Source organism: Microlunatus ginsengisoli (genome assembly GCF_039537205.1).
In the GTDB taxonomy this organism is placed as follows: Bacteria; Actinomycetota; Actinomycetes; order Propionibacteriales; family Propionibacteriaceae; genus Microlunatus; species Microlunatus ginsengisoli.
Genome location: NZ_BAABAB010000006.1, coordinates 57,672 through 115,342, shown reverse-complemented (window position 1 = coordinate 115,342; position 57,671 = coordinate 57,672). Strand labels below are relative to the sequence as shown.

General features: G+C 71.4%; 51 protein-coding genes and 1 pseudogene (2 of these 52 cut by a window edge). 16 read left to right on the top strand and 36 right to left on the bottom strand.

Features of this window, described 5'->3' with window-relative positions:
• A protein-coding gene (locus tag ABD747_RS04370; RefSeq protein ID WP_344801872.1) for an NAD-dependent epimerase/dehydratase family protein crosses the window boundary here: on the bottom strand, positions 1-591 show its 5' portion. Its footprint begins 465 nt before the window's first position; 591 of the gene's 1,056 nt are visible here — the first part of the coding sequence; its start codon is at positions 589-591; its stop codon lies beyond the left edge, outside the window.
• A 104-nt stretch (positions 592-695) separates the two neighbouring features.
• Positions 696-797: a 30S ribosomal protein bS22 gene (locus ABD747_RS04365; protein WP_042842924.1), complete on the bottom strand. Its 102-nt coding sequence runs from the start codon at positions 795-797 to the stop codon at positions 696-698.
• Between the two features lie 194 nt (positions 798-991).
• On the opposite strand from ABD747_RS04365, the gene ABD747_RS04360 reads away from it, so the two are divergent.
• Positions 992-4,042 (top strand): glycoside hydrolase family 2 TIM barrel-domain containing protein, encoded by a 3,051-nt coding sequence (locus ABD747_RS04360; RefSeq protein ID WP_344801871.1) that lies wholly within the window; start codon positions 992-994, stop codon positions 4,040-4,042.
• Positions 4,043-4,054: 12 nt separating this feature from the next.
• Here the strand turns inward: ABD747_RS04360 and ABD747_RS04355 are convergent, their stop codons facing one another.
• Both ABD747_RS04355 and ABD747_RS04350 read right to left on the bottom strand, forming a co-directional pair.
• On the bottom strand, positions 4,055-4,390 hold the full coding sequence (locus tag ABD747_RS04355) for a hypothetical protein (RefSeq protein WP_344801870.1): 336 nt from the start codon (positions 4,388-4,390) through the stop codon (positions 4,055-4,057).
• Positions 4,391-4,485: 95 nt separating this feature from the next.
• Positions 4,486-4,710: a helix-turn-helix domain-containing protein gene (locus ABD747_RS04350; protein WP_344801869.1), complete on the bottom strand. Its 225-nt coding sequence runs from the start codon at positions 4,708-4,710 to the stop codon at positions 4,486-4,488.
• Positions 4,711-4,918: 208 nt separating this feature from the next.
• Between ABD747_RS04350 and ABD747_RS04345 the strand changes: the two genes are divergently transcribed.
• On the top strand, positions 4,919-6,451 hold the full coding sequence (locus tag ABD747_RS04345) for a glycosyltransferase family 39 protein (RefSeq protein WP_344801868.1): 1,533 nt from the start codon (positions 4,919-4,921) through the stop codon (positions 6,449-6,451).
• A 4-nt stretch (positions 6,452-6,455) separates the two neighbouring features.
• Here ABD747_RS04345 and ABD747_RS04340 read toward each other — a convergent pair whose 3' ends face one another.
• The 4 genes from ABD747_RS04340 to ABD747_RS04325 form a co-directional block, all read right to left on the bottom strand.
• On the bottom strand, positions 6,456-7,112 hold the full coding sequence (locus ABD747_RS04340; RefSeq protein WP_344801867.1) for a Pr6Pr family membrane protein: 657 nt from the start codon (positions 7,110-7,112) through the stop codon (positions 6,456-6,458).
• Positions 7,113-7,580: 468 nt separating this feature from the next.
• Positions 7,581-8,720, bottom strand: coding sequence for an acetoin utilization protein AcuC (locus ABD747_RS04335; protein WP_344801866.1), 1,140 nt, complete (start codon positions 8,718-8,720; stop codon positions 7,581-7,583).
• 37 nt (positions 8,721-8,757) lie between these two features.
• Positions 8,758-9,615, bottom strand: a complete 858-nt coding sequence (gene proC, locus ABD747_RS04330) for a pyrroline-5-carboxylate reductase (RefSeq protein ID WP_344801865.1) — start codon at positions 9,613-9,615, stop codon at positions 8,758-8,760.
• A 37-nt stretch (positions 9,616-9,652) separates the two neighbouring features.
• Positions 9,653-10,699: an aspartate-semialdehyde dehydrogenase gene (locus ABD747_RS04325; RefSeq protein WP_344801864.1), complete on the bottom strand. Its 1,047-nt coding sequence runs from the start codon at positions 10,697-10,699 to the stop codon at positions 9,653-9,655.
• Positions 10,700-10,915: 216 nt separating this feature from the next.
• Between ABD747_RS04325 and ABD747_RS04320 the strand changes: the two genes are divergently transcribed.
• The 4 genes from ABD747_RS04320 to glpX all read left to right on the top strand — a co-directional run bounded on the left by ABD747_RS04320 (position 10,916) and on the right by glpX (position 14,248).
• Positions 10,916-11,512, top strand: a complete 597-nt coding sequence (locus ABD747_RS04320; RefSeq protein ID WP_344801863.1) for an ArsR/SmtB family transcription factor — start codon at positions 10,916-10,918, stop codon at positions 11,510-11,512.
• A 7-nt stretch (positions 11,513-11,519) separates the two neighbouring features.
• Positions 11,520-12,293, top strand: coding sequence for an SRPBCC family protein (locus tag ABD747_RS04315; RefSeq protein WP_344801862.1), 774 nt, complete (start codon positions 11,520-11,522; stop codon positions 12,291-12,293).
• Between the two features lie 53 nt (positions 12,294-12,346).
• Positions 12,347-13,147 carry a CPBP family intramembrane glutamic endopeptidase gene (locus tag ABD747_RS04310; protein ID WP_425562479.1) on the top strand — a complete coding sequence of 267 codons (801 nt, stop codon included), beginning with the start codon at positions 12,347-12,349 and terminating at the stop codon, positions 13,145-13,147.
• Between the two features lie 90 nt (positions 13,148-13,237).
• Positions 13,238-14,248 carry a class II fructose-bisphosphatase gene (gene glpX / locus ABD747_RS04305; RefSeq protein WP_344801861.1) on the top strand — a complete coding sequence of 337 codons (1,011 nt, stop codon included), beginning with the start codon at positions 13,238-13,240 and terminating at the stop codon, positions 14,246-14,248.
• 75 nt (positions 14,249-14,323) lie between these two features.
• Here glpX and ABD747_RS04300 read toward each other — a convergent pair whose 3' ends face one another.
• The 6 genes from ABD747_RS04300 to ABD747_RS04275 form a co-directional block, all read right to left on the bottom strand.
• Positions 14,324-15,187, bottom strand: a complete 864-nt coding sequence (locus tag ABD747_RS04300) for an endonuclease domain-containing protein (RefSeq protein WP_344801860.1) — start codon at positions 15,185-15,187, stop codon at positions 14,324-14,326.
• Positions 15,188-15,348: 161 nt separating this feature from the next.
• Complete coding sequence (locus ABD747_RS04295; RefSeq protein ID WP_344801859.1) at positions 15,349-16,278, bottom strand: proline dehydrogenase family protein; 930 nt, start codon at positions 16,276-16,278, stop codon at positions 15,349-15,351.
• A gap of 4 nt (positions 16,279-16,282) precedes the next feature.
• On the bottom strand, positions 16,283-17,116 hold the full coding sequence (locus ABD747_RS04290; RefSeq protein ID WP_344802031.1) for a sugar phosphate isomerase/epimerase family protein: 834 nt from the start codon (positions 17,114-17,116) through the stop codon (positions 16,283-16,285).
• A 112-nt stretch (positions 17,117-17,228) separates the two neighbouring features.
• Positions 17,229-18,353 carry a pyridoxamine 5'-phosphate oxidase family protein gene (locus ABD747_RS04285; RefSeq protein ID WP_344801858.1) on the bottom strand — a complete coding sequence of 375 codons (1,125 nt, stop codon included), beginning with the start codon at positions 18,351-18,353 and terminating at the stop codon, positions 17,229-17,231.
• Between the two features lie 48 nt (positions 18,354-18,401).
• The gene (locus ABD747_RS04280) at positions 18,402-21,683 is read right to left on the bottom strand and encodes a BTAD domain-containing putative transcriptional regulator (protein WP_344801857.1); all 3,282 of its coding nucleotides are present in this window, start codon (positions 21,681-21,683) and stop codon (positions 18,402-18,404) included.
• 136 nt (positions 21,684-21,819) lie between these two features.
• Entirely contained in the window at positions 21,820-24,843 is a 3,024-nt protein-coding gene (locus tag ABD747_RS04275) for a glycosyl hydrolase (RefSeq protein ID WP_344801856.1), read from the bottom strand.
• 1,147 nt (positions 24,844-25,990) lie between these two features.
• Between ABD747_RS04275 and ABD747_RS04270 the strand changes: the two genes are divergently transcribed.
• Together ABD747_RS04270 and ABD747_RS04265 are read left to right on the top strand one after the other, a co-directional pair.
• Complete coding sequence (locus ABD747_RS04270; RefSeq protein ID WP_344801855.1) at positions 25,991-26,776, top strand: hypothetical protein; 786 nt, start codon at positions 25,991-25,993, stop codon at positions 26,774-26,776.
• A gap of 56 nt (positions 26,777-26,832) precedes the next feature.
• Positions 26,833-27,468, top strand: coding sequence for a VOC family protein (locus ABD747_RS04265; protein WP_344801854.1), 636 nt, complete (start codon positions 26,833-26,835; stop codon positions 27,466-27,468).
• On the opposite strand, the gene ABD747_RS04260 is transcribed toward ABD747_RS04265, so the two are convergent.
• From ABD747_RS04260 to ABD747_RS04245, 4 genes are read right to left on the bottom strand one after another with little or no spacing between them, the layout of a single operon-like run.
• Complete coding sequence (locus tag ABD747_RS04260; protein ID WP_344801853.1) at positions 27,437-28,294, bottom strand: FAD:protein FMN transferase; 858 nt, start codon at positions 28,292-28,294, stop codon at positions 27,437-27,439. The genes ABD747_RS04265 and ABD747_RS04260 overlap by 32 nt on opposite strands.
• Positions 28,295-28,296: 2 nt before the next feature.
• On the bottom strand, positions 28,297-28,818 hold the full coding sequence (locus tag ABD747_RS04255) for an FMN-binding protein (RefSeq protein WP_344801852.1): 522 nt from the start codon (positions 28,816-28,818) through the stop codon (positions 28,297-28,299).
• A gap of 4 nt (positions 28,819-28,822) precedes the next feature.
• Entirely contained in the window at positions 28,823-30,259 is a 1,437-nt protein-coding gene (locus ABD747_RS04250; RefSeq protein WP_344801851.1) for a ferredoxin reductase family protein, read from the bottom strand.
• Complete coding sequence (locus tag ABD747_RS04245; RefSeq protein WP_344801850.1) at positions 30,259-30,753, bottom strand: hypothetical protein; 495 nt, start codon at positions 30,751-30,753, stop codon at positions 30,259-30,261. Before ABD747_RS04245 ends, ABD747_RS04250 begins: the two co-directional genes overlap by 1 nt.
• Positions 30,754-31,098: 345 nt before the next feature.
• Here ABD747_RS04245 and ABD747_RS04240 point away from each other — a divergent pair, with 345 nt between their 5' ends.
• From ABD747_RS04240 to disA, 5 genes and pseudogenes are all read left to right on the top strand, one after another.
• A complete protein-coding gene (locus ABD747_RS04240) occupies positions 31,099-31,794 on the top strand; it encodes a response regulator transcription factor (RefSeq protein ID WP_344801849.1) in 696 nt (231 codons plus the stop codon).
• Positions 31,791-32,564: pseudogene (locus tag ABD747_RS26660) on the top strand (histidine kinase dimerization/phospho-acceptor domain-containing protein); the annotation flags it as partial. The gene ABD747_RS04240 and the pseudogene ABD747_RS26660, both read left to right, overlap by 4 nt.
• A 320-nt stretch (positions 32,565-32,884) precedes the next feature.
• On the top strand, positions 32,885-33,070 hold the full coding sequence (locus ABD747_RS26655) for an ATP-binding protein (protein WP_425562478.1): 186 nt from the start codon (positions 32,885-32,887) through the stop codon (positions 33,068-33,070).
• 177 nt (positions 33,071-33,247) lie between these two features.
• Complete coding sequence (gene radA, locus ABD747_RS04230; RefSeq protein ID WP_344801847.1) at positions 33,248-34,735, top strand: DNA repair protein RadA; 1,488 nt, start codon at positions 33,248-33,250, stop codon at positions 34,733-34,735.
• Between the two features lie 59 nt (positions 34,736-34,794).
• Positions 34,795-35,856 (top strand): DNA integrity scanning diadenylate cyclase DisA, encoded by a 1,062-nt coding sequence (gene disA / locus ABD747_RS04225; protein ID WP_344801846.1) that lies wholly within the window; start codon positions 34,795-34,797, stop codon positions 35,854-35,856.
• Positions 35,857-35,892: 36 nt separating this feature from the next.
• On the opposite strand, the gene ABD747_RS04220 is transcribed toward disA, so the two are convergent.
• On the bottom strand, positions 35,893-36,708 hold the full coding sequence (locus ABD747_RS04220; RefSeq protein WP_344801845.1) for a hypothetical protein: 816 nt from the start codon (positions 36,706-36,708) through the stop codon (positions 35,893-35,895).
• Between the two features lie 112 nt (positions 36,709-36,820).
• Between ABD747_RS04220 and ABD747_RS04215 the strand changes: the two genes are divergently transcribed.
• Entirely contained in the window at positions 36,821-37,702 is an 882-nt protein-coding gene (locus tag ABD747_RS04215) for an HhH-GPD family protein (RefSeq protein ID WP_344801844.1), read from the top strand.
• 306 nt (positions 37,703-38,008) lie between these two features.
• Positions 38,009-38,842 (top strand): aldo/keto reductase, encoded by an 834-nt coding sequence (locus tag ABD747_RS04210; protein ID WP_344801843.1) that lies wholly within the window; start codon positions 38,009-38,011, stop codon positions 38,840-38,842.
• Between the two features lie 9 nt (positions 38,843-38,851).
• On the opposite strand, the gene ABD747_RS04205 is transcribed toward ABD747_RS04210, so the two are convergent.
• The 4 genes from ABD747_RS04205 to ABD747_RS04190 form a co-directional block, all read right to left on the bottom strand.
• Positions 38,852-40,114 carry an RNA polymerase sigma factor gene (locus ABD747_RS04205; protein ID WP_344801842.1) on the bottom strand — a complete coding sequence of 421 codons (1,263 nt, stop codon included), beginning with the start codon at positions 40,112-40,114 and terminating at the stop codon, positions 38,852-38,854.
• A 163-nt stretch (positions 40,115-40,277) separates the two neighbouring features.
• A complete protein-coding gene (locus ABD747_RS04200) occupies positions 40,278-40,652 on the bottom strand; it encodes a YciI family protein (protein WP_344801841.1) in 375 nt (124 codons plus the stop codon).
• A 13-nt stretch (positions 40,653-40,665) separates the two neighbouring features.
• Complete coding sequence (locus ABD747_RS04195; RefSeq protein ID WP_344801840.1) at positions 40,666-41,349, bottom strand: DUF998 domain-containing protein; 684 nt, start codon at positions 41,347-41,349, stop codon at positions 40,666-40,668.
• A gap of 101 nt (positions 41,350-41,450) precedes the next feature.
• A complete protein-coding gene (locus ABD747_RS04190; protein WP_344801839.1) occupies positions 41,451-42,338 on the bottom strand; it encodes an EamA family transporter in 888 nt (295 codons plus the stop codon).
• A gap of 82 nt (positions 42,339-42,420) precedes the next feature.
• Between ABD747_RS04190 and ABD747_RS04185 the strand changes: the two genes are divergently transcribed.
• Complete coding sequence (locus ABD747_RS04185; protein ID WP_344801838.1) at positions 42,421-43,521, top strand: alpha/beta fold hydrolase; 1,101 nt, start codon at positions 42,421-42,423, stop codon at positions 43,519-43,521.
• Positions 43,522-43,721: 200 nt separating this feature from the next.
• Here the strand turns inward: ABD747_RS04185 and ABD747_RS04180 are convergent, their stop codons facing one another.
• The 13 genes from ABD747_RS04180 to tilS form a co-directional block, all read right to left on the bottom strand.
• Positions 43,722-46,262: an ATP-dependent Clp protease ATP-binding subunit gene (locus ABD747_RS04180; RefSeq protein ID WP_344801837.1), complete on the bottom strand. Its 2,541-nt coding sequence runs from the start codon at positions 46,260-46,262 to the stop codon at positions 43,722-43,724.
• 211 nt (positions 46,263-46,473) lie between these two features.
• Complete coding sequence (locus ABD747_RS04175) at positions 46,474-46,812, bottom strand: histone-like nucleoid-structuring protein Lsr2 (RefSeq protein ID WP_344801836.1); 339 nt, start codon at positions 46,810-46,812, stop codon at positions 46,474-46,476.
• A gap of 72 nt (positions 46,813-46,884) precedes the next feature.
• Positions 46,885-47,811 (bottom strand): carboxylating nicotinate-nucleotide diphosphorylase, encoded by a 927-nt coding sequence (gene nadC / locus ABD747_RS04170; RefSeq protein ID WP_344801835.1) that lies wholly within the window; start codon positions 47,809-47,811, stop codon positions 46,885-46,887.
• Entirely contained in the window at positions 47,808-49,571 is a 1,764-nt protein-coding gene (locus tag ABD747_RS04165; protein ID WP_344801834.1) for an L-aspartate oxidase, read from the bottom strand. Before ABD747_RS04165 ends, nadC begins: the two co-directional genes overlap by 4 nt.
• Before the next feature lie 92 nt (positions 49,572-49,663).
• The gene (locus tag ABD747_RS04160; RefSeq protein WP_344801833.1) at positions 49,664-50,461 is read right to left on the bottom strand and encodes a hypothetical protein; all 798 of its coding nucleotides are present in this window, start codon (positions 50,459-50,461) and stop codon (positions 49,664-49,666) included.
• 260 nt (positions 50,462-50,721) lie between these two features.
• Positions 50,722-51,228 (bottom strand): DUF3180 domain-containing protein, encoded by a 507-nt coding sequence (locus ABD747_RS04155; protein ID WP_344801832.1) that lies wholly within the window; start codon positions 51,226-51,228, stop codon positions 50,722-50,724.
• A 5-nt stretch (positions 51,229-51,233) separates the two neighbouring features.
• On the bottom strand, positions 51,234-51,800 hold the full coding sequence (gene folK / locus ABD747_RS04150; RefSeq protein ID WP_344801831.1) for a 2-amino-4-hydroxy-6-hydroxymethyldihydropteridine diphosphokinase: 567 nt from the start codon (positions 51,798-51,800) through the stop codon (positions 51,234-51,236).
• The gene (gene folB / locus ABD747_RS04145) at positions 51,797-52,183 is read right to left on the bottom strand and encodes a dihydroneopterin aldolase (protein WP_344801830.1); all 387 of its coding nucleotides are present in this window, start codon (positions 52,181-52,183) and stop codon (positions 51,797-51,799) included. Before folB ends, folK begins: the two co-directional genes overlap by 4 nt.
• A 262-nt stretch (positions 52,184-52,445) precedes the next feature.
• Positions 52,446-53,297, bottom strand: a complete 852-nt coding sequence (folP, locus tag ABD747_RS04140) for a dihydropteroate synthase (RefSeq protein WP_344801829.1) — start codon at positions 53,295-53,297, stop codon at positions 52,446-52,448.
• A gap of 504 nt (positions 53,298-53,801) precedes the next feature.
• Positions 53,802-54,404, bottom strand: a complete 603-nt coding sequence (gene folE / locus ABD747_RS04135; protein WP_344801828.1) for a GTP cyclohydrolase I FolE — start codon at positions 54,402-54,404, stop codon at positions 53,802-53,804.
• Positions 54,401-56,611, bottom strand: a complete 2,211-nt coding sequence (gene ftsH / locus ABD747_RS04130; protein WP_344801827.1) for an ATP-dependent zinc metalloprotease FtsH — start codon at positions 56,609-56,611, stop codon at positions 54,401-54,403. Before ftsH ends, folE begins: the two co-directional genes overlap by 4 nt.
• Positions 56,612-56,941: 330 nt before the next feature.
• The gene (hpt, locus tag ABD747_RS04125; RefSeq protein ID WP_344801826.1) at positions 56,942-57,493 is read right to left on the bottom strand and encodes a hypoxanthine phosphoribosyltransferase; all 552 of its coding nucleotides are present in this window, start codon (positions 57,491-57,493) and stop codon (positions 56,942-56,944) included.
• Between the two features lie 113 nt (positions 57,494-57,606).
• Positions 57,607-57,671, bottom strand: partial view of a tRNA lysidine(34) synthetase TilS gene (gene tilS / locus ABD747_RS04120; RefSeq protein ID WP_344801825.1) — the 3' portion only. It continues 892 nt past the right edge of the window; 65 of the gene's 957 nt are visible here — the last part of the coding sequence; its start codon lies beyond the right edge, outside the window — the gene reads right to left on this strand; the stop codon is at positions 57,607-57,609.

Here is a 57,671-nt window from a genome sequence, read left to right as displayed (position 1 = left end):
CATCACCCGCGGCACCACCGGCAGCGACAGATAGCGGGTGACGTGGCTGTCCACCCCGGCGCCCATCAGGTTGGCCAGCCGGAGCGTGCTGACCGCGACGTCGGGGCGGCGCCGGGCCAGGCCACGGACGTACGCCTCGATCTCGATCGAGTCCTTGCCGAAACCCGTCCGCGGGGAGTTCCGGGGCGACATCTCCTCGGAGAACTTGGCCGGATCGCGCGGCGAGGCTCCGTACACCGAGACCGAGCTCTGCACCACGAGCTTCTCGAAGGTCTCCGACTTCTGGCAGGCAGCCAGCAGCTGCATGGTGCCGATGACGTTGATCTCCTTCATCGCCGAGCGGCCGCCGGCACTGCCGGCGGTGACCACCATCGCCATATGGACGACGGTGTCGACCTGGCGCGAGGCGATCACCTTGGCGATGATCGGATTCCGGATGTCGGCCCGGACGAAGGAGACCGCGCCGAGATCGTGCCGCGGCGGCAACACATCGACGCCGATGACCTCGTAGCCGCCCTCGGCCGCGAGCGTACGGGCGAACCGGGCGCCCAGGTCGCGCGACACCCCCGTGACGAGGACGACGCGTGGCATGGACTCTCCCCCCAATACCGACGAGGCTGACCGACGAGGCTGGCTGACCGACGAGGGCTGACCGACGAGACGCGGACTTCGGTTGGCCGAGGCGTGCGGCGCGGCTACTTGCCGGCGCGGCGGCGCTGAATGCGTGTGCGCTTCAACAGCTTGCGGTGCTTCTTCTTCGCCATCCGCTTGCGACGCTTCTTGATGACCGAACCCACAGACCTTGCCCTCTCGACCTCCCGAGACAGGTGAGGTCTCGAGAACTTCTTCGTAGTATCCGGGGAATCCCCGGACGAACACGTGATCCTACCCGCCCAGCGGAACCGGTGGGTAACCACGCAGAATCGGCACGCAGGATTCCATCGATGAAACGGTGGTCCGGCAGGCCGTACGCACCCGATAGCGTCGTGCCGTGTCCAGCTATGTCGAGGATTTCTCCACCGGCGGCGGCAGCCGCACCCCGGCCCGGTCGTGGGTCACCTCCGACGCCCCCAGCTCGAGCCTGAACGGGGACTGGCGGTTCTTCCTGCACCCGACGCACCACCGGCTGACCGACGACTTCGCCGATCCCGGCTACGACGACTCCGCCGAGGCCGGCTGGGTGCGGATGGCGGTTCCCTCGCACTGGGTGCTGCCGGCCTTCCACGACGGCGACATGGGGGAAGGGGGCGAGGGCGCGTACGGAAAGCCGATCTACACCAACGTCCAGTTCCCCTTCCCGGTCGACGTGCCGTACGTCCCCGACGAGAACCCGACGGCCGACCACCGGCTGCGGTTCGATCACCCGGGCCGGGACGCCGAGCGGGTCCTGCTCCGCTTCGACGGGGTCGAGTCGGTGTATCGGGTCTGGCTGAACGGGACCGAGATCGGGATCGGCAAGGCCAGCCGGCTGGTCCAGGAGTTCGACGTCACCGCCGCGCTGCGGCCCGGGACGAACGTGCTGGCGGTGCGGGTGCACCAATGGTCGTCGATGAGCTACGTCGAGGACCAGGACCAGTGGTGGCTGCCAGGCATCTTCCGCGACGTGACCCTGTTGGCCCGGCCGGCCGGTGCGATCGACGACGTCTGGCTGGACTGCGGCTTCACCGACGGAACCGGCACGATCCGGGCCGAGATCACCGCCGGCGCGGCGGCCTGGCCGGTCACGATCGCGATCCCGGAGCTGGGCTTCGAGACGACACTGGACGGGCCGGCACCGGTCGAGACGCTGAGCGTGGGTGCGGTCGAGCCGTGGACCGCCGAGTCCCCGCGGCTGTACGAGGCGATCGTCGCGAGTGCCGGCGAGCGAGTCACGCTGCGCGTCGGGTTCCGGACCGTGGCGATCGTGGGTGCGCAACTGCTGGTCAACGGGGCCCCGATCACGTTCCGCGGGATGAACCGGCACGAGACCGACCCGGTGCTCGGCCGGGTGTTCGACGCCGAGCATGCCCGCAGCGACCTGCTGTTGATGAAGCGGCACAACGTGAACGCCGTCCGGACCAGCCACTATCCCCCGCACCCGGAAGTCCTGAACCTCCTCGACGAGCTCGGCTTCTGGGTGATCGACGAGTGCGACATCGAGACCCACGGTTTCGAGTTCCAGGGTTGGGTCGGGAATCCGAGCGACGACCCGCGCTATGCCGAGGTGTATCTGGACCGGATCACCCGCACCGTCGAGCGGGACAAGAACCACCCGAGCGTGATCGTGTGGTCGCTCGGCAACGAGGCCGGCACCGGGCGGAATCTGGAGGCCAACGCCGCCTGGGTGCACGGCCGCGATCCCGGCCGGCCGGTGCACTACGAAGGCGACTACATCGGGGCGTACTCCGACCTCTATTCGCGGATGTACCCCAACCTGCTCGACTGCGCTGCCATCGCCGGCGAGTCCGGCACCATCCCGAACACCGGTCCGGGCCACGGTCCGCGGATCCGGCGCAAGCCCTTCATCATGTGCGAGTACGCCCATGCGATGGGCAACGGGCCGGGTGCGCTGTCCGACTACGACGAGTTGGTCGAGCGTTATCCGCGTTTCCAGGGCGGCTTCGTCTGGGAGTGGCGCGACCACGGCCTGCTCACCCATGCGCGCAATTCCGACGGAGGCGACGGCACGCCCTACTACGGCTACGGCGGCGACTTCGGCGAGGTCGTGCACGACGGCAACTTCGTGATGGACGGGATGGTGCTCCCGGACGACACCCCGACACCCGGGCTGGCCGAGTTCGCGATCACCAACGCGCCGGTGGTGATCGGGCTGGAGGCGCCCGGCCGCGTGTCGATCCGCAACCGCCGGCACAGCTCGGACACCGCCGACCTGCGCTTCGTCGCGGCGGTGGAGGCCGACGGCGAGCCGGTGCACGAGGTGACGCTGGACGTCCTCGCGATCGCGGCCGGCGACCGGGTCGAGCTGCAGCTGCCGGCCGACCTGGCGGCCGTCGCCGACGGCCGCGAGAGCTGGCTGACCCTCCGGGCCGAGCTGGCCGCCGACGCCCCGTGGGCGCCGGCCGGTCACGTCGTCTCCTGGACCCAGCGCCAGCTGAGCCCCGAACCTGCCCCGACCCCGTGGAAGGGCACCGAATCACCCGCCGACCGTGCCCTGAGCCTCGACGACACCCTCACCCTCGGCCCGGCGCTGCTGCGCACGGCGGACGGCTCGCTGGTCCAGCTCGCCGGGCTGCCCGTCGCGGGTCCCTGGCTGGAGCTGTGGCGGGGCCCGACCGACAACGACCGCGGCGCCATGCGCGGCAGCTACGAGCTGGGCAGCCCGGAGACCACGGCCGGCGAGGGCGCACCCGGCCCGGCCTCGGACGTACGGTGGCGCGAGCGTGGACTGGACCGGCTGGTCACCCGCGTGCTGTCGGTGAGCCCGGAACCGGACGCCTGCACGACCCGGACCCGGGTCGGGGTCGCGAACGGCGGCAGGTTCGTCGACGTGACGTATCGCTGGCGGACGCTCGACGCGGACGCGGTCGCGCTGCGGGTGGAGGTCGCGCCGTCGCCGGGCTGGGACAGCACCTGGCCCCGGGTGGGCGTCCACCTCGAGCTGCCGGCGGAGCTGACCCGGGCGGCCTGGTTCGGCACCGGGCCGGCAGAGTCCTATCCGGACAGCCGTCGAGCAGCCCGGGTCGGCGCGTTCACGGCCGGCGTGGACGAGCTGAACGTGCGCTACTCCCGTCCGCAGGAGACCGGGCACCGCAGCGACCTGCGCCGGCTGGTGCTGAGCGGACCCTCGGGCGATGCCCTGATGGTCCGCACCCGGCCGGGTCCCGACGGGCACCGGCCCGGGTTCACGCTGACCCGGCACACGCCGCACCAGCTGGACGCCGCCGCGCACCCGTACCAGCTCGCCGAGGACGGGCCGCTGCACCTGTACCTGGACGATGCGGTGCACGGGCTCGGATCGCGGGCCTGCGGGATCGACGTGCTGCCGCAGCACGCGCTGTGGCCGGGGTTGCGGGATTTCACCCTGGTCTTCGGGCGCCCCTGACCCGGCCTGGCGTCAGAGGCCCCAGTGGTGCGTCTGGTGCAGCAGGTGGCTCAGCTCGCGCAGCTGAGCGGTGTGCAACAGCAGGTGGGTCGACGCCTGGGTCGACCCCGCGGCGCCGAACTCGCCGTAGATGTCGGGGAAGTCGGGCGTGCCGCGCCAGCTGACCTTGACGACCACCTCGTGACCGGACAGGCTCTGGCCGCCGCTGCCGGGTAGGGGCGCGCCGGTCAGGCCCAGGTCGGCAGTGGTCACGGTCGGCGCGTGCTTGGCGGCCAGCGCGGCGTTGAGCTCATCGATCTGCTGCATCTCGATGGTGTGGCTCGTCGGGTCCAGCGGGTGGTGGCTCATGCACGGCATTATGTCGCTGGCCGGCAGCGGCCGTACACGGCCGTACGTCCCGAGCCGACGGCACCGCCGGCCGATCGCAAAGACGCGGCTGACTGCTACCCGGTCTGGTAGAACGCCTTCTTCAGGTAGGCGTCCAGCGCCTCCTGCGAGACGCGGAAGCTGCGACCGAACTGGACCGCCTCGAGCTCGCCGCCGTGGATCAGCCGATAGACCGACATCCGGGACACGCGGAGGGTCTCGGCGACCTCCGCAACGGTCCAGAACTTCACGCCGGACCCGCCGATCGGGGTGACTTCCCCCTGCTTGGCCTGCTTAGCCATGCCGACCACCCTTCTGGACGACGTCCCCACTGGCTTCCCTCCAGCGTCGCGTCGCTACGCAGGTGAGAGTAGTGGCAAATGGGACGTACGAGGTAGTAGTTACCCATCACAATCTCCGACACGCCGAGATCGATGATTGACATCCGGTCGTTTTGCTTGCCACCGGATGCGACGAGAGCGGTTTCGGGGCTGAACTACGCTCACCATCATGACCGTCGGCACGGCCTCCTTGCCGCTCCGCACGCCCCACTCGGACACCCGGCTCCCGCTCGGCGCCTGGCTGGTCGCGGCCGTGACGGTGCTGGCGCTGCTCGCGGTCGCCGGACGGTACGGCTTCCACGGCGACGAGTTCTATTTCGTCGAGACCGGCCGCCATCTGCAGGCCGCGGCCCCGGACAATCCGATGCTGGTGCCCTATCTCGCCGCCGGCTGGTATGCCCTCGTCGGCGGTCACCTCTGGGCCTTCCGGATCCTGCCCGCGCTGGCCATCGGCTGCTACGTCCTCGTCGGCGGCCTGACCGCGCGGACGTACGGCGCCGGGCGCCGGGCCCAGGTCGCCGCCTGCGTTGCGGTGGCGCTGACCTCGGCGCCGCTGGCCAGCGGTCACCTGTTCGAGACGACCACGTTCGACCTGCTCGCCACCGCCACCACGCTCTGGCTGCTGATCCGCGCGATCCGGATCGAGGACGCGCGTTGGGCACCGTGGCTGGCGGTCGGCGTCGCCGCCGGGATCGCGCTGGAGATCAAGGTGATGATCGCCCTCGTGCTGGTCTGCTGCCTGATCGGCATCCTGCTGTTGGGCCCGCGGCAGGTGCTGGCCGGTCCGCGGGTCTGGGCGGCGGCCGGAATCGCGCTGCTGATCGGCGCACCGAACCTGATCTGGCAGGCCACCCACGGATTCCCGATGCTCGGTGTCGCGGCCAACATCGCCGGCGGCGGCTCGACCTCGTCCACCTCCCGGGCGATGCTGATCCCGTCCATCCTGCTCGACATCGGGCCGGTGATCTCGGTGGTCTTCGTGGTCGGGCTGGTCGTCCTGCTCGGCCGGGACCGGCGGCACCGGGACGGCTGGCTGGCGGCCGGCTTCGGAATCTTCGTGGTTCTGCTGCTGCTGACCGGCGGCAAGGCGTACTACTCCGGTGGCTTCGACCCGGCCGTGCTCGCCGCCGGCGCCGGCCCGGCGCTGGCCTGGGTGCTGCGCGGCCGGCTGCTCCGGCAGGCGGTCGTGGTCGCGGTCCTGGTCGTCTCGGTGGTCGTCACCGCGGTTCTGGCGCTGCCGCTGGCCCGTCCCGGCTCGACCCTGTTCGCGGTGGCCCGGACGGTCAATCCCGACCTGGCGAGCGAGATCGGCTGGCCCGCGTACGTCGGCGAGGTCGGCCGGGTCGCCGGCTCGATCCCACCGTCCGCCCGATCGCAGACGGTGATCGTCGCGCAGTCGTACGCACTCGCCGGCGCGCTGGACGTGTTGGGCCCGAGCACCGGCGCGCCGCTGCCGAAGGTCTATTCCGGCCACAACGGCTACTGGTTCTGGGGACCGCCGCCGGCGTCGGCCACGGACGCCATCGTGATCGGCGACTTCACCCCGGCGCAGCTCGCCACGGCGTACGGCCACTGCGAGCTGCGCGCGACCGTCACGGCCGACGGGGTCGACAATGACCTGGCCGGCACGAAGATCTATTGGTGCACCGGCCTGCGCCAGCCGTGGTCGGAGCTCTGGCCGCGGCTGAAGAGCTTCGCCTGAGGTCCTAGGGCGCCGGCGCCTGCCGCGGCAGCAGCCGGTCGCCGAGCCAGAAGATCGCGGAGACGAGCGCCCAGAGCAGCAGGATCGCCACGCTGTAGATCGCCACGCCCCCGGCACCGGTCTGGCTGACGTCGAGGAAGAAGTACGGGTACCAGCCGGTGATCGCGCCGACCAGCAGGGTGTAGCCGAGCCAGGCCAGGGGCCAGATCAACCCGGCCAGCACGACCCGCGGCGAGACCCGCTGGCGCGGACCGAAGACCAGCCAGGCCGCCACCGCGACGATCGGCACGACCACGTGGGTGAGCGTGTCCGACACCCACAGCCAGCCCTTGAAGTGGTCGAGCGGATGCAGCAGGAACCAGTGCACCAGGCCGGTGATCGTGATCCCGACCAGCGTGTCGAGCCGGACGACCCGCCACCAGCGGCCGTCCCGATCCGGACGCCGGAGCAGCGTGAGCGCGGTGATCGCGACCAGCAGCACCGACTGGGTGGTGAAGTAACTGAAGAACCGCCACGCCCTGACCCCGACCGGCGGCTTGGGCTCCCCCGGGTCGTCCCACAGGCCCAGCAGATCCTGGACGAACTGCCAGCTCACCGCCGATGCGGCGATCACGAACGTCGCCCCGAACACGACCCGCGCCACCCGCCGCCCCGACCCCACGCCTGGACCCTAACCCTCCGGGACTCCGTCAGCTCCCGGCTCCCGGCTCCCGGCTCCCGGCTCCCGGCTCCCGGCTCCCGGCTCCCGGCTCCCGGCTCCCGGCTCCCGGCTCCCGGCTCCCGGCTCCCGGCTCCCGGCTCCCGGCTCCCGGCTCGAGGTTCGCATACCTTGTGCGACCCCGCATGGCCTATAGCTTGCGCAAGGACGGCCAACCTATGCGAAGTCTGCCGGGGGTGGGCGGGCGGGCCCGAGGCGAGCGGGTCGTGCGAGTACGTCCGCGGATGACCGGGTCCACTGCGCCGGGTGCGAGCGCGCCTCGGGCGCGCGAGCATCGGGTAGGCGCGCCGATCTTCCGGCACCGGCGAGCGCACGACAAAGCCGAGGCGAGTCAGCGGATACGCGAGGTGAGCGGGTCGTGCGAGCGGTGGTGCCGGATGATCGGCCTCCCGGCGCCGGGTGCGAGCGCGCCTAAAAGAGCGGTATCCCCAGCTCCGGGAACACGGCCTTGCGGGTGGCGACGATGGCCTGGTCGACCCGGCTGCTGGGGTGGAAGTTGTGCTCGAACGGCTCGTAGGCGACGTCGCCGCCGTCGCTCATCGTCAGCGGGGCGCCCGGGCCGATCTCGTCCCGCCAGGCTTCCGGGATCGGGGTGTCGGGGTCGACCGGCTCGCCGCTGACGATGGCCAGCAGGTGCGTCCAGGCCCGCGGGACGACGTCGAGCAGCGCATACCCGCCGCCGCCGACGGAGATCCAGCGGCCGTCGGTGTGCTGGTCGGCCAGCTCGGCCAGCGCCAGGTACGAGGCCCGCTGGCCGTCCAGGCTCAGGTCCAGGTCGGCGAGCGGGTCGTGCCGGTGCGAGTCGCACCCGTGCTGGGTGACCAGGACCTGGGGCTGGTGGGCCGCGAGCACCTCGGGCACGACCGCGTGGAAGGCCCTCAGCCAGCCCGCGTCTCCGGTTCCCGGCGGCAGCGCGACGTTCACCGCGGTCCCCTCGGCCGCCTTGCCGCCGGTCTCGCTCGGGAACCCGGTGCCAGGGAACAGGCAGGCCGGCGTCTCGTGCAGGCTGACGGTGAGCACCCGCGGGTCGTCCCAGAAGATCGACTGCACCCCGTCGCCGTGGTGGACGTCGACGTCGACGTACGCGATCCGCTCGCAGCCCTGCGCCAGCAGCCACCTGATCGCGACCGCGATGTCGTTGTAGACGCAGAACCCGCTGGTCCGGTCGGGCATCGCGTGGTGCAGCCCGCCGGCCACGTTGCTCGCCCGTTTCACCTCGCCCGACCAGACGCTCCGGGCCGCCTCGACCGTGCCCATCACGACCCGGGCGGTCACCTCGTGCATGCCGGGAAAGGTCGGGTTGTCGGACGTGCCGAGCCCGTAGCGTTCGTCGTCGACGCCGCGCTCCACCGCGTCGATGTAGTCCTGGGTGTGCACGGTCCGCAGCAGGTCGAGATCGACGGCCGGCGGCTCGATGATCTCCAGCCGGTCCAGCACGCCCAGCCGGCGAGCCAGCGAGATCGTGTTACGCACCCGCCCCGGACCCATCGGATGATCCCGGCCGAAGTCGTACGACGTCAGCTCCTCGGAGAAGACGAGCCGACCGCTCACTGTGCTCTCCGTTCGCTGACTGATCCCGGACGCTCGCTCACCGGTCCGCCTCGCTCGCGGCCTGCCGGCGCTCCCGGTCCAGTCGAGCGGCCTCGGCCAGCGCCCGGCTGCGGTCCCGGGCGGCCTCCATCGCCACCATGAACGCGGCCCGGACCCGGTGCTCCTCCAGCTGGCGTACGGCCGCGGCGGTCGTCCCACCGGGCGAGGTGACCCGCTCCCGGAGCACCGTCGGGTGCTCGCCGGTCTCGCGCAGCAGCTTGGCCGAACCGAGCATGGTCTGCACCACCAGCTCGGTCGAGGTGTCTCGCGGCAGGCCGAGGTGGACACCGGCCTCGATCATGGCCTCGACCACGAAGAAGAGGTAGGCCGGCCCGGTGCCGGAGATCGCGGTCACCGCGTCCTGGTAGCGCTCCGGCAGGGTGATCACCCGGCCGGTCGCCGACAAGATGTCGCTGACCCGGTCGAGGTGCTCGGCCTGCGCGTGCGATCCGGGCGAGATGGCGGCCATCCCCTCGTCGACCTGGGCCGGCGTGTTCGGCATCACCCGCACCACCGGCGTACCGCTCGGAAGCTGGGACTCCATCGCCGCGGTGTCCACACCGGCCGCCAGCGACACCACCAGGGTTTCCGGGCGGATCGCGCCGGCGATCTCGGTCAGCAGGTCGTTCATGTCCTGCGGCTTGACCACCAGGATCACCGTGTCCGCGGCCGCGGCCGCCTCGGCGTTGTCCAGCACGACCACGCCGTACTTCTGCTGCAGCTCGAGCTGGCGCTCCGGCCGGCGGTCGGTGACGGTGATCTTGCCGGCGTCCCAGCCGGCCCGGAGCAGACCGGACAACACCGTCTCCCCCATCACCCCCGCGCCGAGGATGGCCAGCTGCCAGTGCTGTGTCATTGGGTGATGGTGTCCTTCGTGCTCGCGGCCGGCTGAGTCAGGCCCGGCTCCCGGAGAGCTGACGCGCGGCGACGAGCTCGGCGATCTGCACCGCGTTCAGCGCGGCGCCCTTGCGCAGGTTGTCGTTCGAGACGAACAGCACCAGACCCTTGCCGTCCGGCGCCGACTGGTCCGCCCGGATCCGGCCGACGTAGCTCGGGTCGCGGCCGGCCGCAGCCAGCGGATTCGGTACGTCGGTGAGGGCCACCCCGGCGGCGTCGGCCAGCAGCGCGCGGGCCTGGTCCGGCGAGATGTCGTCGGCGAACTCCGCGTGGATCGCCAGCGAGTGGCCGGTGAAGACGGGCACCCGGACACACGTCCCGGCGACCCGCAGGTCCGGGATGTGCAGGATCTTGCGCGACTCGTTGCGGAGCTTCTGCTCCTCGTCGGTTTCCTCGCTGCCGTCGTCGACCAGCGATCCGGCCAGCGGGACGACGTTGTAGGCGATCGTGGTGACGTACTTCTCCGGGGCCGGGAAGGTGACCGCGCGCCCGTCGAAGGCGAGCGCGGCGGCCCGGTCGGCGACGGCCCGCACCTGACCGTCCAGCTCGGCCACCCCGGCTCCGCCGGAACCGGAGACCGCCTGATAGGTGGCGACCTGCAGCCGGACCAGGGTGGCGGCCTTGTGCAGCGGGCTGAGCACCGGCATCGCGGCCATCGTGGTGCAGTTCGGGTTGGCGATGATGCCCTTCGGCGGGTCGATCGCGTCTTCGGGGTTGACCTCGGAGACGACCAGCGGCACCTCGGGATCCATCCGCCAGGCACTGGAATTGTCCACCACGATCGCGCCGGCCGCGGCGACCCGCGGGGCCGTCGCCAGCGACGCGGTCTTGCCGTTGGAGAACAGGGCGATGTCGAGCCCGGTGAAGTCGGCGCTGTCGGTGTCCTCGACGGTGATCCGGGTGTCCTTGAAGGGCAGCGTCTTGCCGGCCGAGCGGGCCGAGGCGAAGAAGCGGACGTCGGACACGTCGGACATGCGCTCCGCGACCAGCTGTCGCATCACGCCGCCGACCTGGCCGGTGGCACCGAATACACCAACTCGCATGGCGCCAGCCTAGAGCCACCCGGCGTGTCGAACAGAATCCTCTCCGAAGGGTGGGCATCGGACCTCCCGGCGGAGAGTCCGACGGCGATCACCCTGATTTCGGCACGCCAGTGGCTCGCGGAGCGCCGACTCGGGCGGGTACGACCGCACTGGAGGGTGAGGATCAGGGTCGACGCCTATTGACAACTATTCTTGTCAATAGCCAGACTGACGACCATGAGCGCGGTCCGGCTGGTGGAGGATCCGGTCGAGCTCGCGGGCGCTCTCTCCCCGGTCCGGCGAAGGGTGCTCGCCGCCTTGACCGAGCCGTCGTCGGCGACCCGGCTGGCTCCGCTGCTCGGGCTGTCCCGGCAGAAGATCAACTACCACCTGCGGATCCTCGAACAGCTCGGCCTGATCGAGCTGGTCGAGGTGCGGCAACGCCGCGGCTGCACCGAACGGGTGCTGCGCCGCACCGGACCTCTGGTGGTCGATCCCGCGGTGCTCGAGCCGGTAGGGAGCGGCGCGAGCGGACGGGTGGCGACCGGTGACCGCAATGCGGCGGAGCACCTGATCGCGGCGGCCGGGCGCACGGTCCGGGAGGTCACCCGGATGCAGGCAGCGGCCGCGCAGCAGGGCCGCCGGCTGCTCACCTTCACCGTCGAGACCGAGGTCGCCTTCGCCGATCCGGTCGACGTCCACCGGTTCACCGACGAGCTCGCGGCCGCCCTGGCCGCAGTGGCCGACCGCTTTCACACCGACGGCGGGCGCCGCTACGCCGTCACGATCGGCGGCCATCCCGCCGCCGCCCCCGCGCCCACCGGTGCCGCCTGATCAGGAGATGACGACCATGCCCGAGGACCAGAGCCGACCCACCAGCCCGACCGTCTCGGCCGTCCGCGTGGTCGCGGATCAGGATCGCCCGGTGATCGAGGTGACCGTGGCGAGCCCGATCGACGTGGTCTGGCCGCACCTGCGAGACCCCGAGCTGATCAGGCGCTGGCACGGCTGGGAGGACCCGTCGCTCGACGCCGAGATCGACTTCATCTACCGGCAGCACTCCGAGGCCGACGACGAGGCGCACGTGATCCGCTCGAAGGGCTGGCCGGAACCCGGCGCCGAGGATCTCGGCGATCGCTTCGACGTCACGGCGGCCGGACCGGAGGAGACCGTGGTCCGGATCACCCGCGGCCCGCGCGGGGTCAATGCGGACTGGGACGCGATGTACGACGACATCACCGAGGGCTGGATCAGCTTCCTGGCCCAGCTGAAGTTCGCCGTCGAGCGGCACCGCGGGGTGGACCGCCGTACGGTGTTCCGGTCCTGGTCCGGCGAGCCCGGGCCCCGGATCCAGGACCTGTGGGCGGCCGATCCGGCACCCCCGGCCTCCGGCGCGACCTGGCTGGACACCGACGGCCAGCTCGGCTTCGTGGTCGACGCGTACGGCCCCGGCCTGGTCGTGCTGGCCGACAAGCCCGGGCCCGAGCCGGGCACGGCGGTCAGCTCGATGGCGATCGTCAGCACGTACGGCCTCGGCGAGTCCGAACAGGCCGAGGTGGAGTCCGCCTGGGCCGCGTGGTGGTCGGCCCGGCACCCCGAGCAACCCGGCGACTGATCCCGGCCGAAGTTCACCGCCCGGCACCGTCCCGGGTCGGCGAAGATGGGTCCGTGACGGCGTACGACGCGGAACGGCCTGTGCTCCCGACCGAAGCGGCGTTGGGCGACGCGCCGCCGCGGCTCGGCTACGAGGTCTTCATTGTGCTGGCGATCTCGCTCGGCCAGTCCGGCGTGTACGCCCTGCTCCGGATCATCGAGCGGCTCACCCGGCCGCAGCCGCTGGGTCAGCAGAGCTCGACCCTCAACCAGTCCGTCACCCCGGACCGTCCCTGGCTCGACCTGACCTACCAGCTGGTCAACATCGGCTTTGCGCTGGTGCCGGTGCTGCTCGCGTTCTATCTGCTGGACCGCACGAACCGGCCGGCCGGCGCAACGATCGGGTTCGACCTGCGCCGGCCCGGCTTCGACGCCTGGTTCGGGGTGGTGATCGCGGCCTGCATCGGCATTCCGGGCCTCGGTCTCTATCTGGGCGCGCGGGCGCTCGGGCTGAACACCGAGGTCCAGGCATCCGCCCTGGCCAGCACGTGGTGGACGATCCCGGTGCTCGTGCTCTCCGCCGCCCAGAACGCGATCCTGGAGGAGGTGATCATGATCGGCTTCCTGTTCACCCGGCTGCGCCAGCTGCGCTGGCCGATCGTGGCGGTGATCGCCTTCTCCGCGGTGATCCGCGGCTCCTATCACCTCTATCAGGGCTTCGGCGGCTTCGTCGGGAACATGATCATGGGAGTGGTGTTCGGGCTGATCTATCTGCGCTGGAAGCGGGTCGGCCCGCTGGTGGTGGCGCACACGTTGCTGGACGTGGTCGCCTTCGTCGGGTACGCCCTGGTCGCCCCCCACGTGTCCTGGCTGTAATCGCATCGGTCGTCGGCGGTTCACGGATCGGTCAACCGGGCCGGATAGAATGTCCGGACAAACACCAGTCACATCGAAGGAGTCCCCGTCATGAGCGAAGCCACGGTCCGCTACCAGCTGCCCGACCGCAACCTCGGGCTGGAGCTGATGCGGGTGACCGAGGCGGCGGCGATGGCCGCCGGCCGCTGGGTGGGTCGCGGTGAGAAGGAGAGCGGCGACCAGGCCGCCGTCGACGCGATGCGCTTCAGCATCGGGAGCGTGGCAATGCGCGGCGTCGTGGTGATCGGCGAGGGCGAGAAGGACGAGGCGCCGATGCTCTACAACGGCGAGGAGGTCGGCGACGGCACCGGACCGGGATACGACATCGCGGTCGACCCGGTGGACGGCACCACCCTGCTGGCCAAGGGGATCCCGAACGCGATCGCGGTGATGGCGGCCTCCGATCGCGGCAGCATGTACGACCCGCACGCGGTCTTCTACATGGAGAAGCTGGTCACCGGCCCGTCCGCGGCCGGGGCGGTGGACATCGACGCACCGGTCGAGCACAACGTGCTCGCGGTGGCGAAGGCGATGGGCGGCAAGCCCTCCGACGTGACCGTGTGCATCCTGGACCGGCCGCGGCATGCCGAGCTGATCGCGCAGGTGCGGGCGACGGGGGCGCGGACCCGGCTGATCTCGGACGGCGACGTGGCCGGCTCCATCGCCGCCGCCCGCGAGGGATCCGGGATCGACCTGCTGCTCGGCTCGGGCGGCACCCCCGAGGGCATCATCACCGCGTGCGCGATGAAGGCGATGGGTGGCGCCATCCAGGCGAAGCTGGCCCCCAAGGACGAGGCCGAGACCCGCAAAGCTCTCGACGCCGGCCACGAGCTCGGCCGGGTGCTGCACACCAACGACCTGGTCCGGGGCGACAACACGTTCTTCGTGGCGACCGGGATCACCGACGGCTACCTGCTCCGCGGCGTCCGCTACAGCGCCGCGGGCGCCAGCACCCAGTCGATCGTGATGCGCTCCAAGTCCGGCACGGTCCGGGTGGTCGAGAGCACCCATGTGCTGGAGAAGGTCCAGCGCGCGATCGAGGCGGGCAGATCGGACGACTGACGCATTTCGAGCGCTCGAACCTGCTGTCGTCCCCAGTCACCGCCTGACGGACGCTCGAGCGCCCGAAATGCGACATCAGCCCCGCAGCTCCTGCCGGATCGTGGCGATGAAGACCTCGGGATGGTCGAGCACCATCGAGTAGGTGAACCGGAGCACCCGCCAGCCGGCCCCGACCAGCGCATTCTGGCGCCACCGATCCGACTCGAAGACACCGAGGTCGGTGGCGTGGATGCGCCCGTCGATCTCGATCGCCAGCCTGATCCGATCGAACGCGATGTCGATGTAATAGAGGTCGCCGCCCGCGGTTCGGAACGGGTAGTTGGCGATCCATCCCGTGATCTTTGCCGCACGCAGCAGTCGATGCCCCACGCGCTCCGGATAGGACCAGCCTCCGCTGCACGAGTCGAGCGTCACCGCCCACCGACTCGCGTTGCCGCGCCGGTAGGCCGTCAGCTCGAGCGCCTCGCGGAGCGAGTCCACGGTCACGACCCGCCTCCGTAGCGCCACGTCCAGCGACTCGGTGTGCTCCAGATCGGACAGGTCCAAGGCGGTGAGTGAGGGAACCGTGAGGCTCAAGCCGCCGCGGACCGTGATCAGTTGCGCCGGGATGCGGCGTCGCTCCCAGACCAACCCGGGCGAGCGAACTCGCGGCCGCCCGGTCGCCGCGGACACCGACGGCCAGCGCACCTCGGGCCAGTAGCTCAGCCGTGCCGCGGTGGCCCCGGTGAAGACGGTCTCCCGGTGGGCCCGGCTCACCGCGAGCACCAGGGTCGCCGGGTCGCGGGACAGTTCGGGAACCGTGTAGACCCCCGGCAGGATCGCGACCAGTTCGCCCGCCTGCGCTCGGCGCTGCAGCGACCGCGACAGGTGCGGGTGCTCCTTGCGCACGACCAGACCGTGCCGGTCCAGGAGCGCGGTGATCTCGCTGTGTGGTTTCACATCCAGACACTGCGGAGAACGGGCTCCGCGTGCCGGGTGGGCGCCAGATCTGTGGACAACGGTTCGACGGAGGCTCGACCTGTGGACGACGCATTTCGGGCGCTCGATCCTCGCAAGGGCGGACGGTGGCCGACGGCAGCGCTTCGAGCGCCCGAAATGCGTCAGCCGCGGGAGACCAGGCTGCGCGCGAAGAAGGTCAGGTTCGCCGGACGCTCGGCCAACCGGCGGACGAGGTAGCCGTACCAGTCGGTGCCGTAGGGCAGATAGACCCGCATCGGGTGGCCGGCGTTGGCCAGCCGCTGTTGCTCGGCAGGACGGATCCCGTAGAGCATCTGGAACTCGTAGCTGTCCGGAGCGCGCCGGGCGCGGGCCAGCAGCGCCGTCGCGATGTCGATCAGCGTCGGGTCGTGGGTGGCGATCAGCGGCTTGCCGGCGCCCTCGATCAGCACCCGCAGGCACCGGACGTAGGACCTGTCGACCTCGTGCCGGTCGGTGAAGGCGACCGAGGACGGCTCGTTGTAGGCGCCCTTGCACAGCCGTACCCGCGAGCCGGCCGCGGCCAGGTCCCGGCAGTCGGCCTCGGTCCGGACCAGGTACGCCTGCACGACGGCCCCGGTGTCGGCGAAGTCGCGCCGCAGCTCCGCGACGACCTCCAGCGTGACGTCGGTGGTGGTGTGGTCCTCCATGTCGATGGTGACCGTGGTGCCGGCCTCGCGGGCGGCGGCACAGATCCGGAGGGCGTTCTCCAGCGCGATCGCCCGGCCGTCGGCGCCGAGCGCGAGGCCGAGCGCGGTCAGCTTGACCGAGACCTCGCAGTCCTTCGCCAGCCCGGCGTCGGTCAGGCCGGCGAGCAGTGCGGCGTACGCGCCGACGACGGCGTCCGCCTGCGCCCGGTCCAGGGTGTCCTCGCCGAGGTGGTCGACGGTCACCGACAGGCCCGCACCGACCAGCCGGGCGGCGACCGCGAGCGCGTCCTCGGTCCGATCGCCGGCCACATAGCGCTCCACCACGTCCCGGGTCACCGGGGCCGAGGTGATCCCCTTCCGGATCGCGGCACTGTGCGAGACAGCCAGCAGCGCCCGTCGCAGCACGTGATCAGACCGCGCTGGTGACGCCGCTGCTGTCCACGGCGTAGTGGGCCTGGACCGGTGCGGCCAGATGCAGCCGGGCGAACGCCAGCGACTCGGCCAGGTCCGCCTCTCGCTGGGCCCGCGACTCGCTCTTGCGCGAGTTCACCTCCAAGACCACGTGCCCGTCGAAGTCGTTCGCGGCCAGGAAGCCGAGCACCTCACCGGCGCGCTGGTCGCCCCGGCCGGGCACCAGGTGCTCGTCCTTCATCGACCCGTGCCCGTCGGTCAGGTGCACGTGCCGCAACCGGGAGCCCCACGCCTTCGCCAGCTCGAGCGACTGCTGGTTGGCCGTCGAGGCGTGGGAGAAATCCAGCGTCAGGTCGGAGTAGTCCTCCTGGGTCGGGTCCCAGCCCGGGACGTACGCCTTCAACTCGCCCCCGGGCGTGCGCCAGGGGTACATGTTCTCGACGCAGAAGGTCACGCCGGTGGTCTCGTTGAGCCGCTTGACGCCCGCCACGAAGGTACGTCCGTAGTCGCGCTGCCAGCGGAACGGCGGGTGGACGACCACGACCGGCGCGCCCAACCGGACCGCGGCCTCGGCGGACCGCTCGAGCTTGGCCCACGGGTCGGTCCCCCAGACCCGCTGGGTGATCAGCAGGCACGGCGAGTGCACCGACAGCACCGGCACCCCGTGATAGTCGCGCAGCTTCTCCACCGCGTCGATGTCGGCGGCCACCGGGTCGATACCGACCATCAGCTCGACCCCGTCATAGCCCAGCCGGCGGGCCAGCTCGAACGCGCTGGACGTGGTCTCGGGATAGACCGAGGACGTGGACAGTCCGACCTTGGCCGGCGGCACCTTGATCAGGGCGTTGGCCGGCGCCGGCTGGGTGGTCGCCACCGCATCGGACACGCCCTCCAGCCTAGCCTGAGCCGGCCCGCGGCGGGCGGGCGAGCGGGTCGTGGCTGGCTCACCCGCCGACTCGCCGGACCGTCGGCACCGGCTGGCCGCGGCGCGCGGCCTCGATCGCCAGCCGCCGACGCAGTCGCCGGCTCGGCCCGGTGAACGCCCGGATCCGCTGCACCGCGCCGCCCGCCGGCAGGCTCCAGTCCGTCAGCGGCCGCTCGACGACGACGTCCAGCGAACCGCCGGCCGGGACGCCCGATCCGACCAGCACGACGTTCTCCTGCCAGGCCAGTCCCGCTCCGACCCGGTGGAACGTCAGGCACACCGGTCCGGGCAGCGGATCGGTCCCGGCGGGGAGCACGAGCCGGTAGCCGTGCTCGGTGCGCTCGGCCGACACGGCGCGCAACGGCAGCGGGCCGCCGTGCGCGACCATCGTGACCACCGGTGTGCCCAACCGCGCGGCCCGATCCGCGAACGGCCGCCAGTCCACCGGCGCCCGTGACGGTCCCGGCTGCCGGCCGGACCCGAGGCGCCGCGCCCCGCCGTGGAGGACGACCGAGGAGCCGGGACGTCGTGGTCCCGGGGCCGGTTCCGACGCCGGTACCGCGGCGGGTGTGGGTGCCGGTCGTGGGTCCGAGGGCGGTGCGATCGGCGGGACGACCGGTTCCCAGACCCGCGGGCCCTGGTCCAGCCGGCCGTCGGGCCACCAGGTCACGCGGATCGGGGTGAGGCCGACCCAGATCCGGGCGAAGTACCACCCCATCCGCTTCAGCACCCACCACGGCTGCCCCTGAAGTCCCTGACCGCGGGCCAGGGACTCGCGGACGTACCGGTCGGTATTGGCCTGCAGGTCCGCGTCGCGGACATCGGCCAGCCCCTCGACGAGCACGACGGTGGTGTCGTCACCGGTCCGTCCGGACAGATCGGAGAACAGCAGGGCGATCCGCGGGTTCCGCCGCGCGCGCTCGGCCTTCTGCGGGTAGCTGAGACCGGTCGAGACGTCGAGGGTGCGCTCGCCGACGTACGGCGTGACGGCCCAGGTCACCGGCCGTCCGTCTCCGGTCAGCGAGGCGTACTCGCAGGCAAGAGTGTCGGCGAACACCCCGGTCAGCTCGACCGGCCACGCCGGAGTGGGCGGCGCTGACGGCGGCCGGACGCCGGGTACCGCGGACTGCCAGTCGATGATCATGATTTCCCTCCTGCTGATCGGCTGACCACCAGGTTGGCGAAGCGCTCTTTAGCCGCACTTGGCGAGCGCTTGGCGCGCCCGCTCCAGCCAGTACGCCCCACCGTTGCGCTCGAGCAGGTCGACGGCCGCGGCGAGCCGGTCCCGGGCGGCGTCGAGCTCGCCGAGAGCCAGCTCCGCCTCACCCAGATGCCCGTCGTACGCCCCGATGATCGAGGAGGTGACGCCGTTGACGCACAGCCCCCCGGAGAATGGCGCCAGGGCGTCTCGGGAGTCCGCGATCACGCCGCGCTCACCGAGCGCGACCGCGAGCTGCAGCCTGGTGAGGGCCGCGGTCAGCCAGGTGAAGTCCCGAGGTGGCATCGGCGTGGCGTGCAGCAGGCTCCGGGCCCGCTGCCGATCGCCGTCCGCGTCGCGCTGGAGCAGGCAGAGCCCGAGCAGGTGCGCCTGGCCCGCCAGCCGAGTCGCGGCATAGACCGACTCCGCGACATCGACGATCTCGTCCAGCCGGCCGAGCTCCCACATCGCCAGGCAGCGCTGCGCGACCTCGGAGACCGCGAACGCCCGCGACTCCGGTGCGCTGCCGATCCGATAGGGCGGGCCACCGGTGCTCAGGCCGTCCAACAAGCCCAGCGCCGCCGCGTGCCGGCCGGCGAAGATCTCCAGGCCTGCTCGGGTGCCGCCGATCTGCCGCAGCAGGGCGGGATCGCGCAGTTCCCGAGCCTGCCGCTCGACCGCCTCGAACGACGGCAGCGCCGCCGGCAGCCGGCCCTGTTCGACCTCGTGGCTGGCCAGACACAGGTCGGCGATCGCGCGCAACGTGGGCGACAGACCGGGCTGGGCGCGCAGGTCGGCAGCGGCCGCCGCCCGTTCGGCCATGAAGTCCTGGCCGCGCAGACCGATCAGGCGCAGGTGCCGGATCCGCAGCGCCAGGCCGGGCTCGGTCCATGCGAGGTCTGCACCGAGGGCGGCGTCGGCGGCGGCCAGCACCTCGGCCTCTCGACCGCTCGCGGCCAGCAACACACCCCGGCACGCCTGACCGAGCGCCCAGATCGGCGATCCGGCGGGCAGCCGCTCCAGCGCCGCCTCGACCTCGGGGAGCAGCCGGCCGGGCACGGTGCTGACCCGCCACGGGATCCAGACGCCGAAGGAGATCGACACGTCGACGGCACGGATCATTCGAACCGGATCGTCGTCGGCCAGATCGAGCGCGGCCGAGACCGCCGCCCAGCCGGCGTCGTACTCCCCCGCGGCGTAGCGCGCCCGGGCCAGCCCGACAGACAGGTCGCAACGGCCGGCGGCGGGCCGCCCGGCGAGCAGCGACGCCGCGATGGCCTGCTCGAACAGCGCGGCGGCGTCCTCCGCCGCATGTCGCCGCAGCGCCGACTCCGCCGCCAGGGCGCAGAAGTCGGCCGCCGCGCCGGCCGGCTCGGGTCCGAGTTCTGCTGCCGCCAGCCAATGCCGGGCGATCACCGCATGCTGGTCGACGCGATCACCGCGGCTGCGGGTCAGCGCGGCGGCGCAGCGCTCGTGGTGCAGCGCGCGCCAACCGGCGGACCGGCGATCCAGCAAAGCGTCGATCACCAGCGCATGACTGAACCGCAGCCTGGTGCCCTCGCCGCCGGGCCGGAGCAGCCCGACGGCTTCGGCGGCGTCCAGGGCCTCGATCGTGTCGGCGATCGGTTGCCCCGAGACCTCCGCCACGAGCCACGGCTCGAACACCTCGCCGACCACCGCGGCACACTCCAGCGCTGCCACCGCCGCGGGCCCCAGCCGCTGCACCCGCGCCAGAACGACGTCGCTGACCCCGGGCGGCACCTCGCCGCCGGCCCGGGCCAGCTCGCCGACGAAGAACGCGTTGCCGCCCGTCCGGGCCAGCACCGTGGCCGCGGCCTCGGCCCCGGGGTCGGCGCCGCCGACGGTGGTCAGCACGGCTCGTACGTCCTCGGCCGACAGCCCGCCGAGGGAGATCCCCAGCGCACCGCTGCGCGCCAGGCCGGCCAGCGCGCCGGTCAGCCGCGCCGCCTCACGCCGGCGATACGTGCCGACCAGCAGCAGCCCCTCGACGTGGGCGTCCGCGAGATGGGCGAACAGCCGGATGCTCGCCTCGTCGGCGGCATGGAGATCGTCGATCACCACGATCAACGGACCGGACCGGCCGAGCTGGGCGGCGACGGAGTCGAACCAGCGCAACCGCGAGCCCTCGGCGTCGTACGTCGCGGCCGCTTCGCCGATCGACCTGCGCTGCACCCCGGGGTCGAGCCGCGCGAGCTCGTCGAGGACCTGTTCCCAGGGACGCAGTGCCGGCGCGGTGTCGTGGTCGGGGCAACGACCCCACAGCACCGGAGTCGCCGCGCGGCCGGTGGCGTGCTCGACCAGGGTGGTCTTGCCGGCACCCGGCTCGCCGTCCACCAGCACGGTCGCCGAGCCGCCCGTCGAGGTCAGGGCCACGAGCTCTCCGAGCCCGGCCAGTTCGTCCTCGCGGCCGACGAACACCGCGCCGGCCGGCGCCGGCCTCGGCCCGGTGGGGTTCGGCCGCTGGACCCGGACCGGGGCGCTCGGCCCGACGTCGTCTCGCCGCAAGATCGCGGACTCGAGCCGCTGCAGCTCCGGTCCCGGATCGAGGCCGAGCTCATCGGCCAGCACGGCTCGAACCCGGCGGATCGCAGCGAGCGCGTCGGCCTGTCGACCCGCGGCCGCATAGCCGCGGGCGAGCAGCTCCCAGGCACCCTCGCGGAGCGGCTGATCGGTGACCAGCGACTCCAGCTGCGGCAGGGCCTCGTCGACGCGACCGAGTTCCAGCAGCGCTCGGGCCCGGAGCTCTCGCCCGGTCAGCCGGAGCTCGTCCAGCCGACCGATCTCCGGCTGCGCCCAGGACGCGGCCCGGACGTCCCACAACGCGTCGCCACGCCACAGCGCCAGCGCAGCGTCGATCTCGTCCCGCGCGCGCAGCCGCCCGCTGGTGGATGCCTCGGCCAGCCCGTCTGCGGCCGCTCGCACCCGACGCTCGAGCTCGCGGACGTCCAGCCCGAGCGTCTGGGTGCGCAGCGCATAGCCGTCGCCGACGCTGACCAGCACCCGCGGCTCGGCGCGGCCCGCCCGCTCCGGCTCGAGCACGCGGCGCAGGTTGGAGACATAGACCTGCAGGCTGCCGACCGCCGACGGCGGCGGCTCGCCGTCCCACAGCCGGTCGACCAGCGCGTCGACCGAGAGCATCCGATCGGGGTGGACGGCGAGCGCCGTGAGCAGCGCTCGCTGCTTGGGCGGCCCGGGATTGATCGACTCCCCGCCGTCGGCGACGAGCTCGGTCGGACCGAGCAGGTTGAGCCGCACGGTGGCGATCTTAGGAGCCGCCGTTCGTCCGTCATCACCTGCGCCCTGAACGCGACGCCTTCGACAGAGCCTGTCCTGCGCTCGTCGACAAGCTCAGCGCGCAGCAACGCGCGCTGAGCTCGTCGAAGGGCGACTACTATCCGGCGGCCAGCGTGACCACCGACTGGTTGCCGACGCCGAGCGTGGTCGGCTGGTTGCCGATCGCGCTCCACACCTCGATCTTGATCTTGCCGCCGCTCAGGTTGCCCAGGGTGCCGGTCGAGCTCAGCAGCTGCTGGTTCTGGGTGTAGTGCTCGTAGCCGGGGATCGGGTCGGTCGGGAAGTAGCGATAGGTCTCCACCCGGTCCCAGCTGCCGTTGCCCGTGAGGTCGTAAGAGATCCGCACCTGGGTTGCGCTGCCGACCCCCGTGCCGGCGTCGACGAACAGGTCGAACGTCGGGGCTCCGGTCAGGGTCGCGCTCACCCCGCTGGCGGTGAAGGTCTTGGCGTTGGTGGGTGTCCCGTCGCACTGGCAGTTGGCGGCGGGCAGGGTCACCGCTGCCGCCGACTGTGATCCGCCGGCCGATCCGTCCGAGCGCAGGTAGAGCTTGCCGGGCACGGGCGGGCTCGTCGGGCTGCCGGTGGGCGTCGACGTGGGCGTGCCGGTCGGGGTCGACGTGGGCGTGCCCGTCGGCGTGCCGGTCGGCGTCGCCGTCGGCGTGCTCGTCGGCGTCGCGGTCGGTGTGCTCGTCGGCGGCGGGCTGGTGGGGTTGGCGCCGGCGTTACCGCCACTCCAGCTCTGCGCGCCCGCCGCGACCGTCTTGCCGGCCGGGGCGGTCACCTTGGTGCCGTCGGAGAAGGTCACCGTGAGCGCGGAGGTGGCGATGTTGGAGACGACGTACGTCTTCTTGCCGGACTTCGTGAACGCCGCCGCGAGCGGGTAGTTCGCGGTGAGCGAGGCATCCACGTTGCCGAGCTTGGCCAGGTTGTCGATCCAGTGGTAGGTATGCGCCTTCGTCTCGCCCTCCTCGGAGACGAAGTTGGGATTGGCCTTGAACTTGCTCAGCGCCAGATCGCCGTCACCGAGTGCCAGGAACTCCCACAAGATGTCCTGCCAGGCCGTCGGTTCACCGCCGCGGTTGCGGACGATCTCGTCGTAGTTGATCTTGTTGTAGCTCGGATTCCAACCCAGGTAGAGATGGCTGCCGGTGATCGGAAGCTGGTTGATGCCCTGGATCTTCTCCGGGTCGGCGCTGAACCAGGTGGCGTACGCGCCGCCGTCGCCCCAGACCATGCCGACCGCGCTGTGCCCGAAGTTCTTCGGGAAGGTGGTGTTGTCGACGTCGAACCAGTAGTCGTCGATCGCCGCCGCCTGGGTGGTGTAGATGTAGATCCCGGCGTCGCGGACCGCGGTGTTCCCGGTCGCCTGGCCCCACTGGATCAGCGCGCCGGCGAAGTTCATCCCCTCCGAGCTGGACTCCTGGTTGTTGCCGGAGGCGAACGACCCGTGGCCGGAGGCCCAGTCGTGACCGGCATAGATGTCGAAGTCGCGCAGGTACGGGAACCGGGTGTCGGAACGGTCGTAGTTGTTCGCATCCCGGATCAGCAGATCGATCATGCCGCCGTACTGCGTGGACTTGGCCCAGTTCGGGTCGAACTTCGCCAGCGTCGCCGCCGCGGCGATGAAGTAGCCGTAGTGGAAGTGGTGGTCGTTCAGCTCCTGGTCGGATCCGTAGCTGGCGTCGTAGCCGATCAAGGTCCCCCAGTTCTTGTCGTAGTAGAACAGGTGATCGGTCTCCCCGGACGACGCCGTGAGCCAGTTCGTCAGGGTCGACTTCATCGCGGCCAGCGCCTTGTCCCGGGTGCCGGTCTCCCCTACCAGGTCGGCGATCTCGGCGATCCGGGCCGAGCGACCGAGGCCCTTGCCGGCCCAGTAGGTGTCCGGCTTCTGCTCGCCGGCCGGATCGTTCGCCACCTGGTTCAGATAGTTCACCAGGGTGGACTTGTCGGCGCCCGCGCCGTCGGCCACGGCGGGCAGCTCGGGCAGGATGCCGTGGAACTTCATCTTCGTGGTGAACGACGGAACGCCGACCAGGGTCTTCATGGTGCCGCGGGGCGAGGCGTAGGTCTGGCTGATCGGCGTCGCGCCGCTGAGCGCCTTCCACTGGTGCGGATAGAGCGAGACCACGGTCTTGGTCTGGCTGCCTTCCTTCGGTGTGGTGGTGAAGCCGTACGTCGAGGTGACCGTGCCGGTCGCCTGGTCGTAGTTGTAGCTGATCTTGGTGCCGGTGACGTGGGCGTAGGCGTAGGTCCCGTACGTGCCGGCCAGGTCGGTGCGCTGGCTGTCGGTGCTGCTCGCGGTGGTCGGCAGCACGGCGACGGTGAAGTAGTTCTTTCCGTTCAACGACGAGGTGATCACGGTGCCGGAGACGTTCCAGGACGAGCCGGCCGGCGCGTACGCCACGTAGTCATGATCGCGGATGCTGAAGCCGATCTTGGTGCCGCTGTTCAGCCAGACCCGCGGCGTGCCGTCGACGCTCAGCTGGGCGTTGCCGCCGGAGACGGTGTAGTACGACATCGGCAGCCCGTGCCCGATCGTGGCGCGCAGCGTCCGGGCGCCATCGCTCCAGATCGGCGACACGGTCCAGTCCGACCAGCCGTCGACCTTCACGTTCGGGGCGTTCAACCCGGCCACACCCACCAAGACGTCACGGGTGTAGGGGAACTTGTACTCACCGACCCCGTTGGACGTGCCGGTGATCACCGGCGTGGTGGTGTAGGAGATGCCGATCCCGCCGGGATAGCTGTCGTAGGCCGCCGGGTGGGCGAACATCGGTTCGCCGAACGCGCAGTCGGTCTTCTTGAACAGGATCGAGGACCACCAGTCGTTGGTCGGCACCGCGCCGGACGGGGCGTTGGAGGTGACCCACTGCCGTGGATTCGTCGAGATGTCACCGCATCCGGTCGGCAGCGACTGGCCGGCGGGCAGCGTCGTCGTATACGAGCCGGCGCCGACGGTCGCCGCCGAGGCCGCCTGCTGGCTACCGACCGCGATCAACGAGGCGAGGACCAGGGCGATCGCACTGAGCACCGCCACCGGAGCTCGGCGCAACCGGGTGGTGCGGGTCGGACAGGATGCTGACGGCCGGTTTCCGGGCAGGCCGATCTGCGGTGATGGCACGGGTACTCCTGGGGGAGGGAGACAAGGGCGCGTACGGGGGGAAACGGGTGGTGCGAAGGGTGGTACGAGGGGTGGAACGGAGGAGATGTGAGACGCCGTGGGAGCGCTCTCACGACGTTAACGTCACCGTAACCTCACATGTGACGTACGTCAACGTGTTGCCCATTTCGTATCCGAGTTGGGACTTGTCACCTCGGGTCGGTCGCGCCGATGGTCGGATGCGAACCCTCACAAGGATCCCGGCCGGGTCGCCGCCTCGGCCCTCATCGACCCGGTCGGGCACACCGTCACCTTCCCAGCTCGGCACCGCCCGGCCGGCCCGCCCCGTCCCCATCGCGACCCGTCTGCCCAGCCAGCCCCACTCGCAACCGGCGCGCCCAGGTCGGCCGCTCGCAAGCCGTGCGCCGGCCCCGGCCATCCCCGCTCGCGACCGGTCTGCCCCGCCCGGCCATCCCCACTTCGCGCACCGAACCGCGACTTCGCTCACCGTCCCCGACGCGCGAAGTAGCACCAACGTGCGCGAAGTGGCGAGCCGCCGAGCAGAACGCGGGCGAACTGGCGAGCCGCAACAACAGAATGCGACGAAGCGCCGAGCCGTCCCAGTGCAACGCCGGGGCACGGGCCAGATAGGCACAGGGAGGCGGGCCGGGCGAGACGACGATCGCAGCGAGCACAGGCTGGTCAGGGAGTGGCGCCGCTGGTGTCGCAATCGACCTCGCCCGGCGCAGAACGCCCAAAGTAAGCGCTTTCCGCAACTTTCCCGGGTCGATTCGCGACACTCGGCGCACCCGAACGCTCCCAAACGCCCCTCACGAGCCGATGCGTCCTCGAAGCCAGTCGTCGCAGCGATGGTCGGCCCGGCCGCGCCCACTTCGCGCACCGAACCGCGACTTCGCTCACCGTCCCCGACGCGCGAAGTAGCACTAATATGCGCGAAGTGACGCGGGACCCAAGCCAACGTGGACGGGGCGGGAGCGACCCGGAACCGCTCGACCCGGAACCGCTCGACCCGGCACCGCGCGACCCGGGCCCAGGTCGGCCGTGGCCCAGGTCGGCGCGGGCCCAGGTCGACCCGGCCCGGGGGTGCACGGCCTCGTGTGGTCCCAACCAACCCGAACACATTCGTACGTCCCACTAGGCTGAGCCGGTGCCAGAGGTGCTGCTGCCCTTCCCTCGCGCCTTCGTCGAGTTCGTCGATCCCGACGACGCCGATCAGGTCTTCCGCTGCGACCTCACCTGGCTCACCTCGTTCTGGTCGTGCATCTTCGGTCAGGGCTGCCGCGGCATCTACGCCGACCGCCCCGACGACGGCTGCTGCACCCTGGGCGCGCACTTCGCCGACGCGGACGACGAGGCGCGGGTCGCCAGGTCGGTGAAGAAGCTGACCGGCGAGTTGTGGCAGTACCGCAAGGAGGGCAAGGCGCACGGCTGGGTCGAGCTGGAGCACCCCGAGCAGGTCGGCGAGGGCGAGGAGCCGGCCCGCAAGACACGAGTCGTGGACGGCGCCTGCATCTTCCTCAACCGCCCGGACTTTCCGGCCGGCGGCGGCTGCGCGCTGCACCTGCTCGCGTTGCGGCAGGGGCGGCCGATCACCGAGACCAAGCCGGACGTGTGCTGGCAGCTGCCGTTGCGGCGGCAGTTCCGTACCGTCACCCGGGCCGACGAGACGACGTACACCGAAGTCACCATCGGCGAGTACGGCCGCGAGGGCTGGGGCCCCGGCGGTCACGACCTGGACTGGTACTGCACCTCCAATACCGAGGCACACCACGCCACCGAGCCGGTGTACCGGTCGAGCCGGGACGAGCTGCTGGCGCTGATGGGCGCACCTGCCTACGCGATGCTGGTCGACCTGTGCGCTGAGTTCGAGACCCGGCGCGGCAAGGGCATGCGACACGCCGCCGATCCGAAGCGCCGTAGCAAACGCCGCTGAGCCGGCTCCGCCGACCCTGGCCACCGCTCCGGATCGGGCCCCGCCACAATGAGGGCATGCGCCTGGACCACCTGTCGTACGCAGCCGGCCCCGAGGGGCTGGACGCGACGGCAGATCAGCTGGGCCGGCAGCTCGGCGCGGTCTTCACCGACGGCGGCTTCCACCCCCGGTTCGGCACCGTCAACCGGATCCTGCCGCTGGCCGGCGGCCGCTATCTGGAGATCGTCGCCGTGCTTGATCATCCGTCCGCCGACAAGGCACCGTTCGGTCAGGCGGTTCGCGCCCGCTCCGCCGCCGGCGGCGGCTGGCTCGGCTGGGTCGTCGCCGTGGACGATCTGGGCGTCATGCAGCAGCGGATCGGACGTACGCCCGTGCTCGGACTGCGGCACCTGCCGGACGGTCGGGTGCTGGAATGGCTCCAGCTGGGCGTGCGCGACCTGCAGAACGATCCGCAGCTGCCCTTCTTCGTGCAGTGGATCAGCGGCCCGGGCATGCACCCGTCGGTGGGTGGCGGCGCGGTCGAGCTGTTGAGCGTGGAGATCGCGGGCGAGCGGGACCGGCTGGACGAGTGGCTCGGCGGCAAGACCGACAGCGCGCTGGACGACGTAGACGTCGCCTGGACCGCGCCCGACGACGTGCCGGGGATCGCGGCCGCCGTCTTCAGCGGCCAGCGGGGGATGGTCCGGATCTAGCGGACGCCGACTCGCGTCCGTCCACCACGACGGTGGAGCCGTCGCGCCGGACGACCATGGCGCTGATCAGCGACCTGGTGCGGAGCCAGTCGGCGGCCCGGTCGCCGTGCACGAATGCGGCGGTGGCGTCGATGTCGGCCCAGGTGAGGTCGTGACCGATCACGGTGACCGAGGCGGGTCCGTCCGCGGCGCCGCCGGTGCGAGGATCGAGGATGTGGCTGCCCCGGCGGGCCGAGCCCGAGGTAGCGACGGCGCCGCAACGGACCGGGACGACGGCCAGCACCCGGTCCACGTCGCACGGGTCCTCGATCCCGACCCGCCAGGCGGGCCGGCCGGGGTCCGCGACCCGGCAGATCAGGTCGCCGCCCGCGGACAGGCAGAAGTCGGTGTCGTCCAGGCCGGCCAGCTGGGCGGCGGCACGCTGGGCTGCCCAGCCCTTGACCACGCCGCTCGGGTCGAGCCGGCGACCGCCGCGACCGTCGGGAAGCATGATCGAGAAGGCACCGGCGGACTCCAGCTCGGCCCGACGGCCGAGCTCGAGCACCTCCGCCACCAGCGCCGGACAGTCCTCGACGGCGATCTCGCCGCGTCCGAGCCGGCCGACGAAGGACTCCGCGCGATACGTACTGAACACAGCGTCGATCTCGCGCAGCTCCGCGACGACCGCGCGCCAGGCCTGACGCCCGGCGGTGGAGCGAGCCTGGCGGCCGCGCAGGGCAAGACTGATCGGCATTCCCATCACGTGCTCGACCTCGCGATGGATGCCATCCTCGGTGCCGGCGTGCGGAGCGGCCGCGGTCGCGTTCGGCGGGCTGGTGCGGATCATGATCAGATCCCGGCCTCGTCGAGTGCGGCCTGGAGCGAGCGGACGTACCCGTCGCTGGTCACGGTCGCCCCGCTGACCATGTCGATGTCGGCGCTCTGCGCCTTGATCGTCTCCTGCACCAGGACCGGCAGCGCGTAGTCGTTGATCTCGGCGTCGTGCTGGTTGCCGTCGGGGTACTGGACCACGTCGACCTTGGTGATCTTCCCGCTCTTGACCGTGATCTCGACCTGGACCGGTCCCCACCGGGTCTGCGCCACCGACCCGGTGTAGGTCTTCGAGCTCGACGACCCGCTCGACCCGGACCCGGTCGAGCCGGAGCCCGTGGAGCCCGAACCGCCGGAGCCGGAGGACCCGGAGGACCCGGAGCCGGACGAGCCCGAGTCGGACGAGCCCGAGCCCGACGAGCCGGAGGTGACGGGGGCCGGCGCGGTCACCGAGTCGGTGCGGTTGGTCGAGGTGTGGTAGCCGAACAGCAGGACGACGATGGTCACGGTCGCGGCCAGCCAGATCACGATGCGCTTCATCGTGTCACCATCCAAATCTTTCCGTGTGGATCCGGTCCTCGGGTACGCCCGCGGCCCGGCAGAGCCCGACTGCGGCGTTGGTCCACGGGTCGGGCCCGCACAGGAAGACCTCCCGTTCGGCCAGGTCGGGGACCCAGTGCCGCAGTGCGGCCAGCTCCGAGTTGCCGGCCGCCGGACCGAGCACGCTCCGGGCTGACGTACGCCGTCCTGGCAGGAAGATCACCTGCAGTCCGCGCTCGCGCCGCAGCACGTCGAACTCGGCGGCGAACAACGGCCGGTCGGAGAAGCGCTGCAGCACGACGGCCTCCCCCGGCCGGTAGTCCAGCCCCTCGGCCAGCGCGCGCAGCGGGGTGATGCCCACCCCGGCGCCCATCAGCAGCACCCGGTGCCGATCCCGGGCCCGGTCGCCGAGCCGTCCGTACGGCCCCTCGAAGATCAGCCGGGTGCCCGGCCGGAGACCGAGCAGCCGGCGGCTGCCGTCGCCGACGACCTTCGCGGTGATCCGGATGCTGTGCCCGTCCGGCGCGGCGGAGATCGAGTACGGGTTCGCCCGCGTCCAGCCCGCTCCGGACAGGAAGCGTACGTTCAGAAACTGACCGGCCTCCAGCGGCAGCCGGGCCAGCCAGCGGCCGGTGAGATAGACCGAGACGACGCCGGGTGCCTCCGGCACGACCGAGGTGACGCGCAGACCGTGGCTCAGGCTGCGGGCCACCGGAAGCCCGATCCGCCAGACCAGCACCGCCGCAGCCGTGGCCGCCCAGATCGTCCACCAATAGACGGTGGCGCCGCGGGACTGGAGGAACTCCTGCCCGGTCCACAGCTGGTGCGGCAGCGCGAGCCCGACACCGAGGTAGGCGTACAGGTGCAGCAGGTGCCACGACTCGTAGCGCAGCCGGCGCCGGGCGGCCCGGAGGCTGGTCACCACGACCATGATCAGGCAGATCGTGCCGGCCGCGGCCAGCAGCACACCGCCGTAGTCGGTGAGCAGGTCCCAGCTCGTGCCGAGCACGGCCGACCACTGGGCCGAGGCGTACCCGCCGATGATCAGCACGATGTGCGCCACCATCAGCGTGAACGAGGTGAACCCCACGATCCGATGGATCCGGGTCAGCCGGTCCCGGCCGTACGCGTTCTCCAGCACGGGCAGCCGGGCCATCAGCAGCACCTGAGCCAGCAGCAGTTGCGCCGACCACAGGCCGGTGAGCCGGCCCGTCGAGGTCAGCGTGGACGCCCAGCCGGCCAGGTCACGGATCCCGCCGTCGGCATCCCACCAGTACGTCACCAGCAGCAGGGCCGCCCACAGCGACATCGCGCTGACCACCCGCACCCGCCGATCACTCCGGGCGCGGACCCCGAGCGGACCGACCCGGCGACGATGGTTCGGCCGGGCCGGTGCGACCTGGGCAGGCGCCGCGGCATCGGTGACGAACAGGCCGGCCATCAGGCACCCCCGGACGATCCGCCGGCGCCCGACCCGGCTCCGTCGGAGCCTTGTTCGTCCCCGAAGGTCCGCGGCCGCTGGCCGCGGTCGCCGTCTCGATCCCGGTGGGGCCGGTCGTGACCGAACCCGGGTCCGGTCCGGCCGTCCGGTCCCCCGGCCGACGGCGCCTGGCTGCTTGCAGTACTCGGGTCATCGCCGTGCCGCAGCTGAGGTGCCAACCACAACCAGCCGCCGGTGAGCAGCAGAGTGAGGACGGCAACCACGCTCACCACGACCAGCGCCGAGCCTCGCCGGTCGGCGCGGTCGTCCGGATCGGTTGCGGTGCGGACCGCGTCCGGCGAGCTGGCGGCGGGCGACATGGCAGCCGCCGGGATCGGCACGGTGGGCTCGGCGGCGGCCCGATCTGGTGACCGGCCCGGCGACCCGCCCGGCGTGAACGGATCGCGGCTCGGCTCCCAGCGCGAACCGCTGTGTCGCGGCGTCAGCTCGCTCACCTGCGTCTCCCATCCCCTTCGTCGACACACATGGTGCAAGCGACAGCTCAGAGGTTTCTCAGAGCAACCTGTCCGCAGGCTGTCTGCCCACTCGGCATCGGCTGTCACGGTGCCTCTGGGGCTGATCGGCGCCGTACTCAGAAAGATCGAAGAAATCTGCGGGAGGTTGTCGTGTCGACCGGATCGGATCCGCCACGTCCGGAACGATCACGCGGCGGAGAGCGTGCTGGACGACAGATGCTCCCGCGTCCAGACGCGTCCCGCGCTCCGAGCGAGAAGATGGCGAGGTCGCGGGACGAGGGAGCAGACGTCGACGGCGGCGCGATCCGGGAGGGATGGGTGACGATGGCCGAACCGAACGAGCCACCCTCGCCGCGCCCCCTGGGAGCGCGCGTGCTGGTGATCGAGGACGACCCGCAGCTCTGCACGATGCTGATCGAGCTGCTCGAGCTCGAGGGCTATCGGGTGGAGGCTGCGCGGGACGGGCAGCGCGGCCTGCATCTCGGGCTGGGCGACCGGTTCGACGCCATCGTGCTGGACCGCGGGCTGCCGGCGATCGACGGGCTCGATCTGCTCGGTCGGCTCCGATCGCGGGGCATCGGCACGCCCGTCCTCATCCTCTCAGCGCTCGGCCAGACGCGCGATCGGATCGACGGCCTCGACGCGGGAGCGGAGGACTACCTGACGAAGCCGTTCGATGTCGACGAGCTGCTGGCACGGCTCCGGGCGCTGCTGCGTCGGCACGCCGATCGGGCCGCCGAGCTGCCCGTCCCGGGTGGCCGCCTGATCCTGGAGTCCCGGAGCGTCATCGCCGACGACGGTCACGAGGTGACGTTGTCCGAACGCGAGACCGAGCTGCTGATCTTGCTCGCTCGAAGGCCACGCCAGGTCTTCGGTCGACGCGACCTGTGCGAGCTGGTGTTCGGCGACGCCGGTGACGGCGGGGTGGTCGACACCTACGTGCACTACCTGCGGCGCAAGCTCGGGCGGGGCGTGATCCGGACCGTGCGCGGTGTGGGCTATCAGCTCGGCAGCGGATGAGCCGCCGCAGCCGCGCGGGTGTCGCTCGCGACGACCGGGAGCTGCTCGGCCGGGCCGCCTGGCGGCTCGGCCTCCAGATCGGCCTGCTGTTTCTCGCCTGTCTGCTCGTGGTGGCGGGCATCGTCGTGTTCACCGTCGTGCGCAGTCAGCAGGCGCAGACCGTGAGCCTGCTCGACGACGCGATCGCCGCCAGTCACGGCACCGGCGGCCGCCCGGACCACGACCGGGACGACCGGCCCGATCTCGGTTCCGTCAGAGTTGCGATCGTCGATCCCGGCGGCATCCGGACCTCGACCGGCATGCCCGCCGGGCTGCCCGATCGCGGCATCATGGCCGCGGTTCGGGCGACCGGGGGCATCGACCAGCGAACGGTCACCGTCTCGGGACGCCGCTACGCGGTCCGGACCGCGCAGCACGGGGACGACACCGTGCAGGCGGTGCTGGATGTCGGCGAGCAGCGGGGTGAGCTGTTCCGACTGCTCCGCGCGATCGCCCTGGCCGGCGGCATCGGGCTGGTCATCGCCGTCGCCGGCTCGGCCTGGCTCGCGCGGCGCGCGGTGCGGCCGATGGCGGAGGCACTCGCGCTGCAGCGCCGGTTCGTCGCGGACGCGAGTCACGAGCTGCGGACCCCGCTGACCCTGCTGAGCACCCGGGCCCAGCTGATGGCGCGCCGGCTGCGCCGCACCCCTGACGACTCGACTCGGGCGAGCCTCGAGCAGGACGCGGCCGGTCTGGTCGCCGACGCGGCCAACCTGACGTCGGTGCTGGAGGACCTGCTCGCCGCCGCGGATACCCGGACCAGCGCCGATCTCGGGCCGGTCGAGCTGACCGCGGTGGTCCGCGAGGCCGCCGAGGCGGCGAAAGCCTTCGCCGCGAGCAGCGGCATCGAGATCGTCACCGCCGGCGGCGAGCTGGTCGGGCTGGACGCAGCGAATCGCGCCGCCCTGCTGCGCGCCGTCATCGCGTTGCTGGACAACGCGATCTCGCACGCTCGGCGTACGGTGCAGGTGGAGGTCTTCACCGCAGGCTCCGACGCCGTGGTCGAGGTCCGCGACGACGGCGCCGGCATCGCCGCCGGCGTCGCCCGACCATGTTCGAGCGCTTCTCCGGCAGCCGGTCCACGGCCGCTCCGGGTCGCCGCCACTACGGTCTGGGCCTGGCTCTGGTGGCCGAGATCGCAGAGGCTCACGACGGCACCATCTCGGCCGCCAACCAGGTCGGGCAGCACGGTGCGGTGCTGACCCTGCGGATCCCGCGCTCGGGCCCGCGTCGCTGATCCGGGGGCGGGCAGCTTCCGGGCCCAGCGTCGTCCGGATCCGCACCACGGATCTTCGGATCCCCTGCGACGCATCGGATCCGTTGCAGCGGATCCGACGTTTCACAGAGGATCCGAAGATGTCCGGGAGGAACCGGACCCGAACGACTGTCGGAGGGCTTGCGTAGCCTCTCGGCCATGGCGAAGGCAGCGGCACGACCGGGATATCGGTGCAGCGAGTGTGGTTGGACCACCGGTCGCTGGGTGGGGCGGTGCGGGGAGTGCCAGACCTGGGGCAGCGTGGCGGAGGCCGGCGCACCGAAGCTCGCCACTATTGCGTCGTCGCGTCCGGTCAGCAAGGCGGTGCCGATCGCCGAGGTCAGCGCGCAGGCCGCCGATCGGGCGCTGACCGGGGTCGGTGAGCTGGACCGGGTCCTCGGCGGCGGGCTGGTGCCCGGCGCGGTGGTCCTGCTGGCGGGCGAGCCGGGCGTGGGCAAGTCCACGCTGCTGCTCGAGGTCGCCGCCCGCTGGGCACGGGCGAGACGCCGGACGCTGTACGTGAGTGGTGAGGAGTCCGCGGCGCAGGTCCGGCTGCGCGCCGGCCGGACCAACGCGCTGGCCGACGAGCTCTATCTGGCCGCCGAGACCGATCTCGGCACGGTGCTCGGCCACATCGAGGAGGTCGAGCCGTCGCTGCTGGTGGTCGACTCGGTCCAGACGATCGGCACGGCCGAGGCCGACGGGGCGCCGGGCGGGGTCAGCCAGGTGCGCGAGGTGACCGGCGCCCTGGTCCGGGTGGCCAAGCGGCGCGGGATGGCGGTGATGATCGTCGGTCACGTCACCAAGGACGGGGCGATCGCGGGGCCTCGGTTGCTGGAGCACCTGGTCGACGTCGTGCTGGCCTTCGACGGCGACCGGCCCTCCGGCTTCCGGATGGTGCGCGCCACCAAGAACCGGTTCGGGCCGGCCGACGAGGTCGGCTGCTTCGAGCTGTCCGAGCAGGGCATCGTCGAGGTGCCCGACCCGTCCGGTCTGTTCACCAGCCAGCACGCGACGCCGGTCTCCGGCACCTGCATCGGGGTCACCATGGAGGGCCGGCGGCCGCTGCCGGCCGAGCTCCAGGCGTTGGTTGCCTCGTCGGCGCTGCAGGTGCCGCGCCGTACCGTGCACGGGCTCGACTCCAGCCGGGTGGCGATGGTGCTTGCGGTCCTGCAGCGACGGGCTCGGATGGGCCTGGCCGGCCAGGACGTGTACGTCTCGACCGTCGGCGGCGCGCGGGTGGCCGACCCCTCGGCGGACCTGGCGATCGCCGTCGCGGTCGCGTCGGCCGCACTGAACGCGATCGTGCCGGCCGGTTTCGTCGCCATCGGCGAGGTCGGGCTGGCCGGCGAGCTGCGACGGGTGCCCGGCCTCGACCGCCGGCTCGCCGAGGCGGCCCGGCTCGGGTTCACCGACGCGGTCGTGCCCGCGGACCCGCACGACCCAGCGCAGTCCGGCCGGCCGGACAGCCAGCACGGACAGCGGTCGCGGCCGCAGATCGGGCACGGCCTGCGGTTGCATCCCGCACCTACCATCGTGCACGCGCTCGCCGCGTTACGGTTCGAACGTCCGGCCGACCGCAGCGCCCCGGACGACCACCATCGCCTCGGCTCGCTCGGGGAGGTCGCCGATGCCGCCGTAGGATGAGCTGAGCAGCCGCCCCCGGGCTCTCGGGAGCGGCGAATCGCCGACCAGGAGGATGCCGGGTGCCGCTGGACCAGCCGCCACCCGATGCCATGCTCGGCTATCTGGCGTCGATGGCGCCGGGAACGCCGTTGCGCGAGGGGTTCGAGCGGATCCTGCGCGGGCGGACGGGCGCGCTGGTCGTGCTCGGCAACACCCGCGACGTGATCCAGCTGTGCACGGGCGGCTTCGTGCTGGACGTGCCGTTCACCGCGACGGCGCTGCGTGAGCTCGCCAAGATGGACGGCGCGATCGTGCTGGACGTCGGCCGGTTCAGGATCGTCCGGGCCGGGGTGCAACTGATGCCGGATCCGGCGCTGGAGACGATCGAGACCGGCACCCGGCACCGGACCGCGGATCGCGTCGCCCAGCAGACCGGAGTCCCGGTCGTCACCGTGTCGGCGTCCATGTCGACGATCTCGCTCTATGCCGGCGGCAAGCGGCGCGTGGTCGAGCACTCGGAGCAGATCCTGGCGCGGGCCAACCAGGCGCTGCAGACCCTGGAGCGCTACCGCAACCGGTTGAGCGAGTTGACCAACCGGTTGTCGGCGCTGGAGGTGCACGACCAGGTCATCGTCCGCGATGTGGCGCTGGTCGCCCAGCAGATCGAGATGGTGCGCCGGCTGCAGCACGAGCTGGAGGAGTACGTGCTCGAGCTCGGCACGGATGGCCGGTTGCTGAGCCTGCAACTGATCGAGCTGAGCGCCGGCGTGGAGGAGCTGCGCGAGCTGCTGGAGCGCGACTACCGACCCGACGGGGAGTCCGACTTCGGGCTCACGCTGCTGGCCGGGCTGAGCACGACGGAGTTGCTGGATGCGCCGACGGTCGGCCGGATGATCGGTCTGGGACCGCACTCGGACGGGCGGATCGTCACCCGCGGCTATCGGCAGGTCGGGCAGCTGAGCCGGATCCCGCCCGCGCTGGGCGTGCGACTGCTGGAGCACTTCGGTGGCCTGCAGGGCTTGTTCGCGGCCAGTGCCGCCGACCTGCAGGAGGTCGACGGCGTCGGCGAGAGTCGCGCCCGGATCATCCGGGACGGGCTCGTCCGGCTGGCCGACGCCGCCTACAGCGAGCAGCTCGACTGACCCATCCGGAACCGGCCAGCGGCTCGTACCCGGGGCCTACGTGTGCAGGAACATCCGGAACTTCACCGGATCGGCGCCGGTGAACTGGGCGGTGGCGACGTACGTCCCGGCCCGCGGGATCTCCGGCCGGGTCTGGCAGCTCTTCTTCGACCGCCGACCGTCCCAGACGATCCGCCACTCGTACGCGTCCTCGCGGGCGATCTTCACCGTGGTCGGCCTGACCAGGTCGGCGCAGTCGGCGGTGCTCCAGATCCGGTCCTTGCCGGAATAGATGGTGAGCACGAAGTTCGCCGGCGTCAGGCGGAGCTGACAGGTCGTCGCGCCGCCGTTGATCAGCGACAGATCGAGGTTCGCCTTGGCCTTCACCTTCACGTTCTGCGGGCCGGTCAGGGTGGGCCGCAGCTGGGCCGGGTTGCACGCGGCGACCTCGGCCGGTGAGCCCTTCGCCGGCGGCTTCGCGGCATCCTTCGTGCCCGAGGACGAACCGGACGAGGACGTACCGGACGAGGACGGCTTGGCCGAGCCCGAGGCCCCGCCCGGACTCGCGATCTGTGCCGAGGACAGGGCAGGGGCCGGGCTGGCCGCGACGCTGGAGGACCGAGCGCCGCTCGGCTCGCCTGAGGGCGTGGCCACGATCGCCGGCGCGGTCGAGGTCGGCGGCGGCGTGCTCGACACGTCGGCGGCGGGAGCCGGCACGGCCTCCGGACCGGTCGCGTTGGCCGCGCTGTTGAGGTTCACCACGATGGCGATGACCAGGACCAGCGCTATCGCCGCGGCCGCGAGCACGAGGACGCGGCGGACCCAGTACACCTGCGGAGGCTCCGGACCGACGGGGTGCAGAACACCGCTCATGGCGGCATGGTAGGCAGCCGATCGCGCCGGGTCCGGCTGCCACGCCGTCGCGGCCGTGACCGGACCGTGACGAGCGCCGTCGCAGCCTGAATCGGCGGGTTACCGTGGCCGCGTGATCGCCCCCGCCACCGCCGCGACGGTGGTGTCGGCCGTCCTCGGCTGGTACGACCAGCACCGGCGCGACCTGCCCTGGCGACGACCCGGCACGAGCCCGTGGGGCGTGCTGGTCAGTGAGTTCATGCTGCAGCAGACCCCGGTGGCCCGGGTCCGCGAGCCGTGGCTGAGCTGGCTGACCAGATGGCCGGAGCCGGCGGCGCTTGCGGCCGAGGCACCGGGTGAGGCGGTCCGGGCCTGGGGCCGGCTCGGCTATCCACGCCGCGCGCTGCGGCTGCACCAGACCGCGATCGCGATCGTGCAACAGCATGGCGGCAGCGTGCCGACCGAGCGGTCGGACCTGCTGGCGCTGCCGGGGGTCGGCAGCTACACCGCGGCAGCGATCGCCAGCTTCGCGTTCGGTCAGCGCCACGTCGTGCTGGACACCAACGTGCGCCGGGTGCTCACCCGGATCGCCCTCGGCGAGGAGTTCCCCGCGCCGGCGACCACCCGGGCCGAGGCCACTCTCGCCGAGGGTTTCTTGCCCCGCTCCCCGGAACGCGCTGCTCGCTGGGCGGTCGCCTCGATGGAGTTGGGTGCGGTCGTCTGCAGCGCTCGTTCGCCGCGCTGCGGCGACTGTCCGGTGGTCCGGCAGTGCGCCTGGCACCGCGCCGGTCGTCCGACGTACGACGGGCCGCCGCGGCGCGGACAGACGTACGAGGGCACGGACCGGCAGTGCCGCGGGGCGGTACTGGCGGTGCTCCGGGGCGGGGGCGAGGTGCCGGAGGCGGACCTGCTGGCGGAGTGGCCGGAACCGGCGCAGCGGACCAGGGCGATCGAGTCGCTGATCGCCGACGGGCTCGCCGTCCGAACCGGGCGGGGGCGGCTGACCCTGCCCTGACTCCGGCGGCTGACGATCCCGGGTGACGTGAGTGGTGAGGCAGCTCGGCACCCCTCGATCGCGGGTATCTGTCGCAGATCGACCGAACGCCGACCAGAGAACGTTTTTCGCGGCCGGTTTCCGGCGCGCGGGGTCGATCCGCGACAGGACGCCACCCCAGCCTCCACTGACGGCGTCGATCCGGAGGCGGTCGTCCCGCTGCCGCCGGACCGGCCCTGAGGACCGACGCGCGAAGCGCTGGGGCGACAGCGGCCGTACGGCGGCGCCATGTTGTGATGGGCGGGAGTCGACCCGAGGAGTCCACGGATGCCGTACGCCCCGACCGTCACCCTGCGCAACGGGGCCGAGCTGCCGATGATCGGTTTCGGCACCTGGCCGATGCGCGGCGCCGAGTGCGCTGCCGCCGTCCGCACCGCGATCGAGTCGGGATATCGACTTGTCGACACCGCCGAGAACTACCGCAACGAGGACGGCGTCGGTCAGGGGCTGCGGGACTCCGGGCTGGACCGCCACGAACTGTTCATCACCACCAAGTTCAACCGGGCCTGGCACAGTGTCGACGGCGTCCGGCAGGCCTGGCAGGCCAGCATCGAGCGGCTCGGCGTGGAGTACGTCGACATGCTGATGGTTCACTGGCCGAACCCGGACCAGGGCGGCTACGTCGACGCGCTGCGTGGGCTGAAGGACCTCCTCGACCACGGCATGATCCGGGCGATCGGGGTGTCCAACTTCAAGCCTGCCCATCTGCAGCGGGTGCTGGACGAGACCGGGATCGAGCCGGACGTCAACCAGATCCAGCTGAGCCCGTACGCCACCCGGCGAGACGCCCGGAGCTACGACACCGAGCACGGCATCGTGACCGAGTCGTGGAGCCCGATCGGCGGCTCGGGCGATGACCTGCGCTCGGACCCGCTGCTCGTGGCGGTCGCCCAGCGCTACGCCAAGACGCCGACCCAGGTGGTGCTGCGCTGGCACGTCCAGCAGGGCCTCGTCGCGATCCCGAAATCGGCCACCCCGGAACGGATCGCGGAGAACATCGACATCTTCGACTTCGAGCTGACCGCCGACGAGATCGCCGCCATCGGCGGCCTCGATCGCGGCGAATCGGGCGTCACCGACTCCGACGTCTTCGGCCACTGACCCGGCGGCTCAGACCGGCGGGGTGCGGGCCCGGCGGCTGAAAACCTCGCGCTCCCGGGCGTTCCGGCTGAGCCGGGCGGCGGCGGCGAAGGCGTCGGCGGCCTCGCCGGCCCGACCGAGCCGAGCCAGCTGCTCGCCACGGGCCGCCGGCAGCTGCGGGTTGCCCGCGATCGCGCGCTCACCGGCCAGCCGATCGAGCAACGCCAACGCCGCCGCCGGGCCGTCCACCATCCCGACCGCCACGGCCCGGTTCAGCTCGACCACCGGCGACGGGGCGACGTGGCCGAGCACGGTGTAGAGCGCGGCGATCCTCCCCCAGTCGGTGTCCTCGGCGTGCCGCGCGCGGGCGTGACAGGCCGCGATCCGCGCCTGCAGCGTGTACGGCAGCAGTCCACCGCCGAGCGACTCCACGCGATCGAGCGCGGCGAGCCCGAGCCGGATCAACAGCCGGTCCCAGCGGGTCCGGTCCTGGTCGGGGAGCAGCGCGGCCTCGCCGACCGGGCCGATCCGGGCGGCCAGCCGCGACGACTGCAGCTCCATCAGCGCCAGCAGGCCGTGCACCTCCGGCTCGCCCGGCATCAGCCCGGCCAGCAGCCGTCCCAGCCGGACCGCCTCGGCGCACAGGTCCGGCCGGGTCCAGTTCTCGCCCGCCGTCGCCGCGTACCCCTCGTTGAAGATCAGATAGATCACCTCGAGCACCGCTGCGAGCCGGCCCCGACGCTGGTCGGGAGGTGGCAGCTCGAGCCGGATCTGCTGCTCGGCGAGGATCCGCTTCGCCCGGACGATCCGTTGCGCGGCGGTCGACTCGCTGATCAGGAAGGCCCGGGCGATCTCGTCGATCCGCAGCCCGGCCAGCACCTTCAGGGTCAGCGCCGTCCGGGACGTCGGCGGCAGGACCGGATGGGTCGCGGTGAACACCAGCCGGAGCAGGTCGTCGGTGATCGGCTGGTCGAACTCGTCGGGATCCGGTTCGTTGGCGCCCGCCGAGGTTCCGCGCCGCCGTTCCGTCTCCGCCACCTCCCGCAGCTTGCGGTCGTACGTCGTCCGGCGGCGGACGGCGTCGACGGCCCGGTGCTTCGCCGTGGCCATCAGCCACGGCGCCGGGTCGCGCGGGATCCCGTCCCGGCTCCACTGCTCCAGCGCGACGACCATGGTGTCCTGGGCGATCTCCTCGGCTCGGCCGACGTCGCCGCCGAGCAGCCGGGCCAGCACCGCGACGATCCGGGCGTACTCCATCCGCCAGACCGTCTCCAGCCGCGCCCGTACGTCCACCGGCTCACTCCCGCCGATCCCGGATCCCCTGTCGCAGCTCGGACCCCTCTCGCATCCCGGATCCCCTGTGCCGCCCGGATCCCCTGTGCCGACCCGGATCCCCTGCACTGGATCCGAACAGTCACAGCGGATCCGAGTTGCACGCGGGCGGCCGGACCAGGACTCACCCCGGCGGCGGTCCGAAGTCCTCGGGGCCGAACACCCGGCGGATCTCCGCGTCGCCCTCCCAGCCGGGCCACAGTTCCTGGTGGGCCCGCATGAACCGGGACGTCCACTCCTGCGCCTCCGCCTGGTCCCGGACGTCGTACAGCGCATAGCTGATCATCTCCTTGGCCTCCGCGAACGGGCCGTCGGTGGTGTTCAGCCGGCCGGCGACCACGCTCATCCGGCTGCCCTCGGCACTCGGCGCCAGGCCGGCGGTGTCGAGCAGCACACCCGCCCGGGTGGCGTCCTCGCCGAGCGCGGCGATCGCGGCCATCAGCTCCGGCGGCGGTGGGCTCGCGGGCGGCGCCGCCGTCAACAGGACCAAATAACGCATCGTCGTTCTCCCTTCAGCGTCCGGCGACGACACGGTAGCGATCGATCGCGACGGCGCTCAGCCAGCCCCAGGCCAGCACGACCGCACCGGTGAAGCCGAGATTGACCGCCACGCTGCCCTGCCCGGAGGCGACCCCGGCAAGCGCCAGCAGGAACACGACGCCGACCGCGCGGGAGGCCCGGGCCAAGGCCGTACGTCCGTCGGCGGCATAGCGGGCCGCGAGCACGAAACACGCGCCGACCAGCCCGGCGAAGCCGATCATGGCGCTGACCAGGTGCAGCATTCCATGCCAGCTGATGGCGCCGGGAACGTCCGTGGTGCCGACCGGGAAGCCGAGACTCGGGTCGGCCCGGAAGACGCCGGCCGCGATCAGGCCGAGGCCGTACAGCCCGACCAGTCGCGGACCCCAGGTCGCACCGCGGCCGGGCCACAGCGCCCGGCGGAGCCCGACCGCAAACGCCAGCGTCATCGCGCCGCAGACCACGAAGTTGGCGATCTGGATCCAGCCGAACCGGCCGTTCGCCAGCAGGCTCCACTCGTGCCGGGTGAGGTCGAACCCGGGTCGGGTCAGGGCCTGGGCCAGGCCCACGAGGACGTACGTCGGCCCGGCGATCACGCCGTAGCCGAGCAGCGCCTTCGTGACCCGGTCGGCGGGCTCGCAGCCGATGGGGGTGGCGGTGGAGGCGGTCGAGCTCATCTGGATCAGATCCTTCCGGCAGTGCCGGCTCGGTGGTTCCGGGCCGCTTTCTCACTGCTCGATCGGAACCGAGCAGAATCGACACCGGCGCCGGATGTTTCTCAGATCGCGGCCGGCTCGGCCGGCGGGCGGTTGCTGCGGGTGGCGCCGACGCTGGCCGAGACCACACAGGCCAGGGCGAGCCACTGGGTCCAGGTCAGGAACTCCCGGAGCAGGATCATCGCGGCCAGCGCGGCGGCCGCCGGCTCGAGGCTCATCAAGATCCCGAACAGCCGGGGCGGGATCCGGCGCAGCGCATTGAGCTCGAGGCTGTACGGGATCACCGAGCTGAGCAGCCCCACCGCGACCCCGAAGGCCAGCACCTCCGGCTGGAGCAGCCGGGATCCGGCCTCGAGGATCGCCGGCGGGGCGAGCAGGATGCCGCCGACCAGGCTGGCGACGGTCAGCCCCTGCAGGCCGGGCCAGCGCCGGCCGGTCTGCGCGCTCATCAGGATGTAGCAGGCCCAGCCCAGACCGGCCAGCAGCGCGAACAGCACGCCGGCCAGGTTCAGCGAGCCCGGCGTCAGACCGAGCAGCGCGACGCCGGCCGCGGCGAGCGCTACCCAGACCAGATCGAGCAGTCGCCGCGAGCCGACGATCGCCACCGTGAGCGGACCGAGGAACTCGATCGTGACCGCGATTCCGAGCGGGATCCGGGCGAACGACTGATAGATCGCCCAATTCATGGTGACCAGGCTGAGACCGAAACCGAGGGCGACCAGCCAGTCGGTCCGGTTCCGTCCCCGTAATCTCGGCCGGGCGACGATCAGGAAGATCACCGACGAGGTGGCCAGGCGCAGCCAGACCATCGACGTCGGCGGCACCAGCGGGAACAGGTGCTTCGCGATCGCCGCGCCGAACTGCACCGAGAAGATGCCGGCCACCACGAGCCATACCGCCGGGATCCGGTCCAGGCGTCCGGTCGGCTGAGGGTGGGAGTCGGACGGCACGCCCGCCACTGTGCCAGAGCGGTTGCACCGCAGAGTCGGGCGCTACCGTTGGCCCGTCAGTCGTGAACGCGGGAGGGCCACCGTGCGGAGGAAGATCACCCGGCGGTTGCTGTCCAGCGGCCACTCCGGTCTGAGCTGGTCCGGGCGCGGCGCGACCCCGCAGGGCGGTGCCCGTGACGGCGGGGCCTTCCGTGGCGGAGCCCGGGACAGTGAAACCCAGGTCGAGGTGCGTCGGGTGCCGTGGCGGACGACGTACGCGCGGGTCAGCACGGTCGGCCGCGAAGGGTCGCGCGCCTTCGTGCTGGTGCCGGGGATCGGTGTCTCGTCGAACTACTTCGAGCGGCTGGCCGCGCAGCTGAACGACTTCGGCCCGGTGCATGCACTGGACCTTCCCGGTTTCGGTGGAGTCCCGCACCCGGAGAGCGGGCGGATGACCATCCCGGAATACGCCGACCTGGTCGGCAAGGTGATCGACGAGTTGGAACTCGACGATCCGGTGGTGATCGGGCACTCGATGGGCACTCAGGTGGTGGCCGACCTGGCCGCGCGTTATCCCGACGGGTTCGCCGGCTCCGACCGGCTGTCCTGCATCATCCTGCTCGGTCCGGTGCTGGCCCCCGACGACCGCTCGCTCGGCATCGCCGCACGCCGATTCCTGCAGGCCGCGCGGAGGGAGCCGCCGCGGGTGGCACTGCTCGCGGTCCAGGCGTACGTCCTGTGCGGGGTTCGCTGGTTCTCTCGCGTGCTGCCGGAGATGATGCATTACCCGATCGAGGACACCCTGCCGAAGGTGCGCTCCAACACCCTGGTGATCAGCGGCCAGCTGGACACGCTGTGCCCGCCGGGCTGGATCGACGAGGTGGTCGCGCTGCTGCCGAGCTGCCGGGTCTCGATCATCCCCAACGCGGCCCACTCCATCATGCACGCCCACGCCGACGAGGTGGCCCGGCTGGCCATCGAGCACGTCCGCCGGCCGGGCACCGACCCGTTGCCGGACGTACCGCCGGTGTCGGCGAACAAGAGCGAGACCAAGGACGCGCCGCGCGGGCTGGACGAGCTGACCGGCCAGGTGACCGAGCTGGTCGGCATCGTCACCGACGACGACGCCACCATCGCCGAGGGCAAGACCGCCCAGGCCGAGGCGATCGAGGAGGGCATCGCCCGGGCCGAGCACTCCGACTGACGCCCACTCGGACCGTCGCGCAACCGGCACCCACCACGCAACTCGGATCCCCTGGAACACCTCGGATCCCGTATACCGGATCCGGCGACGTACACAGGATCCGAAGATCCACGGGTGATGCCGCGCTGTCCAGGGGCGTGGAAATGCGACGAGGGCCGCCCCTTCCGGGACGGCCCTCGCCTCTGGGCTGAGCGGGTGCCTCAGGAGGCGGCGGATTCCCCGTCGCCGTCGGAGATCCCGTCGACCAGCTGGTCGAACTCGACCGGCGGGGTGTCCGGGGCGGCGCCGCGTGGCGTGCCGGTGAAGGTGAACGGGTATTCCGATCCCGGGTCCGCCACGTCGACCACGACGATCTCGCCGGGCTGCAGCTCGGAGAACAGGATCTTCTCGGCGAGCATGTCCTCGACGTCGCGCTGCAGGGCCCGACGCAACGGACGGGCACCGAGCACCGGGTCGAAGCCGCGCTTGGCGATCAGGGTCTTGGCCGCGGGCGTGAGCACGAGGCCCATGTCCTTGTCCTTCAGCCGGATCTCGATCTGGGCGGTCATCAGGTCGACGATGTGCTCGATGTCCTCCTGCGACAGCTGGCGGAACACCACGATCTCGTCGACGCGGTTGAGGAACTCCGGACGGAAGTGCTGCTTGAGCTCGTCGGAGACCTTGGCCTTCATCTTCTCGTAGCCGCCCTCACCGCCCTGACCGCTGCTGAAGCCCAGCGACACGCTCTTGGCGATGTCGCGGGTGCCCAGGTTCGTGGTCATCACGATGACGGTGTTCTTGAAGTCGACCACCCGGCCCTGGGCGTCGGTCAACCGACCCTCGTCCAGGATCTGCAGCAGCGAGTTGAAGATGTCCGGGTGGGCCTTCTCGACCTCGTCGAACAGCACCACGCTGAACGGCTTGCGGCGCACCTTCTCGGTGAGCTGACCGCCCTCCTCGTAGCCGACGTAGCCGGGAGGCGAGCCGAACAGCCGGGAGGCGGTGTGCTTCTCGGAGTATTCGCTCATGTCCAGCTGGATCAGCGCGTCCTCGTCGCCGAACAGGAACTCGGTCAGCGCCTTGGTCAGCTCGGTCTTGCCGACACCGGACGGCCCGGCGAAGATGAACGAGCCGCTGGGCCGCTTCGGGTCCTTCAGCCCGGCCCGGGTCCGCCGGATCGAGCGGGACAGCGCCTTCACCGCGTCGTGCTGGCCGATGTAGCGCTTGCCCAGCTCCTCCTCCATCCGGAGCAGGCGAGCCGACTCCTCCTCGGTGAGCTTGAAGACCGGGATGCCGGTGGCCGTGGACAGCACCTCGGCGATGATCTCCTCGTCCACCTCCGCGACCACGTCCAGGTCGCCGGCCTTCCACTGCGCCTCCCGCTCGGCGCGCGAGGCGAGCAGCTTCTTCTCGTCATCGCGCAGTCCAGCGGCGCGCTCGAAGTCCTGCGCGTCGATGGCAGCTTCCTTCTCCAGCCGTACGGCCGCCACCTTCTCGTCGAACTCGCGCAGGTCCGGCGGTGCCGTCATCCGGCGGATCCGCAACCGCGCCCCGGCCTCGTCGATCAGGTCGATCGCCTTGTCCGGCAGGAACCGGTCGGAGATGTAGCGGTCGGCCATCTGGGCGGCCGCCACCAGCGCCTGATCGGTGATGGTGATCCGGTGGTGGGCCTCGTAGCGGTCGCGCAGGCCGCGGAGGATGTCGATCGTGTGGGCGATCGACGGCTCGGCCACCTGGATCGGCTGGAACCGGCGCTCCAGCGCGGCGTCCTTCTCGACGTACTTGCGGTATTCGTCGAGCGTGGTGGCACCGATGGTCTGCAGCTCACCGCGGGCCAGCATCGGCTTCAGGATGCTCGCCGCGTCGATCGCGCCCTCGGCCGCGCCCGCTCCCACCAGGGTATGGATCTCGTCGATGAACAAGATCACGTCGCCGCGGGTGCGGATCTCCTTGAGCACCTTTTTCAGCCGCTCCTCGAAGTCGCCGCGATAGCGCGAACCGGCCACCAGGGCGCCGAGGTCGAGGGTGTAGATGTGCTTGTCCCGCAGCGTCTCGGGTACGTCCCCGCGCACGATGGCCTGGGACAGCCCCTCCACGACCGCGGTCTTTCCGACGCCGGGCTCGCCGATCAGCACCGGATTGTTCTTGGTCCGGCGAGAAAGAACGGTCATCACCCGCTCGATCTCGGTTTCGCGGCCGATCACCGGGTCGAGTTTGTTCTCCCGAGCCGCCTGGGTGAGATTGCGGCCGAATTGATCGAGCACCATCGACGACGAGGGTGCATTGCCCTGCTCCGGCGCGCCGGAGGTCGCCGATTCCTTGCCCTGGAATCCGCTGAGCAGCTGCAGCACCTGATTGCGCACCCGATTCAGGTCCGCACCAAGCTTGACCAGCACCTGAGCGGCGACGCCCTCACCCTCGCGAATCAGACCGAGCAGGATGTGCTCGGTGCCGATGTAGGAGTGATTGATCTGCAGCGCCTCGCGCAGGCTGAGTTCCAGCACCTTCTTGGCCCGCGGGGTGAACGGGATGTGCCCGCTCGGGCTCTGCTGGCCGTGACCGATGATCTCCTCCACCTTTTGGCGGACAGCTTCCAGCGAAATGCCCAGCGACTCCAGGGCCTTCGCGGCAACGCCCTCGCCCTCGTGGATGAGGCCGAGGAGAATGTGTTCGGTGCCGATGTAGTTGTGGTTCAGCATCCGGGCCTCTTCCTGGGCCAAGACGACCACTCGGCGGGCTCGGTCGGTAAACCGTTCGAACATGTGATTGCTCCTCGCTGGCGGCATCCGGCTGGCGCCTGAGCTGGCGCCGTCCGATGCCGCTGGGTTTCACTCTAGTAGCCGTCACGCCCTCGATCGGAGGCCAGAGGGCTCCGAATGCAGGACGCAACATCGCTGCAACAGAACAAGCGCCCTGGACGAACGTGGTGTTCGCCCAGGGCGCAAATCTCCCCGCTCCGCGGGTGCCGTTCGATCAGGCGTGCGCAGCCTCGTACGCCTCGCGGATGTCGCTGGACACCCGACCCCGGCTGCTCACCTCGTAGCCCTGCTCCTGCGCCCAGGCCCGGATGTCGCTGGTCGAGGAGGCGCCGCCGTTGCTCACGGCGGCCTGCTTGGATCCGGCCCGGCGGCGACGGCCACCGACCCGGCGGGCATGTGCCACCCAGGGGGCGAGCGCAGTACCCAGGTTCTCGTAATTGTCGGTCGATAGATCGATTTCGTACTCGACGCCGTCGAAAGCAAAGGAGTATGTCCCCGATGCCTCCGACCCGTCGAGATCGTCCTCGAGAATGACCTGTACACGCTGAGCCATTAATCCTCCGATCGAAATTAGGCGCTGGAGCGGATCGACTCTGCGGAAAACTCTACCGCACACGATTGAGTTTCAGTCGAAGAAGTCCAGCGCGAAATCGAGAATTGGCGCCGAATGCGTGATCGCCCCGATCGCGACGAAATGCACCCCGGTCGCGGCAACGGTCGCAGCCGTGTCCAGAGTGAGTCCCCCGCTGGCCTCGAAGGTAGCCAGTTCGCCGAGTTCGGCCATGACTGCGGCCATTTCCGCGGACGCCATGTTGTCCAACAACACATCGACGGCACCGGCAGCGACAACCTCGTGTGCTTGGCGGGCCGACGTGACCTCGACCTGAACGGGGATATCGGGAAATTCTCGACGGACCGCGAGAAATGCCGGAACCACTCCGCCGGCCGCAATCACGTGATTGTCCTTGATCAAGGCGGCGTCGGCCAGCGACATCCGGTGATTGACCCCGCCGCCGGCCCGGACGGCGTACTTCTGCAGCATCCGCAGGCCCGGAACGGTCTTGCGCGAGTCCCGGACCCGGGTCCGGCTGCCCTCCAGCGCCGCGACCCAGGCTGCGGTCGCGGTCGCCACACCGGAGGTCAGGGTCAGCAGGTTCAGCGCGATCCGCTCGGCCCGGAGCAGTTCCCGGGTGTTCGCCCGCACCCGGAGCACGACGTCACCACGGACGACGTCGGTGCCGTCGTCGGCCAGCAGGTCGACCTCGACCGGCCCGGCCTCGGCGCAGACCAGCAGGAGGACGTACGCGGCCACGGGCAGTCCGGCCATCCGGCCGGAAGCGCGCGCGATGATCTCGGCGGTCGCAGTCGCGTCGGCCGGGATCGTGGCCACCGAGGTCACGTCGACCCCGTGACCGGCACCCGCCGGCAGCACGCCGTGTCCGCCGAGATCCTCCGACAGCGCCGCGACCACCACCGGCTCGACACCGGCCAGGTCCAGGCCGTGTGCCCGCAGCAGGTGGACCGCCTCGGCGACGGACGAGAGCCGGGTCATCGGACGGCCGCCTCGACGCTCTGCTGTCCCTGCCGGCCGCTGGGGTCGGCCGAACCACCGACCGGGACGAACCGGCGCCGCAGCAGCGGCTCGCCTTCGGCGGTCGGGACCAGCTCGAGCAGCAGGTGGCCGAGCCACTCGTCGCGTCGGCCCTCGACATCGTCGCGCCAGTGCGCGCCGCGCGACTCCTCCCTGGTCCGGGCGGCCACCACCACCGCCGTAGCCACGGTGAGCAGGTTGGTCGCCTCCCAGGTGGCGACGCCGGGCCGGGTGCTGCCGTTGGCGGTGAGCCGGGTCAGGTCGGCCGCACACCGATCCAGCCCGGCGGCGTCGCGGAGGCCGCCGGCATTGCGGCTCATCGACTTCTGCATGGCCGGCACGACCACGCGGTCGATCAGACCCGGCCGGCGGGTGTCGGCGGCGACCGGGCGGAACGGCGGTTGTTCGGCCTCCAGCCGGGCGGCGATCCGGCGGGCGAACACCAGACCCTCCAGCAACGAGTTGGAGGCCAGCCGGTTGGCGCCGTGCACGCCGGATGAGGCCACCTCGCCGCACGCGTACAACCCGCCGAGGGAGGTCGCGCCGTCGAGATCGGTCTCGATCCCGCCGCAGAAGTAGTGGCACGCCGGTGAGACCGGGATGAGGTCGACGACCGGATCGATGCCGGCCCGCCGGCAGCTGTGCAGGATGGTCGGGAACCGGACCCGCCAGGTCTCCTCACCGAGCATCCGGCCGTCGACGTACACGTGGTCGGTGTTCTCGGCCGCCATCTCGCGCATGATCGCCTTCGCCACCACGTCGCGCGGCGCCAGCTCGGCCAGCTCGTGCTGGCCGACCATGAACCGCTCGCCCTTGCCGTTGAGCAGATGACCGCCCTCGCCCCGGACGGCCTCGCTGACCAGCGGCAGCTGCCCCCGGGCGCCGGGACCGAGATAGAGCACCGTCGGGTGGAACTGGATGAACTCGATGTCGCGGAGCCGGGCGCCGGCCCGGAACGCCGCCGCGACCCCGTCGCCGGTGGAGACCGGCGGGTTGGTGGTGGCGGCGTAGATCTGCCCGATCCCGCCGGTCGCCAGAATCACGGCCCGGGCGTGCACGGCGCCGACGCCCTCCCGGGTGCCCGCCCCGAGCACGTGCAGGGTGACCCCGGCGACGGCCGGCGGCTCTTCCGGCGCCACGTCGGCCGGGATCAGGTCCAGCACCAGGGCCTGCTCCACGATCTCGATCCCGGGATCGGCCCGGACCGCGGCGATCAGCGCGCGCTCGATCTCGGCGCCGGTGGCGTCGCCGCCGGCGTGGGCGATCCGGTTGCGGTGATGGCCACCCTCCCTGGTCAGTTCCAGCTCGCCGGCGGCGTCGCGGTCGAACTCCGCGCCTCGGGCGATCAGCTTGGCGACCTCGTCCGGACCCTCCGAAACGAGCACCCGGACGGCCTGCTCGATGCACAGACCGGCGCCGGCGACCAGGGTGTCGGTGACGTGCTGCTCGACCGTGTCACCCTCGGCCTGGACCGAGGCGATGCCGCCCTGCGCCCAGTTGGTGGAGCCCGAGGCGATCACGTCCTTGGTGACGATCAGCACGCTGCCGAGCCCGCGGCACTCCAGCGCCGCGGTCAGCCCGGCGATGCCCGAGCCGACCACCACCACGTCGAAGCGGTTGACCCAGCCCGGCTCCTCGGCGGCCAGCCGGCCCGGCAGTTCGGGAAGCGGAGGAAGATCCGGCAGCGCCGGACCGGAACTGGCGTCGTCGTCGAGGACCATAGGGGCCATGCTGTCCCACCGGACGGCCCGCTCGGACCGAGGGTCAGATGGCGAACCTGCGCTGACCAGCGACGCCGATCGGTCGGCCGGCGTCAGCCGAGCCGGCGGTCCTCCTCGTAGTTGGGCATGGCGATCGCCGCGTCGGCCGCGAGATAGGCCGCGTTGCGCCGCTCGGCCCCGTCGTCACCGAGCGCCTGCTCGACCGGAACGTCGGTCGTGGCGTGGGTGCCGACGGCCCGGCTGGGCAGCCGGTGGATCTCGGCGTCCGGAGCGGACGTGATGTCCGCTTCCGCCTCGCCACGCCTCGTCGCGGCGTCCTGCGCGCAGTCCGTCGCGGCGTCCTCCGCAGCGGCGAGCAGGGCGGCAAGCTCCGACTCACGCTCGGCGATGGTCTCGCGGAGCTCCGCGATGGCGGCGTTGCGGAAGTTGAGGTCCCGGGTCAGCCGGCCGTTCGCACCCCGCAGCCCGTTGACGTCGCCGTTCAGCCGGGCGATCTCGTGCCGCAACTGGTGGATGGTCGCTCCGCGCGACACGGCCAGCGTGTTCGACGCCTCCAACCGGCCGCTCATCGCGGTCAACACGGCCGTGTTGTGCCGGCGCTCCTCGCTCAGCTGGGCACCGTGTCGCCGGGACGCCGACAGCATCGCCGCCGCGTGCGCCCGGCGCTCCAGGCCGATCTCGCGCCAGGCCAGCCAGCACGACACGAATGCCGCGCCGAGCGCGGGCACCAGACCCAGCCGGGCCAGCCACACCGGCCCGAGGACGCAGGCCAGCGAACAGACGGTGCCGACGATCAGCACGACCCTGGTCCAGCGCCGGAGTCCGGAGATCTCAGCTCGATGCCGCGCCGCCCTCTGGGCAGGCGTCTCTGCGGCGGGGGAAGTCACCACCCGCCTCACCCTAGGGTCCCGCCGTCACTCGAGCGGGGATCTTCGTCGAGGTGTCTCCCCCGCCGCCGGCCGACAGCGGCCCTGAACGTGGTCGCGACAGCCATCTCGGAGCAGCGGCCACCGGTCACTCCGCACCGCATACTGCGACTCCGCACCCCGCGCGCAGGGTGCGGAGTCACCATCCGGGGTGCGGAGTCGGCCCGGGCCGGCCGGGCGGGGTGCGGAGTCGGCCCGGCTGGTCGGGCACGACTAACGCGACACTAGGATTCCGGGTCGCTCTCGTCCTCGTCGTCGCCGCGGGGGACCTTGCAGGCGCGCTCCAGCAGCAGGCCGGCCACACACAAGGCGATGCCGGCCAGCACCGCGACGGCGGAACGGATCACCCGCTCACGCGGGGCGTCGGCGCTCATCCTGGTGACGAACATGAGGCCGTACGTCAGGTAGCCGCCGGCGACCAACGCTCCCGCCAGCGCGGACGCCTTGCCGAGCACCAGGAAGGTGACCGCCCGTTGCGGGTCGACCCGCTCGTGCCGGACCTGGATCCGCTGGTGGGTGGTGAAGGCGAGCGCGCCGACCAGGGCCGCGGACAGCAGCAGGGCGATCGGCGCCGTCCAGGGCACCCGCGGCGGCACGAAGCCGAACGAGTTCGCGATCACGACGATCAGCCAGCCGCAGCCGGCACCCGTCAACGCCGCCGTGGCCAGAGCCAGCGGCGGCGTCGTGGTGATCGTGCCGGGGGGCGGAGCCGGCTTCTGCGGAGGCGCCAACTGGGTCAGTCGCGGTCGATCGCCAGATCGTCGCGACGGACCACCCCGTCGCGACCGACGGCGGCCGCCAGGTCGGCGACCTGCCCCTGGCCGGGCAGCTCACCCTTCGGATCGACCTCGGCCCACGGGACCAGCACGAAGCCACGCTGGTGCGCGAGCGGATGCGGCAGGGTGAGGTCTTCCTTCTCGGCGACGGTGTTGCCCACCATGATCAGGTCGACGTCCAGCGTGCGCGGCTCCCAGCGCTCGTTGCCGGTGCGCTCCCGGCCGAAAGCGTCCTCGATCGCCTGGGCCCGCTCGAGCAGCGTGCGCGGCTCCAGCGTGGTCTCGGCGACGATGACCAGGTTGAGGAACGCACCGCTGTTTTCGCCCATGCCGACCGGATCGGTCTCGTAGACCGAGGACACGTCCACCACGATCACGTCGGGGGTGTCGCTGATCGCGTCGACCGCGCCCTGGAGGTTGCCGAGGCGGTCGCCGAGATTCGAGCCGACCGAGTAGACGACCTTGCGGAGCGGTTTCATCCCGCTCAGGGTGTCGGCGTCGATGGCATATGGATTCGGGCTGCTCATGCGGTCTCTCCATCTCGTGAGCTGTCGTCGGAGGGTTCGCCCGATCGGGTACGGACGAGCGTGACGGCGACATCGGCAACGCTGACCGGCATCGGTGCCTGCGGTTTGTGCACGGTCACTGAGGCGGTCGTCACGCGCTCGAGGCGCAGACATGTGTCGGCAATCCTGGCGGCCAGGGCCTCGATCAGGTTGAGCGGCTCAGCCTCGATGTCGGCCGCGACTGCCGCGGCGAGACCACCGTAGTCGACCGTGTCGGCCAGGTCATCACTGACCGCCGCGGTAGCCAGGTCCAAGTCCAGCACGACGTCGACGACGAAGTCCTGCCCCTCGACCCGTTCGTGTTCGAATACGCCGTGATAACCGCGCGCCGTGATTCCCGACACCGCGATCCGCCCGCCGACCGTCCTGGTCGCCCGGGCGTCGGCCGGCGCAGACGAGACCACCGTCGCCCCTCCTCGGGGCTGGGCCGGCAGATTCGTCATCGAACCTCTCACCTCGCAGTCCAGGCCCGATCCGTCGCGACCGCGACGACTCCCCCAGCGGGCAAGCCGACCCTATCCGACCCAGCCAAAGTGCTACTGAGCGTTTCCCGTGCGTGAACTGTGAGCAGAATCACCCGGCGACGGATCCTGCGGGCGACCCCGCTCACGGCCGGCGGACGAACCTCGCCACCACGTCCGCCGCATCCCGGCTGTCCCGGACCGCGTGCACGCGAACCCCCCAGACGCCGCGCTCGGCGAGCAGCGCGGTCAGCGCCACCGACGCCGCGTCACGCTCCCGGGCGGTCCGTGGCGCGCCGTCCGGTCCGGCCAGCAGTGTGCCGAGAAATCGCTTCCTCGACGCCCCGATCAGCAGCGGTACGCCGAGCACGTCCAGCTCGTCCAGCCGCTGCAGCAGCTCCCAGTTGTGCTCGCCGGTCTTGGCGAACCCGAGACCCGGGTCGACGATCAGCCGGTCCGGGGTGATGCCCGCCGCAACGCACGCCTCGAGCTGAACGCTGACCTCGGCGATCACGTCCGCCACGACGTCGACGTAGTCGGCCTTGCTCTCCATGTCCACCGAGTGCCCGCGCCAGTGCATGCAGATGTACGGCAGCTCCGCCTCGGCGACCAGGCGCAGCAGGTCGGGCTCGGCCCGGCCGCCGGAGACGTCGTTCACCAATCGCGCGCCCGCCTCGATCGCCGCCGCGGCGACCACCGGCCGCATCGTGTCGATGCTCACCACCGCCCCGGCCTCGGCGAGCGCCGAGACCACCGGCAGCACCCGGCGCAGCTCGACCTCGGTCGTCGGACGTACCGCGCCGGGACGGGTGGACTCGCCGCCGACATCGATTACGTCGGCGCCCTCGGCCATCAGCTCAAGGCCGTGCCGGATCGCCGCGTCCGGATCGAGGAACTCGCCGCCGTCGGAGAAGGAGTCCGGGGTGACGTTCACCACCCCGACGATCACGGTCCGGCCGGGCGCGGGAAGGCCCGTCACCCGCGACAGGGGCTGCATCCGCTCACCCTATTTCAGTGCCGCCTCGCCCTCACTAGGCGTCTCCACCTACTCGGCCGTCAGGTCTCACCTTCCGGCCACGGCGGGATTCTCGGGGCGGATCGGGCCCGGAAGACCCTCACTTTCCGGCCATGGCGGGATTCTGGGGGCGGATCGGGCCCGGAGGACCCTCACTTTCCGACCACGGCGGGGATCTTCGGGGCCGACCCGGCCGGGAGGACCCCCGCTTTCCGGCCACGGTTGCAATGTGGCCTGCAGCACCGAGCTCGCCGCATTTTCCGGCCATGGCGGGATTCTCGGGGCCGACTCGGGCTGAAAGACCCCCACTTTCCGGCCGCGGCCGGATTCTCGGGCGCCACCGGGGCGAGAACACCCGCACTTCCCGCCCGCGGCGGGATTCTCGGGGGGCCGGAGGGGCCCTGACGATCCAGCCGCGGTCGCGTTCGGGGCGCTCGGCCGCCACGACGCCCGCCTCCCGGCCGCGGCGGTGAGAGGGGCCGCGGCTCAGCCGCGGACGATGAGGCTCATCGCCTCGGCCCGGGTGGCGGCATTGCGCAACTGGCCGCGTACGGCGCTGGTCACGGTCTTGGAACCGGGCTTGCGGACCCCGCGCATGGTCATGCACAGGTGCTCGCACTCGAACACCACGATCACTCCGCGCGGCTCCAGGATGTCCATCAGCGCGTCGGCGACCTGGGTGGTCAGCCGCTCCTGCACCTGCGGGCGCTTCGCATACAGGTCGACCAGCCGCGCCAGCTTGCTCAGGCCGGTGATCCGGCCATCGGCGTTCGGGATGTAGCCGACGTGCGCCACCCCGGTGAACGGCACCAGATGGTGCTCGCAACAGCTCCAGACCTCGATGTCTCGGACCAGGACGAACTCGTCATGGCCCAGGTCGAACGTGGTGGAGAGCACGTCCTGCGGGTCCTGGCGGAGCCCCGCGAACATCTCCGCGTACGCCCGCGCGACCCGGTCCGGGGTGTCCAGCAGCCCGTCGCGGTCGGGGTCCTCACCGATGCCGATCAGGATCTCCCGGACGGCTGCGGCGACCCGGTCGTGGTCGAAGGGTCCTGCCTGCTTCGGCAGGACCACTCGATCGAGCGTCATCGAAAGTCGGGTCCCTTCGGCGGCGCCGGCGGCGGCCACGTCTCCGGCCGCTCCGGATCCAGCGGCCCGGCCTGCGGGCCCGGTCCCGGCGGCATCGGCTGACCGCCCGGCACCGGCGCGCCGCCCGGAGCGGGCGCCTGACCGGTCGGCGGCTCGGCCGGCACCGGGTAGTGCCCGGGCGGTACGGGCGCGCCACCGGGAGGCAAGGTCCCGCCCGGATGGTGACCGTTGCCCGATCCGTTGCTGCCGTTGCTGCCGTTCGCGATCGCATGATGGCCGTTGGTCACCGGCACCAGAGGCGGCGGCGGGGTGACCGGCGGCAGCTTGGACGGCACCCGTCGGTCCGATCCGGTCCAGGCCGGCCGCTTCGGCCAGTGCTTCAGCGGCGCGAAGACCTCCGCGACCTCCTCGCGGTCCAGCGTCTCCCGCTCGAACAGGGCCCTGACCAGGTCGTCGAGCACGTCGCGGTTCTCGGTCAGGATGTCGAACGCCTCCTGATGGGCGTTGCTGATCAGCTTGGAGACTTCCTCGTCGACGATCGCGGCGATGTCCTCGGAGTAGTCCCGCTGGTGGCCGAAGTCGCGTCCGAGGAACGGCTCCGCCTCACCCGAGCCCAGCTTGATCGCGCCCAGCCGCTCGGTCATGCCGTATTGCGTCACCATCGCCCGGGCCACGTTGGTGGCCTTCTCGATGTCGTTGCTGGCGCCGGTAGTGGGGTCGTGGAAGACCAGTTCCTCGGCGGCCCGGCCGCCCATCATGTACGCGAGCTGGTCCAGCAGCTCCGAGCGGGTGTTGGAGTACTTGTCCTGCTCGGGCAGCACCATCGTGTAGCCCAGTGCCCGACCGCGCGGCAGGATCGTCACCTTCTGCACCGGGTCGGTGCCGGGCAGCGCGGCGGCGACCAGGGCATGACCGCCCTCGTGGTAGGCGGTGACCAGCTTCTCCTTTTCGTTCATCAGCCGGCTGCGCTTCTGCGGACCGGCGACGACACGGTCGATCGCCTCGTCCAGGTATTCGTCGGTGATCTGCCGCGCGTTCTGCCGAGCGGTCAGCAGCGCGGCCTCGTTCAGCACGTTGGCCAGGTCGGCGCCGGTGAAGCCGGGGGTTCGGCGGGCGATGCTCTCCAGGTCCACGTCGGGGGCCATCGGCTTGCCCTCCGAATGCACCTTGAGGATCTGGAGCCGGCCCTTGAGGTCGGGCGTGTCGACGGCGATCTGCCGGTCGAACCGTCCGGGGCGCAGCAGCGCCGGGTCGAGCACGTCGGGTCGGTTGGTGGCCGCGATCAGGATCACACCGCCACGGACGTCGAAGCCGTCCATCTCGACCAGCAGCTGGTTCAACGTCTGCTCGCGCTCATCGTGGCCGCCGCCCATGCCGGCGCCGCGGTGCCGGCCGACTGCGTCGATCTCGTCGATGAAGACAATCGCCGGCGCGTTCTCCTTGGCCTGCTCGAACAGGTCGCGCACCCGGGAGGCGCCGACACCGACGAACATCTCCACGAAGTCGGAGCCGGAGATGGAGAAGAACGGCACCCCGGCCTCGCCGGCCACCGCCCGGGCCAGCAGGGTCTTGCCGGTGCCCGGCTGGCCGTACAACAAGACGCCCTTGGGAATCTTGGCCCCGACCGCCTGGAACTTGGCCGGCTCGGCCAGGAACTCCTTGATCTCCTCCAGCTCCTCGATCGCCTCGTCGCAGCCGGCGACGTCGTGGAAGGTGGTCTTGGGCGTGTCCTTGTTGGCGACCTTCGCCTTGGACTTGCCGAACTGCATCACCCGGCTGCCGCCGCCCTGGACGGAGTTGAGCAGGAAGAAGAAGAGGACGCCGATGATGATGAACGGGATCAGGGTGCCGAGCAAGGAGGAGACGAAGCCGGGAGTCTTGTTCTCCCCGACCCAGCTGTCCAGGGTCTTGTCCGCGACCCGCTGGTTCAGCCGGTCGATGATCTGCTCGCTCTGGTTGCCGACCCAGGTGGCCTCGAACTTCTCCTGCGGATCGCCCTTGGTGGTGACCTGGATCGACTGCTCCTGATCGATCATCCGCACCTCGGCCAGCGGCTGGGTGCCGTTGATGAGCGTCACGACCTGGGAGGTGGGAACCTGCTTGTACCCGCCCGCCAGGCTGCCGCTGAGGTCGATCAGCAGGCCGATCGCGATCACGGCGAGGATGATCCACACCAGTGGTCCGCGGAAAATCTTCTTGAGGTTCATGACCTGCCTAGGAGTAACCAATACGCACTGTCGAGGCTTCAGGGTCGCCTCAGGGCATACCCGTTCGGACTAAGGCTAGCGTCGAGAGCCAAGTCAGCCCTAGTCACGACCGCCCGGCGAGCGCGGTTCGACGGACCACCTCCGTGCCCTCGCCCACCCCACCCGCCCGGCACCCCGCCCGGAAAGTGGGCAGAAGCTGCAGATTGAGTCGTTTCAGACTTGTCGTACGCGCACAGTTTCCGCGACCGGACGGCATCCGACCAGCGCCGGGCGCGCGCCGACGGGAGCGGGAGCGGAGCGGAAGCGGCGCGGGAGCGCGGAGCGGGAAGGTCAGCTGTAGACGTGCGGGGCGAGGGTGCCGACCGAGGTCAGGTTGCGGTAGTGGCCGTCGTAGTCCAGGCCGTAGCCGACGACGAACTCGTTCGGGATGTCGAAGCCGACGTAGCTCACCTCGACCGCCATCTGTTGCGCCTCCGGCTTGCGGAAGGCCGTCATGATCTTCAGGCTGGCCGGGTTACGGCTCTTCAGGTTGCTGATCAGGTAGGACAGGGTCAGACCGGTGTCGATGATGTCCTCGACCACCAGCACGTGCATGCCGGAGATGTCGGTGTTCAGGTCCTTCAGGATCCGGACGACGCCGGACGACTGGGTGCCCGAGCCGTACGACGAGATGGCCATCCAGTCCATCCGGACCCGGCTGCGCAGGGCGCGGGACAGGTCGGCCATCACCATCACCGCGCCGTTGAGCACGCCGACGAGCAGTAGGTCCCGGCCCTCGTAGTCGCGGTCGATCTCGGCGGCCAGCTCGGCCATCCGCGTCTCGAGCTGCTCCTTGCTGATCAGCACCCGGGTGAGGTCCCCCGCGATCTGCGTGTCGTCCACGCTGGTGAGTGTATGGCTGCGCCGCCCCGTCGGCCGGGTCGCCCTGGTTTCTGCACGCCAGTGCCGCACGGGGGCCCGATTTGGACGGCGGAGCGGCAAATAGAGGGACAGAATCAGGGCACTCGCAACCGGCCGTCGCGGCGGACCACCGCCAGACCTGGGACATCCACGGCCCCCT

What these genes read in the sequence shown, in the direction of transcription:
- ABD747_RS04355 (WP_344801870.1), bottom strand. Translation starts at nt 4,390, where the DNA reads ATGAGCCACCACCCGCTGGACCCGACGAGCCACACCATCGAGATGCAG.
- ABD747_RS04350 (WP_344801869.1), bottom strand. Translation starts at nt 4,710, where the DNA reads ATGGCTAAGCAGGCCAAGCAGGGGGAAGTCACCCCGATCGGCGGGTCC.
- ABD747_RS04345 (WP_344801868.1), top strand. Translation starts at nt 4,919, where the DNA reads ATGACCGTCGGCACGGCCTCCTTGCCGCTCCGCACGCCCCACTCGGAC.
- proC (WP_344801865.1), bottom strand. Translation starts at nt 9,615, where the DNA reads ATGACACAGCACTGGCAGCTGGCCATCCTCGGCGCGGGGGTGATGGGG.
- ABD747_RS04325 (WP_344801864.1), bottom strand. Translation starts at nt 10,699, where the DNA reads ATGCGAGTTGGTGTATTCGGTGCCACCGGCCAGGTCGGCGGCGTGATG.
- ABD747_RS04320 (WP_344801863.1), top strand. Translation starts at nt 10,916, where the DNA reads ATGAGCGCGGTCCGGCTGGTGGAGGATCCGGTCGAGCTCGCGGGCGCT.
- ABD747_RS04315 (WP_344801862.1), top strand. Translation starts at nt 11,520, where the DNA reads ATGACGACCATGCCCGAGGACCAGAGCCGACCCACCAGCCCGACCGTC.
- glpX (WP_344801861.1), top strand. Translation starts at nt 13,238, where the DNA reads ATGAGCGAAGCCACGGTCCGCTACCAGCTGCCCGACCGCAACCTCGGG.
- ABD747_RS04285 (WP_344801858.1), bottom strand. Translation starts at nt 18,353, where the DNA reads ATGATCATCGACTGGCAGTCCGCGGTACCCGGCGTCCGGCCGCCGTCA.
- ABD747_RS04265 (WP_344801854.1), top strand. Translation starts at nt 26,833, where the DNA reads ATGCGCCTGGACCACCTGTCGTACGCAGCCGGCCCCGAGGGGCTGGAC.
- ABD747_RS04260 (WP_344801853.1), bottom strand. Translation starts at nt 28,294, where the DNA reads ATGATCCGCACCAGCCCGCCGAACGCGACCGCGGCCGCTCCGCACGCC.
- ABD747_RS04255 (WP_344801852.1), bottom strand. Translation starts at nt 28,818, where the DNA reads ATGAAGCGCATCGTGATCTGGCTGGCCGCGACCGTGACCATCGTCGTC.
- ABD747_RS04250 (WP_344801851.1), bottom strand. Translation starts at nt 30,259, where the DNA reads ATGGCCGGCCTGTTCGTCACCGATGCCGCGGCGCCTGCCCAGGTCGCA.
- ABD747_RS04240 (WP_344801849.1), top strand. Translation starts at nt 31,099, where the DNA reads ATGGCCGAACCGAACGAGCCACCCTCGCCGCGCCCCCTGGGAGCGCGC.
- ABD747_RS26655 (WP_425562478.1), top strand. Translation starts at nt 32,885, where the DNA reads ATGTTCGAGCGCTTCTCCGGCAGCCGGTCCACGGCCGCTCCGGGTCGC.
- radA (WP_344801847.1), top strand. Translation starts at nt 33,248, where the DNA reads ATGGCGAAGGCAGCGGCACGACCGGGATATCGGTGCAGCGAGTGTGGT.
- ABD747_RS04220 (WP_344801845.1), bottom strand. Translation starts at nt 36,708, where the DNA reads ATGAGCGGTGTTCTGCACCCCGTCGGTCCGGAGCCTCCGCAGGTGTAC.
- ABD747_RS04210 (WP_344801843.1), top strand. Translation starts at nt 38,009, where the DNA reads ATGCCGTACGCCCCGACCGTCACCCTGCGCAACGGGGCCGAGCTGCCG.
- ABD747_RS04200 (WP_344801841.1), bottom strand. Translation starts at nt 40,652, where the DNA reads ATGCGTTATTTGGTCCTGTTGACGGCGGCGCCGCCCGCGAGCCCACCG.
- ABD747_RS04195 (WP_344801840.1), bottom strand. Translation starts at nt 41,349, where the DNA reads ATGAGCTCGACCGCCTCCACCGCCACCCCCATCGGCTGCGAGCCCGCC.
- ABD747_RS04180 (WP_344801837.1), bottom strand. Translation starts at nt 46,262, where the DNA reads ATGTTCGAACGGTTTACCGACCGAGCCCGCCGAGTGGTCGTCTTGGCC.
- ABD747_RS04175 (WP_344801836.1), bottom strand. Translation starts at nt 46,812, where the DNA reads ATGGCTCAGCGTGTACAGGTCATTCTCGAGGACGATCTCGACGGGTCG.
- nadC (WP_344801835.1), bottom strand. Translation starts at nt 47,811, where the DNA reads ATGACCCGGCTCTCGTCCGTCGCCGAGGCGGTCCACCTGCTGCGGGCA.
- ABD747_RS04165 (WP_344801834.1), bottom strand. Translation starts at nt 49,571, where the DNA reads ATGGTCCTCGACGACGACGCCAGTTCCGGTCCGGCGCTGCCGGATCTT.
- folK (WP_344801831.1), bottom strand. Translation starts at nt 51,800, where the DNA reads ATGAGCAGCCCGAATCCATATGCCATCGACGCCGACACCCTGAGCGGG.
- folP (WP_344801829.1), bottom strand. Translation starts at nt 53,297, where the DNA reads ATGCAGCCCCTGTCGCGGGTGACGGGCCTTCCCGCGCCCGGCCGGACC.
- folE (WP_344801828.1), bottom strand. Translation starts at nt 54,404, where the DNA reads ATGACGCTCGATCGAGTGGTCCTGCCGAAGCAGGCAGGACCCTTCGAC.
- ftsH (WP_344801827.1), bottom strand. Translation starts at nt 56,611, where the DNA reads ATGAACCTCAAGAAGATTTTCCGCGGACCACTGGTGTGGATCATCCTC.